Here is a 57671-nt window from a genome sequence, read left to right as displayed (position 1 = left end):
ATCGGTATGTGCAGCAACTCGGCTGGTTCACCGCACCAGTGGCTGAATCCCGGAGTGGAGGCGCGCCGAGCGGCCTACTGATGACCGATCGCCGCTTCGACATCTATAAATTCCAGATGTTGGTGTTCACATGCGTGATCGCGGCGTACGTGGTGGCGAGCGGCGCGAGCAAGCTTGGCAGTCTGCATATCTCCGCCACCTTACTGACACTGATGGGTATGAGCCAAGGCGCGTATGTCGGTGGCCGGGCAGCGACCGATCTGCTTTCGCCACTGCAGGACCAGTTACGCGGTATGCAGGCGCTGCAGCGGCGCTATATTGCCAACACCGATCCGAAGATCGCTGCTGATCTGCGCCAGCAATTCCGGCGTGCGGCGGGACAGGCGGGAGCGATGTTCGAAAGCATGTTCGGCCGGATGCTACCGTCAGCCATGCTTGAGATTCCACCCGACGCACATAGTGCGTCAGGTGCGGAAAACGAGCCACCGACCGCATCTAAACTAGCCGACTGAAGGTGAATCAACAAGTACCGTCGAGCCCATTCCAATGGGCAATACAAAACAACTATATATTCGGCTCAAAGCATCCACTATTGATGACGGCAGTCTCGTTGCTCATCACATGTGGCGGTCCCTTGCTGTTAGCGAGAATTGCGAGAGATCTGGGAAAAGCGCTTGAAGAACGCTTGAATGGTGAATGGGGTGGGAAGCCGACCACCGTCTTGCTTCGGCATCGTGATAGCACGATTGATTCCCTGACGAAGAAGCAGTATCACCTCGCCATAGGACAAGGCATATCAAGAGCCGCGCCAAGCCCTGCCTTGGAGGACAAAAGCCCGGAGCAAGCTGATACCTTTTATCGTGCTGGCAGCGCGTGGCTCATATCCAAGACTCAGGATACAAAAAAGCACGCGCTGGTGTTCAAAGAGAACAAGCACTATGGATTCCAGAGGAATATGCGTGGCTTGAAATGGATCGGCATCGTCATCTCATGCGCAACAATGGCTATTAGTGCCGTCCATTTTTATCTGCAAACGGATATGTCTGGCAGTGTGCGCCAGATCCTGAGCAGTGTTTCAATCCAACAGGCCATGCCGATAACTATCAGCGCCATCATGTTAGTTTGCTGGATATTCCTGGTGACTGAGAGATCTGTACGCCGCGCTGGTTTCGCTTATGCCGATCGTTTGATTCGAACATGCGCTGTAATTACGACAAAACAAAAAAAGGCAGGAAAGACTACGGGAGCTAAGTAGGAGGTTTCTCTTGAGGATCCCAATTTGGCAAATCGGCCTTATTATTGCTGGCCAGCAAATAAGTCCGATTCAGCTAATATCAAAGATTAGCCGCTACCTAATCTACCACTATGTGCCCTTTACGAGCCTTCCCGGCGCGGGTGCATACACGGGTCTCATCTTGGTTTATAGAGCGGGGAGCTTCCCCAGAAGAAGAGTGACGGACAAAGCTTGGTGTGTCTGGATTAGCGATCGGTCGTGCCATACCTTTACAGCTGACTAAGATTCACCGACTTCGACGCAACTTAAATTCGGGTATGTCGATGCGTGAATGGCCTAAGACCTTAACCACTCCTCCCAACGCAGACAATGGCTTTGCGTCCTCCCGAAGCCGTACGGTGATAACGCCATCCTTTGGCTGAACAACTAGCGGCGGCCTAGCTACCATTTTCGTCTGACGCAACTTTCTGCGTTCAGCCGCGTCAGTTTTATGATTTGCAATCATTGCTTTCATAATTGAATTTTTGCCATTCATTTCAGCTCCCCGAAGGATGCGATTATATGTACAGTGTAGTTGAACATGCTTTCCTTGAGCAGTTGAATATTTCTCGTGGCTGCCGCCACCAACCTGGTAAGTCGCCGCAGCCTGCTCTCAATGACCGTCGCGTTCAATCTCGTTGATCACCGCCATTAGTTCTTGCGAATCACCGTCAGCGCTCTGCTGTGGCTGCGCCTTTCACACTTATTTTCGACTTTATTTGTGCGAGAGTTGGGCCTTGACTGACCAAGCACGATTCTTTTTCGACTTTAACACTCCTAGGCAGACTATTTTTTACGCGCTATGCCCCAGGGTCATTTTTCGACTATATTTGGTGCGATTATGAAAGTAGTCCGTACAAAAAAAGTCGCTAACGTGCAAAAAGTCACTAACAGTCAAATATAGTCGCTAACAAAAAATGTTATCTAAAAATCCAGTAAATACCCTTGAAAAAAAATTCTCAAATTCCCGTTTTTGAAGGCCAACGTTTTGACTGGCCACGCGAAACGTTGTTCGGCTTGCTGTCGAGGCATCTCCGATTCCGCAGCCATATTGAGCCGGCGGGGTTCGTTTGCTGACAGGATTGACCCTGTCAGATTGACCCGCCCTCCATACCCTCGCGAACGCCGCGCCTCTGTCGTAAGACCCCTCAAAGCCCAATTCTCTTAGGTCCTCATGGATTGTTTGAGCGTGCGTCGTTGTTTCCGGGACCGAGCCGCTTCTGTCTTGAGCATGGCCGAAAGCTGGAGCGAATATTTGTCTATTGCGCTGCGTGGGCGCCGCTCGGCGTAGGCCGGCTCAGTGATTTCAGCGCGCAGATAGCCCCGAACAGTGTTTCTTGAGATGCCTAAACGTCTGGCGATCTCTCTCAGTGGGACCTGGTCGCGAATATGCCAGCGTCGAATAATGCCTAGTAGTGCCACGTCGATCACTCCGATTCCCCACTCAACTTGTTGAGTAGGATTGTGTCTTAAACGTGGGTCAGATTCAGTTGCAAATTACGTGGTGAAGTGGGTCAGATTTCGCGGCAAATCAACAAGCTTCCCCCACAACGCCGTCACACCCGGGACTGGCGTGATATTTCGCGCATTTTCCATATTTGCAATCTGATATGCTTAGTGGCAGTGGCAGTGGCAGTGGCAGTGGCAGTGGCAGTGGCAGTGGCAGTGGCAGAGCGTTACGGAGCCTTTCTTGTGCTTCGTGCAATACGATGTAGGCTTTATTGTTGCTTGCGCTCCCCGAGACGAGATCCTATTTATAGCGTGCCGAGGATGGCTATGGGTTGGAATGATCGATTGGAAGAATGGGACCGGACGAATTTGCCGCCGGAGGCTCTGGACAATGAGTCTGCAATTCTCGAAATTGACAATACTTGGTTGTCGAGTGCAACACCAGCCCAGCAGCGCGAAGCGCTCAAAGCGTGGTTTCTTGCACGTTACTGTGATCCCGCGAACGAGACTCCGTACATTTCTGCAGAGGGGGGCTACATTTTCATTCATGGCGGCCCCTATGACCCCCAAGAAGAACTTGGCCATAGGTTCTATGGAGTGGCCGACGACGAGGCAATCGAAGAAGTCGTATCTGAAATGTACATGCAGGTAGGTGACCGATGGGCCCCCATTCATTGGGACAGGGATTTTGAAGACTACGACGAGGATTTTGGCGTCGTCGTCGACGAGCCAGACACCCCGCGGCTTGCGTTGGAGCGGCGCCTGAACCAGATCACCGAGCTCCTATCATTGGATGGACCGTCTACTGCAATGGCGCTGGCGCGCATGTTCGCGTTTAGCGGGACGATCACCGCGTTGGAATCATTCCTGTGGGAGACCATGACGTATGTCGTGGAAAACGATGAAGATGCGTTGGAGAAAATCGTCACTAAGATTGACCATTTCAGCAAACAGAATTTAACGCTTGGTGAGATATTCATTAAGCAGAAAGGCTTGAAGGATTTTGTAAAAGCGTATTTGCAGGACACCGTTTGGCACAAATGGGAGAAGGTTGCCCCGATGATTGTGCATGGCCTCCAAATAAGTCCGCCTTCCTTCAAACCATTCATCGAGCCCGTAAAAAAGCGGCACGATATTGTTCATCGTAGCGGGCAAACTAAGGATGGCGCGCCTATTACTGTCGACGCGGAGGAAATCGCTAATCTGATGGCCGAAGTCAGAAATTTCGCGAATAGTCTGAATGCGAAAATGGCTGAGCGATTCTTTAAAGGCGAAAGCGGAAGTGAAGTTGCTGCGCCTGTGCAAATCACTAACGGCTCAAACTAAGCAGATGTGACTGGAGTTTGTCATGGGGCGGACGAAGGAATTGATGTACGAAATGGATGATGAGTTGGACAATTTGCCTGAAGAGGCATTCGAACTGTGGGGCAGCCGCGCGGAGATCGAAAAGTATTGGTTCAGCAGAGCAGGATCAGAAGAGCAGAAGATAGCCATGTACGGCTGGTTCAAGCGAAATTTTTACTACCCAGGGACACTGCTGCTAGCGGGCGCTCGCAATAACCATATTTATGCAGAAGGTGGCCCGTATTCGCCCAAGTCGGAGATCGCCTCAGAGTTTGGTGCATATACTGGTGAAGACATCCTCCAACAAGTAATTCGCGAGCTTGAGGAGGAAGGCGTTACAGGCTGGGCTTTGATTCCTGAATACGTAGACGATGGTGACTACGACGAGTTGCTTGATGTCGATGTCAGCGAACGGGCTGCACCGAAGAGGGACTTGGAGATGCGGCTAAATAACATTGTCGAGATGCTGCAGCTTACCGGTAGTGAAGCCGCTAAGACCTTGAACATTCAACTAGCATTTGCTGCCACAATTACGGCGCTTGAATCATTCCTTTGGGAGTCGGTGTCCTACGCGGTTGAACATGATGAAATGGCCGTTCGTCGGATTATCAAGAAAGTGCCACATTTTAATGAGCAGAAGTTGGGGCTTGGTGAGATTTTTGAGCGGCACGACGGCATAAGAACTTTGGTCAAGAGCTACCTGCAGGACACTGTCTGGCATAAAGCAGAGACCGCCGGCATGTTGCTGAAAATCAGCTTTGATATCCGGCCACCTTCATTCGCGCGTTTTGCGGAGGCAGTGATCAAGCGCCATGATATCGTTCATCGAAGTAGTCGTACGAAGGATGGGGAGCAGGTCATAGTGACAAGTGAGGAAATTCAGATCCTTATGAATCACGTAAGGGATTTCGCCAGTGAGCTGATGGTTAAGCTTGACGAGCGCCAATTGGAGGTGGCGATGGAGAATGCCACAGCTCGGCTAAAAGCCGTAGGAGAGGATCTTTCAGGACCTCAGTTTTAGCTCGTTGTTCGAATGGGAGCATCAACCGGGGAAAGCGGTGCGTCAATCTGGGAAGTAGAACATCTAAATTGTGTAAGCGCATAGAGCGGAGATTTCTCTGATCCGAGCGGACGGTTATCAATCGACAAATCCATCGTGATCCCTATGCCTGATAAGGGTCACGACGCGGTACTTTGGTTGTCAAATATGCACTCCCCCTCCTACCAAAATTTGGAAGTTACAGAGGGATGTGTAGCATTGATCGTGCTAAAGAGGAGTGGGAGGTCGACTCAACTTCGATTCCGCCTTTCGCCGATAAGCATGAGAGGCGTTGTAGAAGTAGTGAAAATAAAAGCACTAAGAATTTCACAGTGTGAAAATTTTGTGCAAAAATATTGCTTGTACAATCGAATGCTTGCGCAAGTGTTTCTTGTGTCGAGATTTTTCTTGAGCTAAAATTACGTCAACAACGCCCACCGCCACGCGCTTCAAAAAAGCAGTGTAAAAATGGTGGGCTATTTTTTTGCCTATACGAAATGCAGTACGCGAAACCAGTTCTCACTGTCGCTGCCGGCGTTCAACGCCTTCAACATAAAGGTCTTGCGATCGCCGACGTCCCGTCTGCCGAACGTTTCATTCGTGCGATTGGATATTTCCGCTTCCGCGGTTATGCTCTTCCGTTCATGGTGCCTGCACTAGCTGGCTTCGCTCATGGGACGCGTGTATTCAAGCCCAATACAGCTTTCGTTGAGATCCAGAGCGTGTACGAGTTTGACCGAGCACTGCGCAATTTGGTTATGGATCAAATTGACCGTATCGAGGTGGCGGTGAGGACGGCTATCCTGCAGGAGCTCAACACCGCTCACGGGCCACATTGGTACTTGGATTTCTCAAAGCAAATCTTCAAGGATCGAAAAGATCAAGCAAAATGGTTTAGTGAGGCAACACGTGAAGTTGAGAGATCCAGTCATCAGTTCATCGATCACTACACCAGAACTTACACGTCGCCCTTGTTGCCGCCTTCTTGGGCTGTCGCCGAATGCCTGTCGCTAGGAAAATGGTCGACGCTGTACAAGGAACTCAACATGGGCAAGGGGGCAATTGCAGCTTCGTTTGGAACGACACCGCCAATTTTCGAATCCTGGTTGAGAAGCCTTAATGTGTTACGTAACGCCTGCGCGCATCACTCCAGGATCTGGAATCGGGCATTACCGTTCGATCCGAAGGCTCATCCGCAGTACCTCAACCACTTCACCAATGCCGGCACGTTTTACATGCGAGCAGTTGTGATTCGAATCCTGACTAACGTGATTGACTCCAACCACTATTTCGTTGAGGGACTGCGATATCTTTTCCATGCGCATCCGGAGGTGAACTTGCCGAGCGTGGGATTTGCACCAGGTTGGGACAACGATCCGCTCTGGCAATGAGGACGTCAAGTCTTAGGGACCGCACCGTTTAGATCAGCAACCTTGCTAGTCCGACGTCAAGTGCCATGGGCTGTGCGGATGAGATGAGAATGAGTGTCCGGCTTGATGAGAATGCTCAGTATTACCTAGCTCAGTTCTCATAGGCCCTGCATGCGTCTAAAACGTGGCCACCAACCGGGGAAAACAAAGATGAGCCAAACGGCCAAGGTGACCCAAAGGCTGCTTGCGAAATGTCGACTCTCATGAAAAGCAGTAGCAGCCAGGGAAGCGGAGATAATGCCTGCTGACAGCGATGCCGCATGCCTAATTGGCGCAGCGTGGCGATACTTGGCTGGTTGAACCTCATTTGGCAATTTCAGAGACCATGCGGCTAAATCGGGGTAAGGCGACGCGGTATCGTTGGAACCACGTTTAAAAAAATTCCAGAAAGAGCAGCCCGGAAGTGCCTTCATTACGAACGCCGCGCGCTGAAGTAATTTATACCGGAGGTGGTACGTACACAATTCCGCACTTGGATTCTTGATGACGCGCATTGCGGTTCGAAATCCTTGTCTCACTAGAATTTTACTTCGGTGTTCCGCAAAGTTGAGCGTACCAGTGAGCATACCTCCGAGGTCCGTCTGGGGGCAGATCTGCACAACACGAATCTTCTGCAACCATTGCTCAAACGCCAAATGCCTATTGTCCGCCGGCACGCCGTGCACGAACATCTGTTCTTCGTAAACCGTGCTAGTGTGCTTCATAAGGTTAATCCGGCCTGGACGAAGGCGAATGATCCAAACTTCGTCGATATCATGCATCGCAAGTGGTGTTATGGGAGTATTGTCCGCAACCCCTCCATCGACGAACTCATGCTCGCCGATTTTGACGGAAGGCCGAATCCCAAAAGGGAGAGCAGCGCTGGCATATACGAACGCCTCCGCCAGTGCTTTGGACGCTTTTGTTCGTTTGCTGGCAGGATTGACCCTGTCAGATTGACCCGCCCTCCATACCCTCGCGAACGCCGCGCCCCTGTCGTAAGACCCCTCAAAGCCCAATTCTCTTAGGTCCTCATGGATTTGTTTGAGCGTGCGTCGTTGTTTCCGGGACCGAGCGGCTTCTGTCTTGAGCATGGCCGAAAGCCGGAGCGAATATTTGTCTATTGCGCTGTGTGGGCGCCGCTCGGCGTAGGCCGGCTCAGTGATTTCAGCGCGCAGATAGCGCCGAACAGTGTTTCTTGAGATGCCTAAACGTCTGGCGATCTCTCTCACTGGGGTCCGGTCGCGAATGTGCCAGCGTCGAATAATGCCTAGTAGTGCCACGTCGATCACTCCGATTCCCCACTCAACTTGTTGAGTAGGATTGTGTCTTAAACGTGGGTCAGATTCAGTTGCAAATTACGTGGTGAAGTGGGGCAGATTTCGCTGCAAATCAACATTGTAGGAGAGGAGCACAAGCGCCCATGCTGTTAGCGACTATATTTGCCACATTTAACTTTTTTAGCAAATCGAGACACATTCTTGAGGGACTTTACCCGAGTGTGGCGGTGGCGATTCACTCGCTATAGCCCACAACGTGTTCGCGGCTATATTTCTACGGACTAGAAAGGGAGCCGGGCCGGCCGTAATCGGCTTATTTGAGCCGGTCGCGGTTTGAACGAATCTGCTTGGTGATGGTTGAAATGGTAGATGACCGTATCGGGGCATTTTTAAGCAAGTCTGGAAGCTCGGCGACCACGGCGATCATCCGGTCAATGATGTGTCCAGCACCATCCTGGTCGAGGTCCGCGTTCTTGGCTAGGGCCAGCAGATGGCTGCGCTGGATGTTGCTGGCCTCACCTTCGACATCCATAAAATGCTGGTTGCCCGGCCCGACATTGAACGTCAGGTCGTAGCAGGGTGCCAGCTTCCATTGCCGAGCCTGGTCGAGGCGGTACGAGAAGTTTTTGGCATGGTCATCCCGATTGTTGAACAGCACGTTGAACACTGCGCGCTCGAACGCTTTCCACACCTCCCGGATGTCCTTGGTCATGAATCGCGTGGCGCGCAGAAACGTTTGGTAGTCGACTTGTGGCTCGCGAAAATCGGCATGCAGCAAGCCGGCCAGCGTGTGGATAGGCACCCGCATGCCTCGCTCAATGTCGAAGCGCTGAATGCCAAAGCCGGCGAGCTTCGGCCCAAGGTCGAAGTAGTGCGTTGCGGGCATGTCGAGGCCGCAGCGCCTGGCCAGGCAGGCGTACACCTGTTCGATGGCGCAAACCTCTTTATGCTCGCCCTGCGCTGGAAACTTGACCAAAATAGCGTCGGAGGTCGCAGTGGCGTCACTGCTGATGGAACCTGTGCCCCTGTCGAGGTGGACCAGCGCCTTCGGCCGCGCGCCATGGGGCGAACCGCCCAGAATGGCAAGCTGTTGCAGCGACGCGGGGTCTGCGTCACGAAGGACCACTTGGGTATCTTCGGCTAATTGCTGCAGGTCGAGCCACGCCGGCGCCATATTGGGTTGGATCTGCGGCACGAACGACAACGCGCCCATCGACCGATGACCGATGAAGCCAAGTCGTGTCAGCGGCGAGATCGGTTCCCGGTCCCAGCCTGACTGACGGAACAGGCGGTCCATCAGAACTCTACCCCAGCCGTCAGGCAGTGAGTCGGCGATGAGTCCGGGCAGATGGTCAAGGTGGCGCGGGAAGTTGTCGAAGGCGTGCTGTTGTAGCTTGAGTTTGTATGGGGACAATTCCAACTGCTGCGTGAGTGCCTCGGGGGAGTATTCAAACAGGATGTTGCGTCCATTGTCCGCAAGGACCCCTAGCAACCAGTCCTCGCCCCATCCCTGATAGCGCACTTCGATTTTCTTCATGGCTGGCCTTTTGCTGTGCGTGGCGCGCGTTTGCGTCGACCCGCAGCCTCCGCCTCCATTGCGGCGATGGACTTCGGCTCGGGCAGATGAAACAGCGTCGCCAGCTCCGCCTCCAGACCCAGCGCACGTACCATCGCAATCAAACTGCTCAGCGAGGTGGTCCCCATCGTTTCAAATGTTTGGATGGCATTGCGACTCAGGCCGGCGCGTGCTGCCAGCTCTTTTTGGGACCAGCATCGCTGCAGACGAATTGCTGCCAACCTTTTGCCCAGCGTCTGCGCTATTTCGGTGTTTGATGCGAATGTAAAGTCCATAAAAATGGGCGCTGTATCAGGTTATTCTATTTAATGCCTTAAATTGTGTTCTTTAAAGTTTAATCTGTCAAAGCGTGGACACTAGCTGTTGTCGGCTATTTCCCAACAGTTTAGTCCCGTGCACATTGATAGTAATTAACAAATTCTTTCCAATTGTCACAAACTAGGCGTAGAATTGATTCCACCGGGAAATTTCCCTTGAAACCTCATACCCGTTTCACTTCCTTTCTTCGCAGCCGCTACGCTGCCGACCTGCGGACCTTGCTCCGCGACTTAGTAGACGGAGTGTTTCATCATGAAGGTGACGATCAAATTCAGGCTTATCGCGACCATGGTCGTGCTTGGGGTATTGATAGTGGTAACGGGTCTGAGCGGTTTGTACGGTATGCAGAAGGTCAACCTGAGCCTGCAAGACGCCAACGAAAATACCATGCCGTCGGCGATGGCCATCGCCGAATCACAACTGACGCTGGCGCGCGCCCGGCTGGCGCTGGACCGGGTCACCATGCACGGTGAATTGCCGGATTCGGACAAGACCATGGCCCGCGCCGAAAGCTTCATGGCCACGTCCGACAAGGCGTGGGCGCGCTATCTGGCGCTGCCGCAGGGCGACGACGAAAAGCTGTTGTCGGACCAGATGGACAAGGACCGCAAGGCATTCCGCGAGCAGGGTCTGGAGCCGCTGCTGCGTGCGCTGCGTGACAAGGACGCCGTGCTGGCCGACAAAATCACCATGAGCAAGATGCAGCCGCTGTTCTCCAAGCTGTCGGAGAGCGCCGAGAAGCTGGGCGAGTTCCAGGCCAAATCGAATACCAGCCAATACGAGCAGAGCCAGACCCGCTACGCCAGCCAGCGCTGGCTGACCATCGGCACCATCGCCGGTGGCGTGCTGTTGATATTGGCGGCCGCAGTGTCCTTGCTGCGTTCCATCCTGGTGCCAATCCGCGCCTCGGTCACGCACTTCGAGCGCATGGCTGACGGCGATCTGGCCAACCATATCGAAGTGCGCGGCAATGACGAGATGTCGGAGCTGATGCGCGCGCTGGAGCAGATGCAAACCAAGCTGGCGGCCACCGTCATCAGTGTGCGCGACGGCGCGGCCAGCATCGCCACCGCCACTTCCGAAATCGCCACCGGCAATCTGGACCTGTCCGGCCGTACCGAGCAGCAGGCCGCCAGTTTGGAGGAAACCGCATCCTCGCTGGAGCAGCTGACCGCGACCGTGCGGCAGAATTCCGATAACGCCCGTCAGTCCAATGAGCTGGCGCAGGAAGCGTCGCGAGTGGCGGCGCGCGGCGGCGAGGTGGTGGGCAATGTGATTCACACCATGGAATCGATCCGTGCCGCCTCCAGCCGGATTGCGGACATCATCGGCGTGATCGACGGTATCGCGTTCCAGACCAATATTCTGGCGCTGAATGCCGCCGTGGAAGCGGCGCGTGCCGGTGAACAGGGTCGTGGCTTCGCGGTAGTGGCGTCCGAGGTGCGGAGCCTGGCGCATCGCAGCGCCGAGGCGGCCAAGGATATCAAGGCGCTGATCAGCGCTTCGGTGACCCAGGTCGATGGCGGCGTCAGCCAGGTACGCGAGGCCGGCGCCACCATGGAAGAAATCGTGAGCAGCATCGAGCGCGTGACCAGCATCATGGTGGCGATCAGCGCGGCCGGTCAGGAACAGGAAGTCGGCATCAGCCAGATCAATCAGGCGGTATCGACGCTGGATGCCACCACGCAGCAGAATGCCGCGCTGGTTGAGCAGGCGGCTGCGGCGTCGGCCTCGCTGGAAGAGCAGGCCAGCAATCTGTCGCAGGCGGTGGCGGCGTTCCGGGTGGATCGCGGCGGCGCCCGACGCCAACCGGTGCGCGCGCTGCTGGCGGCCGCCTGACGTCTCACGCTGCAAGTTCCCGCAAAGCCGCCATCTGGCGGCTTTTCTTTTGGTGGACCGGGATGCGGACACCCACAATTGATAATGATTCGCATTATCTATAGAATGATCGGGATTCCTTTATATTGGCCCGTCCCATGCGGGTATGCGCCCGATTAAACTGAGTGTGAAAGTCGATCTGTGAAAAAGCTTTGGTTCCAGCTGCATTGGTTTGTCGGCATCACCGCCGGCACTGTCCTGATGGTGATCGGTCTGACCGGTGCCATCCTGGCCTTCCGCGAGCAGATACTCGATGCGCTGAACCCGGGCGTGCGCAACGTCGCCGTACAAAGCGCGCCGGTGCTGACGCCGCAGCAGTTCATGCTGGCCGCGCAGCAGGTCAAACCGCACGAACGCGTGACCAGCATCATCCTGTACGACACGCCGGGTTCCAGCGCACGCATTGGCCTGGCGCCGGCGCCGGGTGAACGCAAGGGCGAAACGATTTATCTCAATCCCTACACTGGCGCGCTGCTGCCAGAACTGGCCTATGAAGGCTTCTTCGAATGGACCGAGCAGCTGCACCGCTTCCTGCTGCTGCCGCGCGATCCGGGCAAGATGGTCGCCGGCGTGCTGGCGTTTTGCCTGATGGGGCTTGCGTTGACCGGTATCTATCTGCGCTGGCCGCGCCGCGTGTGGGACTGGCGCACCTGGCTGACCTTCGATGTACGCATGAAAGGCCGTTCCTTCCTGTGGGGCTTGCACTCGGTGGTGGGTACCTGGGTGATGGTGGTGTTCATGGTGTTCACGCTGTCCGGCGTGTACTGGGCCTTCGATCCGATCCGCGACATGGCGGATGGCTGGATGGGCACCCTGCGTCCGCCGCGTGACGCGGGCGCGACCAAGCCGAAGGGCGCCAAGCCGCCGAAGGCCGAACCGGCCGATCTGACGCAGAGCTGGGCCACCTTCCAGCAGACGGCGCCCAACTGGCAGATGGCGTTCCTGCGTCTGCCGGAGCGCGCCAGCGCGCCGTTGCAGATTCTGTGGGTGGCCAAGGATGCGCCACACGTACGAGCGCGCAGCAGCATGTCGATCAACCTGCAAAGCGGCGCGTTGCTGAAGAATGAGCTGTATGCCGACAAGCCGCTCGGCGCACGCTTCCAGTCGACCATCTATCCGCTGCACCTCGGTACCTACTTTGGCGTGGTGGGTCAGCTGATCGTGTTCATCGCCGCGCTGGCGCTGCCGGGCTTTGGTATCACCGGCTGGATGCTGTATCTGAATCGCCGCAAGCAGAAACGCATCGCCCGCGCTGAGCGCGCGCAGTTCGCCGCCTCGGTGCCGGCTGGTGCGGCGCATGATGATCCGGTGCTGATGGCCTACGCCAGCCAGACCGGCCAGGCCGAACGTCTGGCGCTGCAAAGCGCGGCGGCCTTGCAGAAGGCTGGCGTGGCGGTGCATGTGCAGTCGCTGGAAAAATTGACGCCGCCGCAGCTGGGGCAATATCGTCGCGCGCTGTTCGTCGCCAGCAGCTTTGGCGAGGGCGAGCCGCCGGATAGCGCGCGTCGTTTCAGCCGTCTGCTGCACGCGGCCAAAGCGGAGCTGCAGCATATGCAGTACGCCGTGCTGGCGCTGGGGGACCGCAACTATGTGCAGTTCTGCGGCTTTGGCCGCACGCTGGATCAGCGTCTGGCCTTCATGGGCGCGCAGCCGCTGCATCCGATCATTGAAGTGGATAACGGCGATGCCGGCGCGCTGACGCGCTGGGGTCATGCGCTGCGTGGGCTGATGGAGGGCGAGACTGCCGACATCACGTTGAGCGCGGCCGCTGATGATAGCGATTACGCCAGCTGGCGTCTGGACGGGCGCACGCTGCTCAATCCGGGCAGCGTCGGCTTCCCGCTGTACGAGGTGACCTTGGGCGGCGAGATCGGTGCCGGCTGGCGTCCGGGCGCGCTGGTGGACATCTGGCCGGGCCACTACGGCCCGGACGTGGCGCCGCGCCGCTACTCGTTGGCGTCGGTGCCGGCGGATGGCAGCCTGCAGTTGATCGTGCGTCAGGTGCGTAATGAAGAAGGGTTGGGCCTGGCCTCCGGCTGGCTGACCGACCAGGCGGCGCTGGGCGACGAGGTGCGGGTGCGGCTGATCGCCAACCCCTCCTTCGATGCCTGCGCGGCGGAGGCGCCGGCCCTCTACATCGGCAACGGCTCCGGCATCGCCGGCTTGCGCTCGCACCTGCGCGCGCGTGTGCTGGATGGCGCGCGGCGCAACTGGCTGGTGTTCGGTGAACGCCAGCGCGAGCATGACGCCATCTGCGCGCAAGAGATCGAAGGTTGGCGCGCGCAGGGCTTCCTGCCCGAGCTGGACCTGGTCTACTCGCGCGATGTCACCGGCGGCGGCTACGTGCAGGACTGCCTGCGCGACCGCGCCGACACCGTACGCGCCTGGGTCAACGACGGCGCCATCATCTACGTCTGCGGCAGCCTGCAAGGCATGGCAGGCGGCGTCGACGACGCCCTGGCCGACATCCTCGGCCGCGCCCAGCTGGAACAACTGGCGGAGGAGGGCCGCTACCGGCGCGATGTATACTGAACCGCTCTAACTTCCCCTGAAAGGCGGCCGGCGTGAGAATACTGCGGCATGGATCGTTCTTTGGCAGTAGCCTGGCGCCCCGTAGCGTCGGCCCCTTTCAGATCGCCTGCATGCGGCCTACCGTGCCAATGGAGGAGATGCAGGTTCACACCCACAGCGATGTGCATTTCGTACTGGTTCTCAGCGGTGCCTATCAGTCGCTGGCCTATGGTGCGGAACGGGTGTCACACGGTCCGGCGCTGGTGTTCAATCCGGCCGGCACCGAACATCGCGATTGTTTCCTTAATCTGAATGGCAGCTTCATGACGGTCTCCATTGCGGCGGACCGCGCGCGCGGTTTGAGCGATGGCCTGCCGTCCAGCCATCCACTGCGCCTGCACGACTTGCGGCTGGCGATGTCGCTCTTTCGTTCCCTTGATGATGATGACGCCGTCCATGGCGAAGCGCTGGCGCTGGAGCTGCTGGATACCACCACCGCCAGCCGGTGCGGCGAGACCTCATCGCGCCATCCACCGCCCTGGCTCAAGCTGGCGCGCGAGCTGATACAGGACCGTCATCATCAGGCGCTGGGACTGGAGGAAATCGCCGGCGAGCTGGATGTGCACCCGGTGCATCTGACACGCGCATTCCGCAAATTTACCCGGCAGACGCCCGGCGAGTATCACCGCCAGTGCCGCATGGAGCGCGCCATGGGCCTGCTGATCGGCGGCAAACTGACCACGCTGGAGGCCTGCCTGGTGGCCGGCTATACCGACCAGCCGCACTTCTACCGTTGTTTCAACGCCATGTATGGCATGGCACCCGGCGCATTCCGTCGCATCACAGGTTTGTTTCGTACAAGACTGTAGTCATCGACTTGGCCTATCATGAACGCTGGTCTTTTTCCATGGAGCGCTACATGACACGCACTTTGCTGACGTTGTTCCTTGCCTCATGCTGTATCGTCGCCGCCGCATCGCCACTGGAAGAGATGGATGCGGCCATCAAAAAAGGGGACTTCAAACAAATCACCAGCGTCCTGATCTCACAGGATGGCAAGCTGGTTCACGAGGCGTATTTCGATAATGATGGTGCCGAGGGGTTGCGCAATACGCGCTCGGTCGGCAAGAGCATCACCGATATGCTGGTGGGGATCGCCATCGATCAGGGCAAGCTGAAACTCGATGCGCCGGTGTTCTCCTACTTCCCCGAAAAGCATCCGGTGCGTTATCCCGATCCGCGCAAAGAGAAAATCACGGTCGAGGATTTCCTCACCATGAGCTCTTTGCTGGAGTGCGATGACCAGAACCAGTTCTCGCGCGGGAACGAGGAAGCCATGTATCTGCTGGAGGACTGGACCCAGTTCGCCTTGGATCTGCCGGTGCGCGGCTTTGCCGACTGGGTCACCAAGCCGCAGGACTCGCCCTACGGTCGCAGCTTTTCCTACTGCACCGCCGGTCCCACCATGCTCGGCCCGGTGCTGGAAAAAGCCACCGGCGAAAAAACCGACCAATTCGCGGCACGCACCCTGTTCTCTCCACTGGGCATCACGAAAGTGAAGTGGCAGTACACGCCCGCCGGCCCGGCCATGACCGGCGGCGGTATCGGCTTGCGCAGCCGCGACCTGCTCAAGCTGGGCGAGCTTTATCTGAACGGCGGCCTATGGAACGGCAAGCGCGTGGTCTCGGCCGGGTGGGTAAAACAATCGCTGTCACCGCACGCCAAGGTGGATGACGATACCGAGTACGGCTATCTGTGGTGGCTGAAGAGCTTCAAGCAGGACGGCGCCACGTACCGCACCGCGATGATGTCCGGCAGCGGCGGCAACAAGGTGGTGCTGATCCCGGAACAGCGCGCGGTGGTGGTCATCACCACCACCAACTTCCAGGTGCGCCAGCCGCACGCGATCAGCGAGAAGCTGCTGACCGATTACGTCTTCAAAGCGCTGTCTCGTAGCCCTCAAGCACGTTGACCACGTTGACGCCGAGTTCCTTGACCGCGTAGCCGCCTTCGAAGATGAAGGCGGTCGGTTTGCCCAGCCACGCCAGGCGTTCGCCGATCTTCAGGTAGTCCGCGCTTTGCAGTTTGAAGCGCGATAGCGGATCGCCGGCGAAGGTGTCGACGCCTAACGACACCACCAGCGCATCCGGCGCGAAGCTGCCGATACGGATGCAGGCGGTTTCCAGCGCCGCCATCCACGCCTGGGTGCTGCTGCCAGCCGGCAGCGGTAAATTCAGGTTGTAGCCATGGCCGGCGCCTTCGCCGCGCTCGTCGGCATGGCCCAGATAAAACGGATATTCAAAGCGCGGGTCGGCGTGGATCGAAATGAACAGCACGTCGTCGCGGTGATAGAAGATACTCTGCGTGCCGTTGCCATGGTGGTAGTCGATGTCGATGATGGCGACTTTGCGCGCACCGTCATCCAGCATGTGCTGCGCCGCCAGCGCGGCATTGTTCAGGAAGCAGTAACCACCAAAAAAATCCGCGCCGGCGTGATGGCCCGGCGGACGGCTCAGCACAAACGCGCCGCGTTCGCCCAGCCGCAGCGCATGCGCGGCGTTGACGGCGCAATCGGCGCCGGTCTTGGCGGCGGTCCAGGTGCCGGCGGTCAGCGGCGTGCCGCTGTCCATCGAGTACAAGCCCATACGCGCGCTGAAGTTTTCCGGTTCAATGTCGTCGCGCAGCGTGCGCACCGGCCACACCGACGGGAAGGCGTCCTTCTTGGCGTTGGCCGGGTCCAGCGCCACCCATTCGTTCCAGGCACTGCGCAGAAAGTGCAGATAGCGCGGCGTGTGGATGCGCTCCAGCGACATCAAGGGCACGCCATGCGGCGTGACGATGCGGCCCAGGCCACGCCGGCCCAGCTCCGCCAACACCGAATCCGCACGCTCCGGCTTTTCAAAGCAGGGCACCAGCTCGCCACGGAACATCTCGTGCTTGCCGCGATGCTGTGCGTGCAGTTCGTTGTAGAAGGTGAGCATGTCAGTCGCAAGCCCGCGACTGACACAGGTTGCTGGCGCGGTAGGCGGCCACGTAATCGTCAAAGTTGATTTGCGGCGCCGCTTCCATCTCGGCCTGCTCGGCCAGCGACACGGCGGCCAGCTGGTCGAAGTGGGCCGCTTCCTCGGCGCTCGGCGCGTGGCTGCGGAAGTAGGCCGCATGCTGTTCGCTTTGCGCCAGCGCGAAGGCGTTAAAGGAATTGCCGTGCGCTTTCAGCGCTTCCAGCACCCGCGCCGATGGCGTCAGCGAGGCATCTTGCAGCTTGGCCGCTTGCGCCGTCAGCGCGTCGCGGTGGACGCTGTCGCCGCGCAGCGCGTCGAGCAGCTCGGCCACTGGACGAATACGCTCCAGCAGCTCGGCGCCCCACACCGTCAGTGGTACCTCGTTGTCGCCGTTACGCAGCGTCAGGCCGGGACGGCGACCTTCCTTCACGGTGCGGGCGAAGTTGTCAGCGTATACCGCGCCCTGTTCCGGCGTGGTGGTCGGGCTTTCTTCCAGTGCGCAGAACAGCAGGAAGGCGTCGAGGAAGCGGCCGGTCTGGACGTTGATGCCGACCGGTTCGAATGGATCGACGTCCATGCAGCGCACTTCAATGTATTGCACGCCGCGCGCGCACAGCGCCTGGATCGGCCGTTCGCCGGTCTGGATCACGCGTTTCGGGCGGATGGTCGAGTAGTACTCGTTTTCGATCTGCAGCACGTTGGTGTTCAGCTGTATCCATTCGCCATCGCGCTTGGTGCCCAGCTTGGCGTACGGCTCGTACGGCTGGTTGACCGCCTTGGTCATGGTGGCGACGTAGCTGTCCAGGCAGTTCTCGTGCGGACGCAGGCCGGATTGCGCATCGTTCTGGTAACCGAGATCGCTCATGCGCAGGCTGGTCGCGTATGGCAGATACAGGGTGTCGTCCGACAGCGTTTCCAGCTTGTGTGCGCGGCCGCGCAGGAAGCCGGACGACAGCACCGGCGAGGCGCCGAACAGATACATCAGCAGCCAGCTATAGCGGCGGAAATTGCGGATGGCGGCAAAGTACGACTCCGACTGGAAGGAGCGCGGGCTCAGACGCTTGCCGCTGACTTCGTTCTCGGCCAGCACGCGCCACAGGCGTTCGTCCAGCGAGTAGTTGTAATGGATGCCGGCGATGCACTGCATCGCCTTGCCATAGCGCAGCGCCAGGCCGCGCCGGTACACATGCTTGAGCGTGCCCAGGTTGGAGCTGCCATACCAGGCGATTTCAATTTGCTCTTCCGGCGGCAGCTGGCATGGCATCGACTGGCTCCACAGCAGCTCGTCGCCCAGCTTGCTATAGGCGTAGCGGTGGATGCCGTCCAGCTTGGCGATGGTGTCGGCGATGTCTTTTTCGGCCGGGGTAATGAATTCCAGCAGGGTTTCAGCGTAATCGGTGGTGATTTGCGGATGCGTCAATGCCGACCCCATGGCCGCCGGATGCGGGCTATGGGCCAGGTGGCCGGCGCGGTCCACGCGCAAGGTCTCCCGCTCGATGCCGCGCAAGCCGCCTGCCAGCACGGCGCGGTGTTTTTCATCGGCCAGCAAGGCCAGGCGTCGTGTCAAAAGAGTTGGCAATTTGAAATCCTTTCTGGTGCAGCAAATAAATTATTGGTGCAGAGAGTAACCGAAATTGGCGGAACTCGCCGAAAGGCGGCAAGACCAGCATTTTAACAAAAGCGCAGCTTGCGCTCTGTGCGCCAGAAGACCTCATGTTTGCGGTCCCGGACAAAGCCTTTGGCAAAACGGAAAATTTGGTAATCCATTTGAAGCTACTCATAATCGATACAGACCCGGAATGATGCGGAGAAGCAAGATGAGTATGCAAACGAATACGTACCACTCTGTGCTGTTCATCGATGCGGGCGTGATCGGTGCCGCCACATTGGCAGCCGGCGTGGCGGATGATGTACTGGTAGTTAAACTGGTTTCATGGCGCGATGGCGTGGAACAGATTGCCACCGTGCTGCGTCAGTACGAGGGACTGGATAGCATCCAGATTGTGTCGCATGGCGCCGACGGTCAGATCCAGCTCGGCAAGACCGTGCTGAGCGCCGACAACCTGGCCGCCTATGAAGATGCGTTGACCGAATGGGGCGCCGCGCTGCGCGAGGGCGGCGATCTGCTGCTGTACGGCTGCGACGTGGCCGCCAGCGACGATGGCCTGGCCTTCATCGGCAGCCTGGCCCAGGCCACCGGCGCCGATGTCGCGGCGTCGACCGACACCACCGGCAGCACGCTGCTGGGCGCCAACTGGGATTTGGAAGCCAATACCGGCAGCATCGAGGCCGCCAGCGTGTTGTCCAGCGTGGCCGAGCAGGCGTATGCGTCCACGCTGGCGCTGGTCAATGGCGGCAGCAATGGCACTATCACCTTCAACACCAGTGCCGATGTCACGCTGCTCAACACCACCGGCCTGGCGGCCGGCGCGGTGGTCCACGTCAACAACATTCTCGGCCTGGGGCTGGACGTTTACGCGCAAAGCTCGAACGGCGGCGGCATCAGCATGGTCAACGCCAACGGCACCAGCCTGCTGGGCGTGCCGCTGAACGACGACCGCCTGACCGTCAATGGCACACTGCTGTCGCCGGTCAACTATGTCGATCTGCGCGCCAACAGCGGCGTGTTTGACATGGTCAGCGTCAACCTCGGCAGTGGCAGCCTGGTCGGCAACCTGCTGGGCACCGTGATCTTTACCGTGTACGCGCTGGATGCCAATTACCAGCCGACCGGCGTCGGCGTCTCGCTGACCAGCCTGGTGATAAACGAGTACGGCCTGCTGAACTTTGCCGCCATGGCCGACTTCAAGGGCATCTACGGCATTCGCATCGTCAATCCGCTCGGCTTCGAGGTCGGCATCGACGACATCACCATCGCCAACGCGCGCGTGGCCAACAGCATCACCTCGGCCGCCTACAACGCCAACACCGGGGTGTTGAACCTGACCGCGGTCGGCATCCGCGCCGGCGACGCCATCGATCCGAGCAAGCTGACCCTCACCGGCGCCAATGGCGCGACCTACACGCTGACCTCGCCGGTGGTCAGCGCCACCAGCACCACCGCCGCCAGCATCACGCTGAACGCGGCCGACAAGCTGGCCATCAACGGCCTGCTGAATAACAACGGCGGGTCCAGCGTTGACGGCACCACCTTTAATGTCGCGGCCGCCGCCAACTGGGACAGCAACCTCAGTAACGGCGCCGACCTGACCGGCAACCCGGTCACGGTCAGCAATGTGCAGTTGCCGACCATCACCTCGGCCAGCTACGACGCCACCACCCATGTGCTGACCGTCACCGGCGCCAACCTGGTGGGCATTGCCGGCGCCACCAACGACGTCACCGTCAGCAAGCTGACCTTCAAGGGCGAGGGCGGCGTCACGCGCACGCTCAGCACCACCGGCAATGTGGACGTGATCAGCTCCACCTCGTTCGCGATCACGCTGTCCGGCGCCGACGTGGCGGCGGTGGAGGCCTTGCTGAACAAGAACGGTACCATCTCGGCCGGCGGCACCAGTTATGTGCTGTCGGCGGGCGATGACTGGAACAGCGTGATCGGCAATGCCAACACGGCGGTGGCCGGCGTCGGCGTGGCGGTGACCAATACCGTCAACAGCGCGCCCACCATCAGCGGCGCGGCGGCCGGCGCGGTCAACGACAACGCCACCATCAAGCCGTTTGCCAACGTCACGGTGGCCGACATCAATGGCGACAACGTCAGCATGACGATCAGCTTCAACGCCGCCAACGGCACGCTGAGCGGCAGCGGCCTGTCCGGCAGCAACGGCAGTTACACGCTGAGCGCCATGAGCCCGGCCGCGCTGACGACGGCGCTGAAGGCGCTGACCTTCACCCCCACCGCCAATCAGGCCTCGGTCGGGGTCGGCATCGCGACCACCTTCACCATCAAGGCCACCGATGCCTTTGGCCTGGTCAGCGCCACCAACACCTCCACCGTCATCACCGCCACCTCGGTCAACGATGCGCCGGTGCTGAGCGGCACGGCGGCGGCGCAGAACGTCGCCGCCGGCGGCACCCTGCATCCATTCTCCAGCGTCACGCTGAGCGATCCGGATGTGGGCGCCACTGTCATCGTCACCATCACGCCGGACAGCGCGGCCAAGGGCGCGTTCACGCCGGCCTCGCTGAGCGCGTCGGGCTTCGTCACCACCGATGGCGGCGTCAGCTACACGCTGTCGGCGGTGGCGCCCGGCGCGGCGCAGACCGCCTTGCAGCAGCTGATCTACCAGAGCACGGCCGGGCTGAACGCCACCACCACCTTCACGGTCAGCATCAACGATGGCAGCGTCATCGTCAGCAATGCCGCCACCAGCGTGGTGTCGGCCGCGCCTAGCGGCACTGTGGCGCTGAGCGTGGCCTTCTCGGCCGATACCGGCATCAGCAGCACCGATCTGATCACCAAGACCGCCGCGCAAACCATTTCGGGCACGCTCAGCGCCGGCCTGGCCAGCGGCGAGACGGTCGAAGTCTCGCTCGACAACGGCAGCACCTGGACCAGCGCCAGCGCCAGCGTCGGCAGCACCAGCTGGTCGCTGGCCAGCCAGACGCTGAGCGGCGCCGGCACATTGCAGGTGCGCGTCACCAATGCCGGCGGCAGCAGCACGCCGCTGTCGGCCAGCTATGCGCTGGACACCACGGCGCCCACCACCACCGGTTCCACGGTGCTGTTCTCGGCCGACACCGGCGCCAGCAGTACCGATCTGATCACCAAGACGGCGGCGCAGCAAACCATCGGCGGCACGCTGAGCGCGGTGCTGGCGGCGGACGAGCATGTCGAAGTCTCGCTCAACAACGGCACCACCTGGCTCACCGCCAGCGGCAGCACCGGCAGCGCGGCGTGGAGCTTGTCCAACCAGACCCTCAGCGGCAGCAACACGCTGCAGGTGCGCGTGGTCGATGCCGCCGGCAATGCCGGCGCCGCCAGCAGCAGCGCCTATGTGCTGGACACCACCGCGCCCACGGTCACGCTGAGCAGCAACGTCAGCGCACTGAAGAGCGGCGAAAGCGCGATCGTCACGATTACCTTCAGCGAAGCCCCGGATGACGCCAGCTTGATCCTGTCCGACCTGACCGCGGTTGGCGGCACGCTGGCCAATCTGACCGCCACCGCCAATCCCAAGGTGTACACGGTGGAGTTTACGCCCAACGTCGGCGCCAGCGGCCTGCTGGGCAGCGTATCGCTGACCGCAGGCAGTTACACCGACCTGGCCGGCAACACCGGCGCCGGCGCCAGCTCGGCCGCGATCACCATCAACACGATGGGACCGAGCGTGCTGATCACCAGCGACGCGGCCGCGCTCAAAACCGGCGAGACTGCCAACATCACCTTCACTTTCAGCACCACGCCGAGTGGCTTCACCGCCAGCGACATCGTCACCAGCGGCGGCACCATCAGCGGGCTGACCAACCAGGGCAACGGCATCTACACGGCGCTGTTCACGCCGGGCAGCAACGTCAGCGCCACCGCCTCGATCACCGTCACCGGCGGCAGCTACAAGGACAGCTTTGGCAACAATGGTGGCGCCGGCGCCTCGCCGCTGATCGTGGTCGACACCAAGGCGCCGACGCTGGCCATCACCAGCAGCGCGTCGGCGGTGCACAGCGGCGATACCGCCACCATCACCTTCACCTTCAGCGAAGCGCCGGTGGGTTTCACCTCGGGCGACGTGCTGGTCACCAATGGTGCGCTGAGCGGCTTCACCGCCACCGCCAATCCGCTGGTGTACACCGCCGTGCTGACGCCGTATGCGGGCGTGGCCAGCGGCACGGTCGGCATCACCGTCGCCAACGGCAGCTACACCGACCTGGCCGGCAACAGCGGCGGCGCCGGCTCCACGCCATCGATCAGCATCGACACGCTGGCGCCCACCACCGTCGGCGCCAGCGTCAGCTTCTCGGCCGATACCGGCATCAGCAGCTCGGACCTGATCACCAAGACTGCGGCGCAAACCGTCAGCGGCACGCTGAGCGCGGCGCTGGTATCGGGCGAAACGGTGCAGGTTTCACTGGACAACGGCAACACCTGGGTCAACGCCAGCGCCAGCACCGGCAGTACCAACTGGACTCTGAGCGGCCGCACGCTGAGTGGCAGCGATACCTTGCAGGTGCGCGTCAACGACGCCGCCGGCAATCACGGCGCGGCCTGGAGCGCCGCCTATGTGCTGGATACCACGGCGCCAACCGCGACCGTGAGCAGCGACCTGGCCGCGCTCAAGGCCGGCCAGAGCGCCACCCTGACCTTCAGCTTCAGCGAGGCGCCGTCCAACTTCACCGTGTCGTCGCTGACGGTCAGCGGCGGCACGGTCAGCGGGCTGACCGCCACCGTCGATCCGCTGGTCTACACCGCGACGTTCACGCCGACCAGCAATCAGTCCGGCGTGACCGCCACGGTGCAGGTCAAGGCTGGCGGCTACATCGACGCCGCCGGCAACAACGGCCAGGCCAGCGCCACCACGCCGATCGTCATCAACACCACGGTGCCGTCGCTGATCATCACCAGCAACGACACCGCGCTCAAGGCCGGCGAGACCGCCACCCTGACCTTCACCTTCACCTCGCCGCCGACCGGCTTCACCGCCAGCGACATCAACTACAGCAACGGCACGCTGAGCGGCTTTACCGTCACCGCCAATCCGCTGGTGTACACCGCGCTGTTCACACCGGACACCAACCTGGGCTCCGGTGCGGCCGCGATCAGCGTCGGCACCGGCAGCTATACCGACGCCTTCGGCAACGCCGGCACCGGCGCCAGCGCGCCCGCGATCAGCATCGACACGCTGGCGCCGACGGTGGCGATCACCAGCAATGTGAGCGCCGTCAAGGCCGGCGAGACCGCCATCGTCACCTTCACCTTCAGCGAGGCGCCGACCGGCTTCACCGCCAGCGACGTGGTCACCACCGGCGGCACGCTGAGCGGACTCGTGGCCACCAGCGGCAATCCACTGGTGTACACCGCCACCTTTACGCCCACCGCCGGCATTCAGAACGTCAATGCCAGCATCACCATCGCCAGCGGCGCGTTCGCCGACGCCGCCGGCAACAGCAATACCGGCGTGCTGACGCCACCGATCAGCATCGATACCCAGGCGCCGACGGCAGTCGCCAGCACGGTGGTGTTCTCGTCCGACAGCGGCACCAGCGCCAGCGACCTGGTGACCAATGACAATAGCCAGACCATCACCGGCACCCTGGCCAGCGCGCTGGGCGCCGGTGAGACGGTGGAAGTCTCGCTGGACAACGGTGTCACCTGGACCAGCGCCAGCGGCGCCGGCAGCGCCTGGACCCTGACCGGACAGACCCTGAGCGGCAGCGATACGCTGAAAGTGCGCGTCACCGACGCCGCCGGCAATCACGGCCCCAGCGCCTCGTTCAGCTATGTGCTGGACACCACGCCACCGAGCGTCAGCATCGCCAGCAACGCCAGCGCGCTCAAGGCCGGCGACACCGCCACCATCACGTTTACCTTCAGCGAAGCGCCCAACGGCTTCGATCTGAACGACATCACTGCCGGCAGCGGCGTGCTGAGCAATCTGGTACAAACCGCCAACCCGTTGGTCTACACCGCGACCTACACGCCGAACCCCGGTGTCAACGGCGTCAACGACGCCGTCGCGGTGACGTCCGGCAGCTACACCGACAAGGCCGGCAACGCCGGCAACGGCGGCAGCTCGGGCACCATCGCGGTCGACACCCAGGCGCCCACCAACAGCGGCGCCAGCGTGGTGTTCTCCAACGACAGCGGCGCCGCCGACCTGGTGACCAACGTCGCCGGCCAGACCATCAGCGGCACCCTCAACGCCAACCTGCAGGCCGGCGAGACGGTGGAAGTCTCGCTCAACAACGGCAGTAGCTGGATCACCGCCAGCAGCAGCACCGGCAGCGGCAACTGGTCGCTGGCCGGGCAAACGCTGACCACCGGCAGCGGCCACAGCGTGCAGGTGCGGGTCAGCGACGCCGCCGGCAACCATGGCACGCCGTACAGCGCCGCCTATACGCTGGACCAGAGCGCGCCATCGCTGGTGATCAGCTCCAGCAAGCTGGCGCTGAACAGCGCCGACACGCCGCTGATCACCTTCACCTTCAGCGAGGCGCCGATCGCCTTCACGGCCAGCAGCATCAACGTCACCGGCGGCACGCTGAGCGGGTTTACCGTCACCGCCAATCCGCTGGTGTACACCGCGCTGTTCACGCCGGTGGCCGGGCAGAGCGCCGGTGTCGGCGCGATTTCGGTCACGGCCGGCGCTTACACCGACCTGGCCGCCAACAACGGCCTGGGCGCGGCCGCGCCCGGCATCAGTTACTCGACGGTGGCACCGGGCGTGGCCATCTTCAGCGATGTCAGCGCGCTCAAGGCCGGCGACACCGCCAACATCACCTTCAAGTTCAGCAGCTCGCCGGTCGGCTTCGCGCTGGGCAATGTGGCGGTCAGCGGCGGCCTGCTGAGCAGTTTCGCCGCCACCGCCGATCCCTTGATCTACACGGCGGTGTTCACCGCCTACAATGGCGTGGCCAGCGGCAGCGGCACCATCAGCATCGCCAACGGCAGCTTCAGCGATGGCCAGGGCAATCCCGGCGTCGGCGGCAGCATGACGGCGATCAGCATCGACACGCTGGCGCCGACGCTGAGCATCAGCAGCAGCGCCAGTGCGCTCAATAGCAGCGGCACGGCCACCATCACCTTTACCTTCAGCGAGGAGCCGGCGCTGTTCACGCTGGGCGATGTCAGCGCCACCTATGGCACCGTCAGCAACCTGGTGCAAACCGCCAACCCGCTGGTGTACACCGCGCTGTTCACGCCGGCCGCCAACCTGGCCGGCAACACGGCGGTGATCAGTGTCGCGGCCGGCGCGTATGCCGACCTGGCCGGCAACGGCGGCGGCGTCGGCAACTCGCCCGGCATCAGCATCGATACGCTGGCGCCGGTGCTGGCCAATGGCAGCGTGACGTTCTCGGCCGACACCGGCAGCAGCGGCACCGACCTGATTACCAAGACCCCTGGGCAAATCATCAGCGGCACGCTGTCCGGCGGTGTGCTGGCGGCCGGCGACGTGGTCGAGGTTTCGCTGAATAACGGCACCACCTGGCAGACCGCCACCAGCATCGTGGGCGGCATCGGCTGGAGCTTGTCCGGCCAGACGCTGACCGGTACCGGCACGGTGCAGGTGCGCGTCAGCGACAGCAACGGCAACCATGGCGCCGTGATCACCACCAACTATGTGCTGGACAACACGGCGCCGACGGTCAGCGTCAGCAGCGACAGCGCCACCCTCAAGGCTGGCCAGAGCGCCATCATCACCTTCACCTTCAGCGAAGCGGTGAGCGGCTTCACCGTCGGCGACCTGATCGCCAGCGGCGGCACGCTGAGCGGCTTCACCGCCACCGCCAATCCGCAGGTGTACACGGTGGTGCTGACGCCGACCCCGGGCCTGAATGGCAACGCCAGCGTCACGCTGGGGAACAGCCTCTACACCGACATCGCCGGCAATGCCGGCGGCGGCGGCAGCTCGCCGACGATCAGCGTCGATACGCTGGCGCCGACGCTGTCGATCAGCAGCAGCGCCAGCGCGCTCAAGATCGGCGAGACCGCCACCATCACCTTTACCTTCAGCGACGCGCCGTCGGCGTTCGCGCTGGGCGACATCGGCGCCAGCAATGGCACCCTCAGCGCCCTGAGCGCCACCGCCAATCCGCTGGTGTACACCGCCACCTTCACGCCGACCACCGGCACCGCCGCCGCCAATGCCGTCATCAGCGTGGCCGGCAGCGTGTACGCGGACGCCGCCGGCAACAACGGCGCCTCGGTCAGCAGCGCGCCGATCGCGGTCGATACGCTGGCGCCGACCACGGCGGCGGTGGCGGTCAGCTTCTCGGCCGACAATGGCGGCAGTTTCACCGACCTGGTAACCAACGCCACCGCGCAAATCATCACCGGCACGCTGAATACGTCGCTGGTGGCGGGCGAGCAGGTGCAGGTATCGTTGAACAATGGCGTCAGCTGGCTGAACGCGGTGAGCACCGGCCCCGGCAGCTGGGCGCTGACGCCGCAGTCGCTGACCGGCAGCGGCACGCTGCAGGTGCGCGTGGTCGACACCGCCGGCAACAGCGGACCGGCGTTCTCGGCCGGCTACGTGCTGGATCTGGTGGCGCCGACCATGACCATCACCAGCAGCGCCAGCGCGCTCAAGGCGGGCGAAACGGCGCTGCTGACCTTCACCTTCAGCGAGGCGCCGAGCAACTTCACGGTGGGCGATCTGGTGGCCATCAACGGCAATTTGAGCGCGTTTGGCGTCACCGCCAATCCGCTGGTCTACACCGCCGTGCTGACGCCGACCGCCGGCCTGGCCGGCGGCGCCGGCAGCGGGGTGACGCTGGCGGCCGGCATGTACACCGACCTGGCCGGCAACGCCGGCGCCGCCGTCAGCTCGCCGCTGATCAGCATCGATACCGCGCCGCCGGTGCTGAACATCAGCAGCAGCTCGACCAGCCTGAAAATCGGCGAATCGGCCGTCATCACCTTCAGTTTCAGCGAGCTGCCGATCGGCTTCACGCTGGGCGACATCAGCGTCAGCGGCGGCACCCTGAGCGGCTTCGGCCTGACCGCCAATCCGCTGGTGTACACCGCGCTGTTCACGCCGACGCCGGGGCAGGCGTCCGGCACGGCGTCGATCAGCGTCGCGGCCGGCAGCTTCCTGGATGGCGCCGGCAACGCCGGCGCGCTCACCACGCTGTCCGGCATCGCCTACAGCACGCTGGCGCCGACCACCACCGGCGGCACGGTGATCTTCTCCAACGACAACGGCAGCAACCTGCTTGACCTGGTGACCAACAATAACCAGCAGGACATCAGCGGCGTGCTCAGCACCGTGCTGCAAAGCGGCGAATCGGTCGAGGTTTCGCTCGACAATGGCGCCACCTGGAGCACCGCCACCTCGGCGGTTGGCAGCGCGCTGTGGAACCTGCCGGGCACGGTGACGCTGACCGGCAGCGGGGTGCTGCAGGTGCGCGTGACCGATGCCTCCGGCAACCACGGCGCCGCCACCTCGTCGGCCTATGTGCTGGATACCACGGCGCCGGGCATGACCGTCAGTGCCAACGTCGCCACCCTGAAGTACGGCGACACCGGCACGCTGACCTTTACCTTTACCGAGGCGCCGCAGTTCTTCACCGCCGGCGACATCGTCGCCAGCGGCCTGACCATCAGTAATTTCAGCGCCACCGCCAACCCGCTGGTCTACACCGCCAGCTTCACGCCGGTGCTGAACTGGGGCGGCGCGTTCGGGGTGTCGGTGCTGGCCGGCACCTACAGCGACCTGGCCGGCAACCTGGGAACGGCGGCCAGCGGCCCGACGCTGACGGTTGACTCGACGCCGCCATCGCTGCTGATCAGCAGCAGCCTGGCCAGCCTGAAAGCCGGCGATACCGCGCTGATCACCTTCACCTTCAGCGAGGCGCCGCAGGGCTTCGCGGCCGGCGACGTCACCGTCACCGGCGGCACGCTGAGCGGCTTCACCGCCACCGCCAATCCGCTGGTGTACACCGCCGTGTTCACGCCCACCTCGGGCACCGCGGCCGGCACCGCCAGCGTCACGGTGGCGCCGAATGTCTACAGCGACCTCGCCGGCAACGGCGGCCTGGGCGGCTCGGTGTCCGGCATCAGCCTGGACACGCTGGCGCCATTGGCGACCGCCAGCGGCACCCCGACCTTCCTGCACGATACCGGCAGCAGCGGCACCGATTTGATTACCTCGGTGGCCTCGCAAACCGTCAGCGGCAATCTGAGCTTGCCGCTGGCCACTGGCGAGCGGGTGCAAGTGTCGCTGGACGATGGCGCCAACTGGGACTACGCCATCGTCAGCGGCACCAGCTGGAGCTATGACACGGTGCTGACCGGCAGCGGCGTGCTGCGCGTGCGCGTGATCGATGCCGCTGGCAATCACAGCGCCGAGAGCGCGAGCGCGTATGCGCTGGATCAGTCGACGCCGACGGTGACCATCACCAGCAATGTCGGCACCGCCAATGGCGTCACGCCGGCCGTCATCACCTTCACCTTCTCGGAACCGCCGGTGGGCTTCAGCAACGCCGACATCACGGTCGGCGGCGGCACGCTGAGCGCGGTGACGGCGACCAGCGATCCCAAGGTTTACACGGCGCTGTTCACGCCCTCGACCGGGGTGGCGAGCGGCAGCGCCACCATCGCGGTGGGCGGCGCCTACGCCGACGCGGCCGGCAATGCCGGCGGCGCCGGCAGCATCCCTGGTTTGCAGATCGACACGGTGGCGCCGAGCGCCAGCGCCGGCGGCCTGACTTTCTTTACCGATAGCGGCACCGACGGCGATCTGATCACCAACGAGCCGCAACAAACCCTGCAAGGCGACCTGAGCACGGCGCTGGTGGCCGGCGACGCGGTGCAGATTTCGTATGACGGCGGTGTCACCTGGGAAACCGTGACCACCGCGATCGGCGATACCCGCTGGAGCGTCACCAAGACGCTGTCCGGCAGCGGCACGCTGCAGGTGCGCGTGATCGATGCCGCCGGCAACTTCAGCACCGCCTATTCCGCCAATTACACCATCGACACCGACGCCCCGACCGTCACGCTGAGCGGCAGCACGCCGCGCGTGACCCAGGGCGGCAGCGTGGTGGTGACGCTGACGCTGAGCGAGCCGGGTCTGCTGACCCAGGCCGACCTGTTCGTCACCGGCGGCACCATCAGCGGCTTCAACGGCAGCGGCACCACTTACCACGTCACCATCACGCCGCCGGCCAACAGCACCACGCCGATCGTGATCAATGTCGGCGGCAGCGTGTTCAATGACGTCGCCGGCAACGGCAATGCCGGCGGGCTGCTGATCGTGCCGGTCAACACCAACGCGCCGCCGACCACCCCGTCGGGCACCACCTCCACCGTGGACGGGGTGGAAATCACCACGCTGACCGGCACCGACAGCCGCACCGGCCTGGCCACCCGCACCGTGACCGTGCCCAACATCACGTCCAGCCGGCCGGAAGACAGCACCACCACCCACGCCAACCTGGCCGACATTCCACTTGGCCTCGGCGCCAACGGCACGGCACCGGCCACCAGCCTGGTGGTCAGCGTACCGATCGGGGTCGGCTTTGCCGCCTCCGGCCCGTCCTCGCTGCTGAGCGGGGCGCTGGCCGAGCTCGACCTGATCGGCCGCATCGACGACCACACCACCGCTGGCCAGGCCACCCGGGCCGCGATGGAGGCGCAGGCGCAAGCCTTCCTGGACAGCCTCGACCCGTCGGTGCAGTTGCAGCACGCCACGCTGACCATGAGCGCCACCAGTGGCGCCGCCGACGCCGTGGTGATCGTCAATGGCGCCGACGCGGTGGCCACGGCCAGCGCCGGCAACGCGCAGGCCGCCGCCGCGCTGCTGGACAACACCGCGATCGCGCTGGTGGTCGACGCGCGCTCGCTGCCGAGCAATATCGGCCTACAGCTGGACGATGTGCACTTTGCCGCCATCATCGGCGCCGCCAATGTGCAGGGCGGCGCCGGTCAGAACTTCTTCATCGGCGATGGCGAGGCGCAGCGCATCTGGCTGAGCACCGGCGCCGACAACGATACGCTGTACGGCAATGGCGGCAACGATATCCTCGGCACCGCCGCCGGCAATGATTATCTGGATGGCGGCGATGGCGACGATAGCCTGGCCGGTGGCGCCGGCGACGATCACCTGGTGGGCGGTGCCGGCAATGACGTGCTGCAGGGCGGCCGCAGCGACAGCGGCCAGTGGCAGTTCTACCTGAAGGATGGCAAGGTGGTGGCCACGCATCAGATCGCGCTGGCCGGCAGCACGGTCACCGAGACGGTGACGGCGGCCGAGCTGGACGCTAGCCAGGCGCTGCTGACCTTTGTCGAAGGCAAGGCCACCTGGCTGGAAAACCTGTCGCTGATGTATCACACCGTGTTCGACCGCGTGCCTGACCTGCCGGGCCTGAACACCTGGTCGCAGCACGAGTCGAGCTTGCAGGTGCAGGCTGAAAACATGCTGACCTCGGTCGAGGCCAGCAACAGCGTCATGAAGCTGAGCGCGCACGACTATGTGGCCACGCTGCTGCAAAACAGCCTGGGCGTGACGCCCACCGAGGCCGCGCTGGCGCCGTATCTGGCGACGCTGACGGCGGCCTCGGATTCGCTGTCGGCGCGCGCCAGCGTGTTTGTCGAGATCGCCACCAGCGACGCCCACCGCGCGCTCTACATCACCGATTCCGGCGCGCCGCTGGGCGGGGAGCTGGTGACGCAGGAACAGGGCTGGCTGCTGGGCTCGGGCGACGACCGCCTGGAGGGCGGCGCCGGCTCCGACCTGCTGGTCGGCGGCGATGGCACCGACACCGTGGTCTACAGCGGCGCGGCGGCGGCCTACAGCCTGGCGCTGGGCAGCGCCGGCGAGGTCAAGATCGGCGATGCCGATGGCGCGCTGGACACCATCCGCCAGATCGAGCTGGGCGAGTTCAGCGACGGCACCCTGGACCTGAGCTTCACCCAGACCGCCGCCAGCACGCTGCAGGACATCGGCATGCTGTACCACCTGACGCTGGGCCGTGCCGGCGATTTCGCCGGCTTCCTCAGCTGGGTCGACAGCGGCCGCACCGACAGCTCGCTGGCGGCCGGCTTCATCGAGTCGGTCGAGTTCATCCAACGCTATGGTACCCAGGACGACCAGACCTTCATCAACGCGCTGTACCAGAATGCCACCCAGCACGACGCCGACGCCACCACGCTGGCGCAATGGGATACCTATCTGGACAGCCATAGCCGGGCCGACCTGGTCAATGCGCTGGCGCACGACGCCACCCTGGTTGGCACCCAGTTTGCCAGCGGCAACATGAGTTTGATCGGTGGCTTGTAGCATGCTATTCTGACGGCGGTGAAAACGCTTTTGTTGCAAGGCGGACTGGACACTTGCCGGCAAAACCGTTGCATAATCGGCGGGCGATGTTCTTCAAACGGGGGTGCGCCATACTCGCCTTGCCGACAATCGAACAAGCCAGGCCGGGAATCCTGATCGTCGACGACGAACGGGAGGAATTGCGCTTTCTGACCGATTTGCTGCGACGCCAGCTGTACCACGTGCGCGTCGCCAGCGACGGCATGGAAGGCTATCAGGCGGCACTGGCGGCGCCGCCGGACCTGATCCTGCTCGACGTCTGCATGCCGGGCGTGGACGGTTTTGCCGCCTGCCGGCTGTTGAAGGCCGATCCGGCCACCCGCAACATCCCGGTGATCTTCCTCAGCGCGCTGGACGAACCGGACGAGCGCGTGGCCGGGCTGGCCATGGGCGGGGTCGATTTTGTCGCCAAGCCCTATCATCCGGCCGAAGTGTTCGCGCGGGTGCGGATCCACCTGGAGCTGGCCGGGCTGCGCCGCGCCGCCGCCACCCGCAGTGCGCTGACGCCGCCGGCCACGACGTCCCAGCACGACCCCGAGGAAGTGCTGGCGCAAGCGGCGATGCGCCTGATCGATGACAACCTGGCCACGGCGCTGACGCTGGCCGGCATCGCGCGCGCGCTCGGCACCTATGAAAAACGGTTGTCGGCGGCGTTTCGCCACCATGTCGGCAGCACCGTGTTCGGCTATCTGGGCGAGGCCCGCATCCGGCGCGGCCGGCAACTGCTGGCCGACACCGACCTGAGCGTACAACAGATCGCCGAGCAGACCGGCTTCCGCAGCGCGGCCAATTTTGCCACCGCCTTCCGCGAGCAGACCGACAGCACGCCCACCGCCTACCGTCAGGCGCTGCGCCGCCAGGGCGTGTCGACGTGACCAGCAAGGTGGAAGCCCAGCGCATCCGCGCCCGTCTGCTGGCGGCGCTGAACCACGACCTGCGCGCGCCGCTGGCGCGCATCGCCACCAGCGCCAGTACCGGCTTTATCGATTTGCACACGCTGGAGCACGAGGCGCGGCGTCAGCTGGAATGGCTGTCCGACCTGCAGGAATGCGCGCGCTACGAGCTGCAACCGCCCGAGCTGGCGGCGGCGCCGGCTTATCTGCATGCGTTGATGCGGCATGTGAAGCATGACAGCGCCGAGCTGCCTGCGCTGGCATTGCTGGACGCGCGCCGCCTGACCCAGGTGATGGCGCGCCTGCGCGATCACTCTGGCGGCCATCTGGCGCTGCAGGCGGGGTGCAGCGGCACGGCGCTGCGGCTGCAGTTCCAGGCCGGCCAGCCGGACGGCCCCTGGAGTGCGGTGACCGCCTCGCTGACCGACGAACGCATCTTGCCCGGCGTGATGGTGGCGGCGCATCTGGTGCGCGCCATGGGCGGCCAGTTGCAGCAGAGCGGCGACGCGCTGCGCTTCGAGGTCAGCATGCCGCTGGCGTGTGAAGAGGAGGCGATGCCGCCGGCGCCGCACTTCGACTGGCCGGAACCGTTTGGCGCCGGTCACGCCATCCTGCTGCTGGAGCCGCATCAGCCGATGCAGGACTATCTGAGCGAGATTCTGGAAAGCGCCGAGTTCGACGTGCAGTACGAGCCGGCGGACCGCGATCCGGCGCTGATCCTGTGTGCCGACGAAAGCGTGTGGGATATCTGGCCGCGCGAGGAAGCGCCGCCGGTGTTGCTGCATGCGCTGCTGCCGCCGACGCGGCCGGAGGATTTCATCGAGGTGCTGTACAAGCCGGCGCCGCCGGCCATGCTGCTGTCGGCGCTACGCCGGCGCCTGCAGATCAGGCCGCGAGACGGCCTCCTGTGACGCGCTCGATGCCGGCCAGGTCGCGCCAGCTTTGCACCTCGGCGTAGCCGGCTGCTGTCAGCAGCGCGCGCACTTGTTCCGCTTGATCGTAGCCGTGTTCCATCAGCAACCAGCCCTGCGGCCTGAGGTGGGCCGGCGCGCCGGCGATGATGGTGCGCAGCGCCGACAGGCCGTCGGCGTGGTCGGTCAGCGCGCTTTGCGGTTCGTAGCGCAAATCGCCTTCGGACAGGTGGTGGTCGCCGCTGGCGATGTAGGGTGGGTTGGAGGCGATGATGTCGAACGGTGCGGCATCGTGTATGGCGGCGTACCAGTCGCTGTGCAGGAAGGTGACGCGGGCGTTGTTGGCGGCGGCGTTGCGGCGTGCCACCGCCAACGCCTCGGGGCTGACGTCGAGCGCGGTGACGTCGGCGTCGGGCCGGCTGTGGGCCACGGCAACCGCGATGGCGCCGCTGCCGGTGCCCATATCGAGCGCGCGGCCTTGCGGCGGCAGGCGTTCCAGCGTCAGTTCGACCAGCAGTTCGGTGTCGGGACGCGGTATCAGCACCGCGCTGCCGACTTCAAACGGCAGGCCGAAAAATTCGCGTTGGCCGACGATGTAGGCGATCGGCTCGCCATCCAGGCGGCGTTGCACCAGCGCGGCGAAGCGCTGCGCTTCGTCTTCGCTCAGCGCGCGCTCGGACTGGGTGATCAGGGCGATGCGGTTCAGCTGCAGCGCGTGGCATAGCAGCACGCGGTTATCCAGCGCGTCCAGCAGCGACTGGCGTTGCAGCGCGGCCAGCGTGACGCCGGCCTGAATCGCATCCAGCGTGGTGATCATCGTACGCGGCGCACCAGCAGCCAGCCCAGCGCCAGCGTGAACAGGCCGAACCACAGGAACGACCATTGTGGAATCGACAGGCCGAACCATGGCGCCAGCGCGTCCTCGCACAGGCCGTCGGCGCGGAACAGGAAGGGCAGCGCGGTGGCGGTGGGGATTTTGTTGAGGAAGGTCTCCATCGGATCGATGCCGCACGACAGGCCCGGATGCGCCAGCACCCACAGGTGCTTGCCGGCGGTGCCCAGGCCGCCCAGCGCGGCCAGCAGGCCAACCCCGGCCAGCGCCTTGGGCTTGCTGGTGTAGGCGCCGATCAGGGCGAACACGCCGATGGCGATGAACAGGTAGCGCTGGATCACGCACAGCGGGCAGGGCAGCATGTCCAGCCCGTGCTGCAGGTACAGGGCGACGCCGATCAGACCGAAGGCGGCGATGGCGATGGACAGCAGCAGGGAGCGGGTATGTATCATGTCAGAGTCCTTGGAAGAATCGGGGAATTCTCGCACAAAGTTGCCAATTCAGCCTTAGGCCGCGATTAATCACTTTTAATTATCGCCCAGCGCCGCCAGCAGTTCGGCCTGGTGCTCGGCGATCAGCGCATTGGTCATTTCGGCCAGGTCGCCGTCCATGATGAAGTCCAGCTTGTACAGCGTGAGGTTGATGCGGTGGTCGGTCATGCGCCCCTGCGGGTAGTTGTAGGTGCGGATGCGTTCGCTGCGGTCGCCGGAACCGATCAGGCTCTTGCGGGTGGCCGCTTCCTTGGCCTGCGCCTCGCGCAGTTGCACGTCCTTGATGCGGGTGGCCAGCACCTTCATCGCCTGCGCCTTGTTCTTGTGTTGCGAGCGGTCGTCCTGGCACTCGACCACGATGCCGGTCGGCAGGTGGGTGATGCGCACGGCGGAGTCGGTCTTGTTGATGTGCTGGCCGCCGGCGCCGGAAGCGCGGTAGGTGTCGATGCGCAGCTCGGACGGGTTGATGTTGACGTCTTCGACCTCGTCGGCTTCCGGCATCACCGCCACCGTGCAGGCCGAGGTGTGGATGCGGCCCTGGGTTTCGGTGGCCGGCACGCGCTGCACGCGGTGGCCGCCGGATTCGAACTTCAGCTTGGAATACACGCCGTTGCCGACCAGGCGCACGATCACCTCGCGGTAGCCGCCCAGATCGGACGCCGATTCCGACACCATCTCCACCTGCCAGCGATTGCGCTCGGCAAAGCGGGTGTACATGCGCAGCAGGTCGCCGGCGAACAGCGCCGACTCGTCGCCGCCGGTGCCGGCGCGGATTTCGAGGAAGATGTTGCGCTCGTCGTTGGCGTCCTTCGGCAGCAGCATTTTCTGCAGTTCCAGATCCAGCTCGGCGGTGCGGGCCTTGGCGCTGTCGATTTCTTCCTGCGCAAAGTCCTTCATGTCGGGATCGGCCAGCATCTCCTGCGCCGCTTCGATGTCGGCCAGCGCTTCCTGGTAGGACTTGTAGACCGCCACCAGCGGGCCGATTTCGGCGTGTTCGCGGTTCATCTTGCGGTAGGCGTCCATATTGTTGGTGGCGCCTTCGGACATCAGCAATTCATCGAGTTCGACCAGGCGATTCGCCAGTTGATCGAGCTTGGCCAGCATGGATGGTTTCATAGGTGTTCTCAGAGGGTGAAGCAGGCGCCGCGCGCGGGCGGCGAGGGGAGTGCGGAGGGGCGGCGAGCGAGCCGCAAGCGGGCGCCGCTAACGGCGGCCGCGGAACATCGGTGGCAGGATCTCTGCCAGGTGGGCGCGTTCTTCGCCCTGGGCGCGGTGCAGCGCTTGCTGCGGACCGTGCATGAATTTGGCGGTCAGGCCGCGCGACAGTGCTTCCAGCACGGCGTCGACGTCCTCGCCCTTGGCCAGCATCTTGCGGGCGCGTTCCAGTTCCATCTGGCGCAGCGCTTCGCCGTTTTCCTGCAGATGCTGGATCACCGGCACCACGGCGCGGTCGTCGATCCAGTGCATGAAGGATTGCACCCGGGTTTCAATGATGGCTTCGGCCTGGGCCACGGCGGCCTGGCGGTTTTCGATGCCGGTCTGAACCACCTTGCCGAGGTCGTCGACGGTGTACAGGAAGGCGTCGTTGAGGCGCGCCACTTCCGGCTCGATATCGCGCGGCACGGCCAGGTCGACCATGAACATCGGTTTGTGGCGGCGTGCCTTGATGGCGCGTTCCACCATGCCGAGGCCGATCAGCGGCAGCGACGAGGCGGTGCAGGAAATCACGATGTCGTACTGGTGCAGCTTGTCCTGCAGATCGGCCAGGCGGATGGCGCGGCCGCCGAAGCGGTGCGCCAGCATTTCGCCGCGTTCCAGCGTGCGGTTGGCGATGGTGATGGTTTTCGGGTTCTGCGCCGCGAAGTGGGTGGCGCACAGTTCAATCATCTCGCCGGCGCCGATGAACAGCACGTTCTGTTCGGCGATCTTGTCGAAGATGCGCTGCGACAGTCGCACGGCGGCGGCCGCCATCGATACGCTGTGGGCGCCGATTTCGGTGGTGCTGCGCACTTCCTTGGCCACCGAGAACGAGCGCTGGAACAGCTGGTGCAGATAAGTGCCGAGGCCGCCGGCTTCGTCGGCGGTGCGGATCGCATCCTTGATCTGGCCCAGGATCTGGGTTTCGCCCAGCACCATCGAATCCAGCCCGGAGGCGACGCGGAAAGTGTGGCGCACCGCGTCGTGCTGCGGCAGCATGTACAGATGCGGACGCAGCTCGGCGTAGTTCAGTTTATGGAAATCGGCCAGGAAATGGGCGCCGGCATCGAGCGGGTCGGGTGCGGTGCTGGCCGCGTACAGCTCGGTGCGGTTGCAGGTGGACAGAATGGCCGCTTCGTCGGAACCGCGATGGTCGATGCGTTCAAACCACGAACGCGCCGCCATCACCGCCTGCGCCAGTTGGTCAGGGGCGAACGCCAGCTGCTCGCGTAGCGAGACCGGTGCGGTGTTGTGGTTGAGGCCGACGGCAAGCAGCTGCATTTCGGGTCCAGAGGCATTAATTACGCGGTCATTATAACCCTACTGCCTTCATGTTGCCCGTGGGACTGCCCAAAGGCAGGAACGCTTTCCATACGGAAGGTCAGGCGCCGAGTTTTTCCAGGCGGTAACCATAGCTGTAGACGGGGACCAGACGGAAGCCGTTTTCTGGCTTTAATTGCAACTTGTTGCGGACCCGCGAGACGTGGGTGTCCATGGTGCGCGACGGCACGGCGGTTTCGCGTATCCACACCGCTTCGTGGATGTAGGCGCGCGACAGCGGACGGCCGATATTGCGGAAAAATAGCAGTGCCAGATAGAACTCTTTGTGGGTTACATCCAACACTATGCCGTCCATCAGCAGCCGGCCGGGGCGGGTTTCAAACACATATTGACCGAATTGCAGCTGTTCGGCGCCGTTTTGCGCCGGATAGGCGCGGCGCAGCAGGGCTTGCACCCGCGCTACCATCTCGCTGCGTCGCAGCGGCTTGATCATATAGTCGTCGGCACCGGCGGCGAGGCCGGCGACGATGTCGTCTTCACCGGAACTGGTGGTCAGGAACAGCACCGGGGCGTTGTCCGGCAGCTTTTCCTTGGCCCGGCGCAGCACCTCGGCACCGCCCATGTCGACCACTTGCCAATCGAGGATCAGCATGTCGTAGCTGTCCTTGCGCAACTGGGCCAACACGTCCTTGGCGGTCTGGAAGCTGTGGCAGATGTGTCCGGCCGAGGTCAGCACCTGGCAGATCAGGTCGGCCTGGCTGCGGTCGTTGTCGAGTACGGCGATTCTCATGCTGCTGCCTGTCGAAAATGTTAAGGAGAAGTCACTCCAAATATAACAGAGATTTACAAATTTCTTAGCAAAAACGCCAAAAATTTTTTCTGTGAGACATCAATTGTAACATCTTGGCAATGCTTGCATTCCCTGTGCGCGACCGCATATTGAATACACGGTACACTGGAAAAACGCTGAATTCAATGCACTAGTTGAAAAATGGAAAGAATCGTCAAGGCAGGCCGGGAGGGGTGATGAGCGGCAAAAAAGACACAAATTGGACGCTGGTGCCGGCCTCGGCGCGCGACATCGATGCCGTGCGCGAACGTTGCCGTCAGCTGGTGCGGCGCCGCGCCATGGTGTCGGCCGGTGTGGCCGCAGTGCCGATTCCCGGGCTGGACGTGGTGTCCGACCTGCGCATGTTTGCGCTGTTAATTGACGACATCAATCAGGAGTTCGGCCTGTCCGAGCGGCAGATCGAGCGGCTGCAGCCGAGATTCCGCGTCATCGCTTACGAGGCGGCGATGGGCGTCGGCGGCATGCTGGTGGGGAAACTGGTGACGCGCGAAGTCGTCACCCAGTTATTGCGCCGCACCGGCTTCAAGGCGGTGGCGCGGCAGGCCGGCAAGCTGGTGCCCTTCGCCGGGCAGCTGGCCTCGGCCGGCATCGGCTTTTATGCGTTCCGGCAGATTGGCTACCAGCACGTGGAAGCCTGTGTCAGGGTGGCGCAGGAATTGGTGGCGGCCGGCGTGCACCGGCCCGCCTGATCACGCGTCCGGCAGGACCACGTTCACATCGAGCACTTCCAGGTTGCCCTGGCGGTCCAGCGAGATCTTGATGTCGTCGGCATTGACCTTGGTGTACTTGGAAATCACCTCGATCAGTTCCTTGTGCAGCGCCGGCAGGAAGTCCGGACCGGCGCGGCCGTTGCGCTCACGCGCGATGATGATCTGCAGACGCTCCTTGGCCGCGGTGGCGGTCTTGGGCTTCGGCGGAAACAGGAAAGAAAGCAGGGCCATGATTACTTGCTCCCAAAGATACGCTGCAACAGGCCCGGCTTCTCATAGTTGGTGAAGCGCAGCGGCACCTCTTGGCCGAGGAAGCGCGTCACCACGTCTTCGTAGGCTTGTGCCACATCCGTGCCTTTGAAGTGAATCGCCGGGTTACCCTGGTTCGAAGCATGCAGCACTTGTTCCGACTCCGGAATGATACCGATCAGAGGAATGCGCAGGATTTCCTGTACATCTTCGTACGACAGCATCTCGTCCGCTTCCACCCGTTTCGGCGAGTAGCGGGTGATCAGCAGGTGTTCCTTGACCGGTTCGCCGCCGGTTTGGGCGCGGCGTGACTTGGCCTGGATGATGCCCAGAATGCGGTCGGAATCGCGCACCGACGACACTTCCGGGTTGGTGACGATGACGGCTTCATCGGCAAAGGTCAGCGCCATCAGCGCGCCATGTTCGATGCCGGCCGGCGAGTCGCAGATGATGAACTCGAAGCCCATGTTGATCAGCTCGTGCAGCACCACTTCCACGCCGTCTTCGGACAGCGCGTCCTTGTCGCGCGTCTGCGAGGCCGGCAGGATGAACAGGTTGTCGCAGTGCTTGTCCTTGATCAGCGCCTGGGTCAGCGTGGCTTCCTTGTTGATCACGTTGATCAGGTCGTAGACCACGCGGCGTTCGCAGCCCATGATCAGATCGAGGTTACGCAGGCCGACGTCGAAGTCGATCACTGCGGTCTTATGGCCGCGCATCGCCAGGCCGGTGGAAAAGCTGGCACTGGTGGTGGTCTTACCCACACCACCTTTGCCGGACGTCACAACAATAATTCTCGCCACAGATTAATCCTTTAAGAGAGGTGGTTTCAAGCGCGGTTAGCAGAATTGACAGATAGTATATCGATTCGGTCGCCGACCAAGCGAATTTGCGTGGGCGAGCGTGCATATTCCGTTGGGAATCCGTCTTCAAACGTTCGGTAGACGCCGGCGATGGAGACCAGCTCCGGCGACATATTCATTGCAAAAATGCGCGCCTGGGCATTGCCGGAGGCGCCGGCCAGCGCGCGGCCATTCAGGGTGTTGTACACGTGAATGCTGCCGTCGGCGATGATTTCAGCGCCGTTGTTGACCACGGCGGTGACCACCAGGTCGCAGCCGCGCGCGTAAATGCGCTGGCCGGCGCGCACCGGGGTGTCGATGATCATCACGTCGGTGCCGTTGCTGGCGGCGGCCGGCGGTTGCGCCTGGGCGGCGCTCACGGCTACTGGCGTCGGTGCCGGCGCGGCCGGCTTCGGTTCGGCCGGCGCTTCGTCCTTGGGCTTGGCGCTGGCGGTTTCCAGGCTCAGGCCGTGGGCGGCGATGGCGGCGGCCATTTCCGGCGGCGCGTTGCGCACGGCGACAGGGTTCAGGCGGTATTTTTTCAGCAGGGCGATCAGGCCGCCCCAGTCGATCGGATCGCAGCCGGCCGGCAGCGCGGCGACGTCGATCACGGTCAGGTCGTCTTCAAAGAAGTCGGCGGTGCCGCCGGTCATTTCGGCCAGCGCCGCGTCGAGCGCGATGCGGTCCGCCGTGGACAGAATGGCGGAGACGGCGACTACGGTGGAAATTTTGATTTCGATGGGCTTTTGAAACAGGCTCTTGGACATGGCGACAGTATCAGGGGTTATCCCCGCGCGCATGCGCAGGCACCAACATTCTACTGTGGAAAATGACAGATGGGGAGGCCCGCCTAACGTGCGGGCCTGTAAAAATGCGGGGTTTAGTAGACGCTGCGTAATTGTTGAGCAGCGGCCACCATGTTACGCAGCGCCGCTTCGGTTTCAGCCCAGCCGCGCGTCTTCAGGCCGCAATCCGGATTGACCCACAGCCGCGACGGCGGGATCACCGCGCTGGCTTTGTGTAGCAGGCGCACCATGTCTTGCTGGTCCGGCACGCGCGGCGAGTGGATGTCGTAGACGCCGGGGCCGATTTCGTTCGGATAGGCGAACTGGCCGAAACCGTGCAGCAGCTCCATGTCGGAACGGCTGGTCTCGATGGTGATGACGTCGGCATCCATGGCGGCGATCTGCGGCAGGATGTCGTTGAACTCGGCATAGCACATGTGGGTGTGGATCTGGGTGCGGTCCGCCACCGCGCTGGCGCTGATGCGGAAAGCGCGCGTGGCCCAGTCCAGATAGCCGTCCCAGCGGCTGCGGCGCAGCGGCAAGCCTTCGCGCACCGCCGGTTCGTCAATCTGGATGATGCCGATGCCGGCCTGCTCCAGGTCGGTCACCTCGTCGCGGATCGCCAGCGCGAGCTGCAGCGCGGTGTCGGCGCGTGGCTGGTCGTCGCGCACGAACGACCATTGCAGGATGGTGATGGGGCCGGTCAGCATGCCTTTCATCGGCTTGGCGGTCAGGCTTTGCGCGTGCACGGTCCAGTCGACGGTCATGGCTTTGGGACGGTTGACGTCGCCGTAGATGATGGGCGGCTTGACGCAGCGCGAGCCGTAGGATTGCACCCAGCCCTGCTGCGTGAAGGTGAAGCCGTCCAGCTGTTCGCCAAAGTATTCGACCATGTCGTTGCGCTCGGCTTCGCCGTGGACCAGCACGTCCAGGCCCAGTGCTTCCTGGCGCTGCACGGCGTCGGCGATTTCGGCGCGCATCTGGGCTTGATAGCCGGCGGCGTCAAGCTCGCCGCGCTTGTGGGCGGCGCGGGCGCTGCGGATGGCCGGCGTTTGCGGGAAGGAACCGATGGTGGTGGTGGGGAACGACGGCAGCTTGAAGCGTGCGCGTTGTGCGGCCTGGCGCTCGGCGAAACCGGAGCGGCGCTGGTCGGCGTCGGCCGGCAGTTGGTCGAGGCGGGCGCGTACTGCGGGCTGATGCACGCGCGGGCTGGCGCGGCGGCTGGCGATGGCGGCGCGCGCGGTGGTCAGCGCGGCGTTGGTGTCATCGCCTTGCAGCGTGCGTTTCAGCAGTTGCAGCTCGTCCAGCTTTTCGGTGGCGAAGGCCAGCCAGTCGCGGATGTCGGCGTCCAGGTGCTGCTCGGCGGCCAGCGAGAACGGCACGTGCAGCAGCGAGCACGAGGACGACAGCCACAGTTTGCCGCCGCGCTTGTCGACGATGGGCGCCAGTTTCGCCAGCGCGGCGTCGAGGTCGGTGCGCCAGATATTGCGGCCGTCGACGATGCCGACCGACAGTACTTTGTGTACCGGCAGCCAGTCGGCAATGCTGGTCAGTTCGTGCGGCGCGCGCACGGCGTCGACGTGCAGGCCGGCCACCGGCAGGCGGCACGCAAGGCTGAGGTTTTCTTCCAGCGGCGAGAAATAGGTGGCCAGCAGCAATGGCACGCCGGCCTGGTTCAGCTGCCAGTAGGTGTTTTCAAAGGCGTTGCGCCAGGCGGCCGGCAGGTCGAGGCCGAGGATGGGCTCGTCAATCTGGACCCATTGCACGCCTTGCGCTTTCAGGCGCTGCAGCAGCTGGCTGTAGGCCGGCAGCAGTTGCTCCAGCAGGGAGAGGCGGTCGAAGTTGCTGTCGTCGCGGGATTTGCCCAGCCACAGCAAGGTCAGCGGGCCGATCAGCGTGGCTTTGACGGCGTGGCCCAGCGTTTGCGCTTCCGCCACTTCGGCCAGCAGGCGTTCGGCCGCCAGCGTGAAGCTGGTGTCGGCGCTGAATTCGGGCACCAGGTAGTGGTAGTTGGTGTCGAACCATTTGGTCATTTCCAGCGCGGCGGCGGCGGGCAGGGCGGCGCTGGTGCTGGCGTGCGGCTGGCCGCAGCCGCAGTCGGCGTCGTGGGCGGCGGTTGGCGTGACATCAGCGCTGCGGCCGCGCGCCATGGTGAAGTAGCGCTGCAGTGGCGATTGCTCGGCGTTGAAGCCGTAGCGCGCCGGTTCGCAGCCGAACAGCTGGATGTGGCTGGCCACCTGGTCGTAGAACGCAAAGTCGCCCACCGTCACCAGATCCAGCCCGGCCTCGCGCTGCAAGGCCCAATGCCGCGCGCGCAGTTCGCGGCCGATTTCTTCCAGTCCGGCCTCGGATAGTTCGCCGCGCCAGTGGCGCTCCAGTGCAAATTTGAGCTCGCGCGCCGCGCCAATGCGCGGGAAGCCGGGAATGTGGGTCTGAATCGCTTTATTAGTGTTGGTCATGATGCCTGTCATCCGCATTTAATATTGGTGATATAAAGTGTGCGGCAAACCGGTCTATAATCAAAACGAAAGATTTTACGGGTTCACATGAAAAAAATTAATAGACCATGCTAGAGATACGCCACCTCCGCACCTTGAGCGCGTTGCGCTCGGCTGGCAGTCTCGTGCGTGCTGCCCAACTGCTCAACCTGACGCAGTCCGCCCTGTCACATCAAATCAAATTGCTGGAAGATCGCTACGGCGGCCCGCTGTTTGAGCGCAAATCGGTGCCGATCGGCTTTACCGCCACCGGTGCCCGCCTGCTCAAGCTGGCCGACATGCTGTTGCCGGAAATTGAAAGCGCGGAGCGCGAAGTTGCACGCCTGATGCAGGGAGATACCGGCAGTTTACGGGTCGCGCTGGAGTGCCACACCTGCTTCGACTGGCTGATGCCGGTGATGGATGAATTCCGCAAGCGCTGGCCAGAAGTGGAGATCGATCTGGTGTCCGGCTTCCATAGCGAGGCGGCGGAATTGCTGCGCAGCGGCGAAGCCGATCTGGTGATCGGCCGCAACTATGGCGGCGAGTTCGCCACCTTCCCGCTGTTCCGCTTTGAGATCCTGGTGGTGATGGCGCAAAAACACCGGCTGGCCAGCCTGCGCCGCCTGCACGCCGCCGATTTCAACGGCGAAACCCTGATCACCTACCCGGTGCCGGACGAGCGTATCGACCTGATCCGCGAAGTGCTGGCGCCGGCCCATATCGACTTCCAGCGCCGCAATGCCGAGCTGACCGTCGCGGTGCTGCAACTGGTGGCCAGCCGCCGTGGCGTCGCCGCGCTGCCGAACTGGGCGATCAAGAATTATGTCGATTACGACTACGTGATTGCGCGCCCGGTGGGCGAGCAGGGCTTGTGGAGCGATCTGTTCGTATCGGTGCCGGAGGCGCAGAAACACAAGGCTTACGTGCTGGACTTCGTCAATGTGATACGTGAGCAATGCGCGGCTTCGCTGGACGGTATCAAATTATTATCGTGACAAATTGTTATGGTTTCTTCAAAATACATATGAAGGATTTGATGTGCATCAAACTCGACGCTGAAAACCGCGCATAGGATTAGTCTCCGGCGCTTGCGCAGCAGACATGGATGGTGCTAACAAAACTTTACGATTCCTCGTGGCGACGCACCATCGAAACCTGCCACACGGTCTGTGTGGACGGCGTATGATAAAAGTTCGCGTTGTCGCTCAACTTAGCCAGCGAGGCTGGCGCATTGGAGAATCAAATGGATGATGTAGTTATCGTGGCCGCAGGCCGTACTGGTGTGGGTAAATTCGGTGGCAGCCTGGCCAAGGTGCCGGCGTCGGAACTGGGCGCGCATGTCATCAAGGGCCTGCTGGCCAAAACCGGCATCGATCCGAATCTGGTGAGCGAAGCCATCCTGGGCCAGGTGCTGACCGCCGGCGTCGGCCAGAATCCGGCGCGCCAGGCCGTCATCAAGGCCGGCCTGCCGAACACCATTCCAGCCTTCACCATCAACCACGTTTGCGGCTCCGGCCTGAAAGCCACCCACCTGGCGGCGCAGGCGCTGAAAGCGGGCGACGCGCAGATCATCATCGCCGGCGGTCAGGAAAACATGAGCGCCTCGCCGCACGTCATCCCCGGCTCGCGCGACGGCTTCCGCATGGGCGATTTCAAGGCGGTGGACAGCATGATCGTCGACGGCCTGTGGGACGTCTACAACCAGTACCACATGGGCACCACGGCCGAGAACGTGGCCAAGAAATACGACATCTCGCGCGCCGAGCAAGACGAATTCGCGCTGCAATCGCAGCTGAAAGCGGAAGCGGCGCAAAAAGCCGGCAAGTTCAAGGATGAAATCCTGCCGCTGGAAATCGTCCAGAAGAAGGGCAGCATCGTCTTCGACAGCGACGAATACGTCAAACCGGGCTCGACCCTGGAAGCGTTGGCCGGCCTGCGTCCAGCCTTCGCCAAGGATGGCACCGTGACCGCCGGCAATGCCTCCGGCCTGAACGACGGCGCCGCCGCCGTCATCATGACCACCGCCACCCGCGCCAAGGAACTGGGTCTGCCGGTGCTGGCCAAGATCAAGGCCTACGCCTCGTCCGGCCTGGACCCGGCCTTCATGGGCATGGGCCCGGTGTCGGCCACCAAGCTGGCGCTGAAAAAGGCTGGCTGGACCCCGGACGACCTGGACCTGCTGGAAGTCAACGAGGCCTTCGCCGCGCAGGCGGTGGCGGTCAACAAGGAAATGGGCTGGGATACCAGCAAGATCAACGTCAATGGCGGCGCGATCGCGATTGGCCACCCGATCGGCGCGTCCGGCGCGCGGGTGCTGGTGACCTTGATCCACGAAATGATCCGTCGTGACGCCAAGAAAGGCCTGGCCTCGCTGTGCATCGGCGGCGGCATGGGCGTGGCGCTGGCGATCGAACGCGCGTAAGGAACACGAGTAAGACAGATCTGGCGGCCCGGCATCGCTTCGGGCCGCACTCCGATTTTGGTTTTCATTAAGAAGGGGACGAAAATGGCAAGAGTGGCATTGGTAACCGGTGGCATGGGTGGTCTGGGTGAAGCGATTTGTTTCAAGCTGTCAGCGCTAGGCTATTGCGTCGTCACCACGTATTCCCCTGGCAATCCGAAGGTCGAACAATGGCTGGCCACTACCCGTGACCAAGGCTACAACTTCCGCGCCTACCCGTGCGATGTGGCCGACTATGACTCCGCACAAACCTGCATCGCAGCGATCGAAAAGGATATTGGTCCGGTGGATGTGCTGGTGAACAACGCCGGTATCACACGCGACATGACCTTCAAGAAAATGGACAAGGTGAATTGGGACGCGGTCATCAAGACCAATCTGGATTCGGTGTTCAACCTGACCAAGCCGGTGTGCGACGGCATGGTTGAGCGCGGCTGGGGCCGCATCATCAATATTTCGTCGGTCAACGGCCAAAAGGGCGCGTTCGGCCAGACCAACTATTCGGCCGCCAAGGCCGGCATGCACGGCTTCACCAAGGCGCTGGCGCTGGAAGTGGCCAAGAAGGGCGTAACCGTCAATACCATCTCGCCAGGCTATATCGGCACCAAGATGGTGATGGAAATCCCGCAGGACGTGCTCGACACCAAGATCGTGCCGCAAATTCCGATGGGCCGCCTGGGCAAACCGGAAGAAGTGGCGGGCCTGGTGGCCTACCTGTCGTCGGACGAGGCGGCCTTCGTGACCGGCTCCAACATCGCCATCAACGGCGGCCAGCACATGTCTTAAGCGCGGCACCACCGCTACGGAAGAGCCAGGATCGTTCGCGATCCTGGCTTTTTTTTCGTACAATCTGCTATCAATGTTCCCAAGGATAGCCATGTTCGACCCATCTTCCACCCTGTTCCCGCCGATCGCGCCGTCCCGTCACGGCATGCTGGCGGTCGACGATGTGCACACCATTTACTGGGAGGAAGTGGGCAATCCGAACGGCATCCCGGTGATTTTCCTGCACGGCGGCCCGGGTGCCGGCCTGTCGCCGCAGCACCGCCGCTTCTTCGATCCGGAACAGTACCGGGTGATCCTGTTCGACCAGCGCGGCGCCGGCAAGTCGACTCCGCTGGGCGAGTGCCGCAACAACACTACCCAGCTGCTGATCGACGATATCGAAAAGCTGCGCGTGATGTGCGGTATCGAACAATGGCTGGTGTTTGGCGGTTCCTGGGGCTCGACGCTGGCGCTGGCTTACGGCCAGGCCCATCCGGAGCATTGCCTCGGCTTCGTGCTGCGCGGCGTGTTCCTGTGCACCAAGGCGGAGATCGACTGGTTCCTGGATGGTGCGCGCTGGTTCCACCCCGAGGTGCATGCCGAGTTCGTCGAGCCGATTCCGCAGGCGGAGCGCGGCGATCTGCTGCAGGCTTATGTCAAACGCATCATGAGCGACGACCCGGCCGTGCACTGGCCGGCGGTGCGCGCCTGGAGCCGCTTCGAGGGACGCCGCGTGTTCCTGCTGCCGCAGGCCGAGGATCCGCCGTCGGACGCGCTGGACCTGGGCGTCGGCCGGCTGGAATCGCATTACATGGCCAATCTGGGCTTCTTCAGCGACGAGCAGCTGATCAACAATATCGACCGCATCGCCCACCTGCCGGTGGTGATCGTGCAGGGTCGCTATGACGTGATCTGCCCGCCGGTGTCGGCATGGCGCTTGCATCAGGCTTGGCCTGGAGCCGTGCTGAAGATGATACCGGACGCCGGCCATGGCGCCATGGAAAAAGGCATCTCGCGCGCGCTGGTGGCCGCCACCGAACAGTTCAAGCGCCATCGCGGTTTTGCCTGAAAAAAGCCCGCCGGGGACGCGGGCTGTTAAACTATGAACTAATCGATAAGAATAAATCGCATGGCAATCATGAACATCCAGACCGGAGATATCGGTCACATCATTCAACTGGCGATCGCGCCGGTCTTCCTGCTGTCGGGCGTATGTACCAACCTGATCGTGCTGACCAACCGGCTGGCACGCATCATCGACCGTTCGCGGGTGCTGGAAGACCGGCTGGATGTGGCGTATAGCGATGCCTATCTGAATGAGCTGGACGTGCTGTACCGCCGCTCGCACCTGATCAATATCTCGATCTTCCTGTCGACCGCCTGTGGCTTGATGGTGTGCGTGATTGTGACGATGCTGTTCCTGGGCGATGTCACCAATTTCGGTTTTGACAAATACATAGCCGGCACCTTTGTGGTGGCGGTGCTCTGTCTGGTCGGCAGCTTTGTTGCCCTGCTGCGCGAAATCTTTATTGCGTCGGCGTGGATGCGTTCCCAGCGTCACGTCCGCCGCAAGCGTTAAACTTTTTTTGTGAGAACATCATGCACGACTACCAACGCCCGCCCACCCTGTACCGCTACGGCGTGCGCGAAGACCTGGAACTGGCGCTGACCCAGGGCCAATTCATCCTGCGTCCGGCCAACCATTGCCTGACGCTGAGCTTTTCCCAGGCCTGGGACCGCAAGCTGTTTGAGACCTTCTCGGCCGACGCTTGCCTGATCATCCATAACACCGAGGAATTCGGCGAGCGCATCCACCGCGCCGTGCAGCGCACCTTGCCAAGCTGGGCCGGCATTGATGGCGCGATCGAATACGGCACGCGCGCGGCGCTGGGCGCGGCCTTCACCAAGACCGCCGCCGAGGCGCATGAGCAGGAATGGCAGTTCGCCTGGCGCGCCATGCAGGCGCAGCTGAGTTTGAATCCGGTGCTGATCAAGATCGGCAGCCTGGAAAACTTTGCCGAGCTGCGGTCGCAGGATACGTATTTGGCTTAATTCGCCGGCTTAATTGCTGCCCGACTGCGGTTGTGGAATAGCTTCCACTTTGGGCGCGTCCTTGCGGTCGAGGCGCGCCAGCACGGCGCTCATCATGCGCTCGATATCGCTTTTCACCAGCTTGTTGCCGAGGATGCCGGGCACGTAGAAGTTTGGCATCAGCCGGCCGCGATAGACAATTTTGGTGCCGCCGCTTTCCGGCACCGGCACCAGCTCCCAGCGCGATTCATAATGCTTCATGTCGCCCGAGATCAGCGAGATGTCGATCGCCGACATCGGCTGCTCGACCGCCTTCACAATCAGGTGGATGGTACGTGACATGAACAGAAAACGCGCCACGCCGAATTGTTCGATGATGACTTCATTGCCATTGCGGGACAGGACTTTGCACGACTCCATGTCCGGCACGAATTCCGACATGCGTTCGTAGCCGGTCAGGATGCGCCACACCTTGGGCAGCGGCGCCGCCACGTAGCCGATGGCGTTGACCTCATACATATGCTGGCCGTCCTGCTCCACGCGATTGACCGATACCTCCAGCTTGGGCAGATCAAGCTTGGGTGCCTGCGCCGTGGCCATCGCGGCACTCACACCTAACAACAAAAACAGAAGGAATCGCATCATTTGGCCAGCGTACGGTAAAGGGTGGCAGAATACAAGAGCAGCACGCGCGGACTTTAGAAGCTCAGATCTAGAGAATTGGGATTTAATGCGGGCATTATGAAAACATCATCCTACCCCCACTTGCTGGCCCCCCTCGATCTCGGATTTACGACGCTGCGCAACCGCGTCATCATGGGATCGATGCATACCGGGCTTGAAGATCGCTTCTACCACTACGGCAAACTCGCCGCATTTTATCGCGAACGCGCGCGTGGCGGCGTGGGTTTGATTGTTACCGGCGGCATCTCTCCCAACCGGTCCGGCTGGCTGCTCCCCTTTGGAGGTACGCTCAACTTCAAGGGCGATGTGGTCAACCATCGCCGCGTCACCAGGGCGGTGCACGAGGAGGGCGGCAAGATACTGATGCAAATTTTGCATGCCGGCCGCTATGGCTATCAGCCTCTGGTGGTGTCGGCCTCGGATAAAAAATCGCCGATCTCGCCGTTCAAGCCGCGCGCGCTGAGCGAGGCCGGCATCGAGCAGACCATCCGCGATTACGCCCGCTGCGCCAAGCTGGCGCGCGAGGCCGGCTACGACGGCGTCGAGGTGATGGGCAGCGAAGGCTATCTGCTGAATCAGTTCCTGTGCGCGCGCACCAATCTGCGCACCGACCAATGGGGCGGCAGCATCGAGAACCGCATGCGGCTGTCGGTGGAGATAGTGAAGCGCATCCGCGCGGAAGTCGGTAATGACTTCATCATCATGTACCGCCACTCCTTGCTGGACCTGGTCGAAGGCGGCAATACCTGGGACGAGGTGGTGGCGGTGGCCAAGGCCTTGCAGCAGGCCGGCGTGTCGATACTGAACACCGGCTACGGCTGGCACGAGGCGCGGGTGCCGACCATCGTCACCTCGGTGCCGCGCGGGGCTTTCGCCTCGCTGGCGGGCCGTCTGCGGCTGGAGGTGACGATACCGGTGGTGGCGTCCAATCGCATCAACATGCCGGCCGAGGCGGAGGGCATCCTGCAGCGCGGCGAGGCCGACATGATTTCGATGGCGCGGCCGTTCCTGGCCGATTCGCACTTCGTGCTCAAGGCGGCGGAAGGGCGCAGCGACGAGATCAATACCTGCATCGGCTGCAATCAAGCCTGCCTCGATCATACTTTTTCGAACAAGCGCGCCAGCTGTCTGGTGAATCCGCGCGCCTGCCACGAGACGGAGCTGGTGTACGCGTCGGCCGCCAAGCCGCGCCGGGTGGCGGTGGTGGGCGCCGGGCCGGCCGGTTTGTCGGCGGCCACGGTGGCGGCCGAATGCGGCCACGATGTGACGCTGTTCGAAGCGTCCGACAGCGTCGGCGGCCAGTTCAAGATCGCGATGCAGATTCCGGGCAAGGAGGAATTTGCCGAGACCATCCGCTACTTCGGCCGCAAGCTGGAACTCACCGGCGTCAACGTGCAGCTGAATACGCGGGTGACGCGCGAGCAGCTGCTGGCCGGCGGCTTTGACGATGTGATCGTCGCCACCGGCATCAAGGTGCGCAAGCCGCCGATCGAAGGCATCGAGCATCCGAAGGTGCTGTCCTATCTGGACGTGCTGCGCGACCATAAGCCGGTCGGCAAGCGCGTGGCCATCATCGGCGCCGGCGGCATCGGTTTCGATATGGGCGAGTTTTTGCTGCACGATCCGCGTCATCCGCTGCCGCTGGCGCTGGATGTCTGGGCCAAGGAGTGGGGTGTCGGCATGAAGGTCGAGACGCCGGGCGGACTGGTGGCGGCGGCGCAGCCGGAGCCTGTGCGGCAGCTGTATCTGTTACAGCGCAAGACCTCGCGTCCCGGCGCGGGCCTGGGCAAGACCTCGGGCTGGGTGCACCGCGCGGTGCTGGCGCGGAACGGCGTGGTGATGATGGCCGGCGTGCAGTACGACCGCATCGACGATCAGGGCTTGCACATCACGGTCGGCGGCGAGCAGCGCTTGCTGGCGGTCGATAACGTGGTGATTTGCGCCGGCCAGGATAGCCTGGCGGAGCTGATGCCGTCCGAGGAAGAGGCCAAGGCGCTGCCGGTGCGCTTCCATAAAATCGGCGGCGCCGCGCTGGCGGCGGAACTGGACGCCAAGCGCGCCATCAAGGAAGGCGCCGAGCTGGCGACGCGGCTGTAGATCAGCAGCCGCTTTGCTGGGCGCGTTCGTCCAGCAGCTTCTGGATGCGGCCCGATTTGGTCAGGCGCTCGATGGCGCCGTTCAGCGCCGGCAGCAGGCTGGCCAGCGCCGGCGTCTTCGGCACCGCGATCAGCACCGGCTCGCTGCCGACCGGCTTGTCCGATACCAGCAAGCGTTCGCCGCCGCTGAAGGCGCAATTCAGGCTGGTGGTGAACTGGGGGGCGGTGCGGAAGCTCACCAGCAGCACCGCGTCGACGTGGTGGGCGCTGAGCATTTTCAGGCGGCTGCTGGCCGATGGGGCATTTTGCTCAACCCGGAACAGCTTGTCCCTGCGCTCTTCGAAGGCCGGGCCAAATTTGCTGCCGCTGCTGATCGAAATCACCTTGCCGCGCAAGTCGTCCCACTGCTGGAAGTTGAGCGGCGCGCGCTCGGTCGAGACCAGCCATTGATTGACCACGTACAGCGGTTTGCTGAAATCCAGCGTTTGCAGGCGCTCCGGCGTGATGGCGGCGCCGAACAGCAGACCTTCGCCGTTTTCCGCCATCATTTGCGCGCGCCGCCATGGATAGGGGCGCAGCACCAGCTTCAGCCCCGACTCGGCGGCCACTGCCTGCACCACCGCCGTCATCAGCGGTGGCGTGGGCAGCCGCTGGCCGCTGGCGTCCACCTGTTCGGCGATCAGCATCGGGATCTCGCTGCCATCGGCCGCATGCGCGTCCGCCGTGGGCAGCAGCGCGATCAGAGCGGAAAGGAGTAGTGCGCGGCGGGTAGGACGTCGTTCCATCAATGGTGCGTGTGGGTCTGCTGGTTGGCCAGGCTCGATAATACATAGGCCGTCATGCCTTTGGCCAGTTCCTGCTCGCCCATGAAGATCTCGCCAGCGCGCTCGCTGCGCAGCAGCTCCGCTTCCGCATCGTTGTGGGTGCGCACCACGGTCTTGATGTTGGGGTTGAGCGCGCGCGCGGTTTCGATCATGGCGCGCACGTGGAAGGTGTCCGGCGTCGCGATCACCAGCATCGCGGCATGGGCGATGTGGGCCTGGATCAGCACCGTCGGCTCGCCGGCATTGCCGGCCACTGCCGGCACGCCGTCCTTGCGCAGTTGATCGACCACTTCGCGGTTCTGCTCCGCCACCACGTAGGAGATGCCTTGTGCCTTCAGCGCGGCGGCGATGCGGCGGCCCACGCGGCCGTAACCGACCAGTACCACCTGGCCGCGCAGATGTTCGTGCGGGGTGGTCATCGGCAGCTCGGCCAGCGGGTCGGCCGGGCGCTCGAACCTGGCCGCCAGGCCCGGGTTGTTACCGAGCCAGCGTTCCAGCGGTTTGGTGACGCGGAACACGATCGGATTGAGCGCGATCGAGATGATGGCGCCGGCCAGGATCAGGCTTTGGCCCTCCACCGGCATCAGCTTCAGCGACAGGCCCAGCGCCGCCAGGATGAAGGAGAATTCGCCGATCTGCGCCAGGCTGGCCGACACCATCAGCGCGGTCTTGGCCGGGTAGCGCAGCAGCAGCACCAGCAGGAAGGCCGCCACCGATTTGCCGATCACGATGATGGCCACCACCGCCAGCAGCTTGAGTGGCTGTTCCAGCAGGATCGATGGCTCGAACAGCATGCCGACCGACACGAAGAACAGCACCGCGAACGCATCGCGCAGCGGCAGCGATTCCTCGGCGGCGCGGTGCGCCAGCGCCGATTCGCGCAGCACCATGCCGGCGAAGAAGGAACCCAGCGCGAACGACACGCCGAAGTAGTGGGTGGAGGCGTAGGCGATGCCGACGGCGGCCGCGATCACGCACAGCGTGAACAGCTCGCGCGAGCCGGTGCGCGCCACCTGCCACAGAATCCACGGGAACAGCTTGCGGCCGACCACCAGCATCAGCACGATGAAAGCGCCGACCTGGCCCAGCGTCAGCGCCAGCGTGGCCCACAGGCTGCTATCGCCGCCATGGCCGCCGTGGGCCGCATCGGGGGCGACGCCGCCCAGCGATCCGGCCAGCGCCGGCAGCAGCACCAGCACCAGCACGGTCACCAGGTCTTCCACCACCAGCCAGCCGACCGCGATGCGGCCGTTGAAGGTATCGAGGATGCCGCGTTCCTCCAGCGCGCGCAGCAGCACCACCGTGCTGGCCACCGACAGCGCCAGACCGAACACCAGGCCACCGCCGATGGTCCAGCCCCAGAAGTGGGCCAGGCCCATGCCCAGCGCGGTGGCGACCGCGATCTGCAGCACGGCGCCGGGCAGCGCCACCTTGCGCACGTCCCACAAATCATCCAGCGAGAAGTGCAGGCCGACCCCGAACATCATCAGCATCACGCCGATTTCGGCCAACTGGCCGGCCAGCGCGGCATCGGCCACATAGCCCGGCGTGGCCGGGCCGATGATGATGCCCGCAGCCAGATATCCCACCAATGCCGGTAGCCTGAGACGTGTTGCAAGATAACCGAACAGGAGACCGGCTCCGAGTGCGGCGGCGATGGTGGTAATCAGGCTGATATTGTGGGGCATGCGTGCGGGGTTCCTTGTCAAAAAAGATACGAGAAACCCTTAGCGTAACACAGCCCCTTGTTAAAATGCCTTAAAGCGTCAGCGCCGCCGGCTGCATGCGCATGCTGACGCCGAAGCGGTTGAAGGCATTCATCAGCGCGATGGCGACGGTGAGGTCGGCCAGCGTCTGTTCGCCCAGCACCGACAGCGCTTGCTGGTAATCGGCGTCCGGCACCTTGCTTTGTTCGACCCGGGTCACCACCTCGGCCCAGGCCAGCGCGGCGCGTTCCTGCTCGCTGAACAGCGCGGCCGCTTCGTCCCACACCGGCACCAGCGCCACTTTATCGATCTTCACGCCCTGTTTCAGCAGATCGCGGGTATGCATGTCGATGCAATAAGCGCAGCCGTTGATTTGCGAGACGCGCAGGTAGACCAGTTCCAGCAGCTCGGCCGGCAGCGCCGACGCCGCATAGTCCTTGACCATGCCGAAGCCCTTGTAGGCTTGCGGCGCAAATTTGAATACTTCCAGACGCTTGCTCATGATGATGTCCTTCGTTAGTTTGCGATGGATTCATTGTGTGCTGTTATGGACTAGTCGTGAAGAGCCAAGAATAGTGATTCAGAGTAGGCCATGAATCCGTTGGCCCAACTCGCGGGCGCGCGCCTCGCTGTCAATGTTGGTGAAGGCCAGCAGCAGCGCCGATGCCGCCGTGGGCAACACGCCGCGCTGCGACAGCGCGTGCACCGCCATGCCATGCTCGCGCAGGCGGGCCGCCAGTGCGCGGTCGGTGTGGCGGCCCTTCATGCGCAGCACCAGGTGCATGCCGCCCGGTTGCGGCTCGACCCGCATCTGCGGCGCCAGCGCTGCGCTCAATCCATCGGCGGCGAATTGGCGGCGTTCGGCGTACAGGCGGCGCATGCGCTGGATGTGGCGGGCGAAGTGGCCTTCGTTGATAAAGTCGGTGACGATGCGCTGGGTCAGCAGCGGGCCGCTGGCGGCGAAGGTGCGGCTGATTTCCTCAAAGCGCGCCACCTGCGCCGGCGGCACCACCAGGTAGGCCAGCCGTAGTGAAGGGAACAGCACCTTGCTGAAGGTGCCGGAGTACAGCACGCAGCCGGCGTGGTCCAGGTTTTGCAGCGCGGGCAGCGGGCGGCTGACGTAGCGGAATTCGCCGTCGTAATCATCTTCGACGATCCAGGCACCGGAACGCGCGGCCCAGTCCAGCAAGGCCAGACGGCGCGGCAGCGACAGCGAGACGCACAGCGGCATCTGGTGCGCCGGTGTCACCACGGCGGCCTTGGCGCGCGGCGCGCTGGCGATACCGTGTGCGACCATCAAGCCTTCGCTATCGACCGGCACCGGCGCCGGTCGCATGCCGGCGGCGGCCAGCAGCGCGCTGGTGGGCGGATAGCCGGGATCTTCGACCCATACCTCATCGCCCGGCCGCAGCAGGGCGCGCGTGATCAGCTCCATGCTGTTGCGGTAGCCGCTGGTGATGAACACCTGCGATGGCGCGCAGTGGATGCCGCGCGCCAGTTGCAGATAGGTGGCGATGGCGATGCGCAGTTCGGGCAGGCCGGCCCACGGTGGATAGATCAGATCTTCCGGCGTGGTGGCGCGGGCGGCACGCGCGGCCAGCCTGGCCCACAGCTTGCGCGGGAAGGCATCCAGCGCCGGGATGCCCATCTGGAACGGCAGGGTGGAGGAGGCGGCTGCGGAAAGCGCGTTGTGCGCTGGCGCCGCGCCTGGTGTGGTGGAGGTGGCTGTGGCGACCGCCGCGCGGCTGGGGTTGGGCGCATGGCGGGCCAGCGCCGGCGTCACCACCGTGCCGGCCTGGCCGCGTGCCTCCACATAGCCTTCCGCCGCCAGCAGCGCGTAGGCCGATTCCACCGTGCCGCGCGCCAGGCCCAGTTCCAGCGCCAACGCCCGCGCGGCCGGAATGCGGTCGCCCGGTTGCAGCAGCCCGTCGGCGATGGCGCCGCGAAAGCGGAGATAGATTTGCCGGTACAGCGGCTCGGCGGCGCCGGTGTCGAGCTGGAGGAAATCCATGGCCCGACCGCGTTGTATCAGATGCGCTTGACCACCACGCAGCCGATCGAATAGCCGGCGCCGAAGGAGCAGATCACGCCCAGCTCGCCCTTGGCCATATCGTCCGAATACTTGTGGAAAGCGATCACCGAGCCGGCCGACGAAGTGTTGGCGTATTCGTCCAGGATCACCGGCGCTTCGCCCGGCTCGGCGTCGCGGCCCAGCACCAGACGGCTGATCAGCAGATTCATATTCAGATTGGCCTGATGCAGCCAATAGCGCTTCACCTGCGGCACTTCCAGGCCGGCGTGGGCGATGGTGTCCTTGATCATCTCGGCCGCCATCGGGCAGACGTCTTTGAACACCTTGCGGCCCTGCTGGCGGAACAGCTTGTCGGCCTGGCCGACGCCGTCTTCGTCGAAGCGGTTGAGGAAGCCGAAGTTGTTGCGGATATTGTTGGAGAAGCTGGTTTTCAGCTTGCTGTCCAGGATTTCCCACTGATGCGCGCTGGTGGCGGTATCCTTGGCCTCGACCACGATCGCGGTGCAGGCATCGCCAAAGATAAAGTGGCTGTCGCGGTCGCGCCAGTTCAGGTGGCCCGACGTGATTTCCGGATTCAGCACCAGCACCGCGCGCGCCTGGCCGCTCTGTACCGCCGCCACCGCCTGCTGAATGCCGAAGGTGGCCGATGAGCAGGCCACGTTCATATCGAAGCCATAGCCATCGATGCCGAGCGCGCCCTGCACCTCGACCGCCATCGCCGGATAGGCGCGCTGCATATTCGAGCAGGCCACCAGCACCATATCGATATCGGCCGGCGACTTGCCGGCGCGGTCCAGCGCCTGGCGCGCGGCCGCCACAGCGATTTCAGCCTGCAGCGACAGCTCCTCATCCGAACGGTCAGCGATATGCGACACCATGCGCTGCGGGTCCAGGATGCCCGCCTTCTCCATCACATAGCGCGCCTTGATGCCCGAGGCTTTCTCGATAAACGCCACGCTGGACGCCTCCAGCGCCGTCACCTGACCCTCAGCGATGGCGGCCGCATTATCGGCGTTGAACTGTTCGACATAAGCGTTAAAGCAGGCCACCAGTTCCTCGTTGCTGATCGACTGAGCTGGGGTGTAGAGACCGGTACCGCTGATGACGGCTTGTTTCATGATTAAACTTTCAAATTAAGCAATGGCGTCTGCCAATAATGAGCCAAATTCTACACAATGCCTGCACCTTACGCGCAAATATCACTCCGGGGTCAGGTCCATCATTTCTACACGGGCTGAGCCTTAGCATGCGCTACGGCTCAGCCCGTGTAGAAATGATGGACCTGACCCCGGAGTTGCAAATAAAACGGCGCCGTGGAGGCGCCGCTGGCGTTGCTTGGGGGATGGGCTTATTTGTTGGCCAGGTCTTTTTTCAGGCCGGGGTCCACCGCGACCACGGCGGTGCCGGTTTTGGCTAGTTGTACCGGCAAGCCTTTCAGGTGGTTGAGCGCTTGCTGTAGCTGGAAGTCGTCGCCGGCGCCGTATTCCAGCGGCTGGCGCTTTTTCTCCAGCGCGAGGATGCGCATCTGTTCTTCCAGTT

General features: G+C 62.9%; 41 protein-coding genes (2 of these 41 running past the window's edge). 20 read left to right on the top strand and 21 right to left on the bottom strand.

Annotated elements, in window-relative coordinates; genetic code table 11:
- The 5 genes from GJ699_RS14375 to GJ699_RS14355 all read left to right on the top strand — a co-directional run.
- Window positions 1–512, top strand: partial view of a hypothetical protein gene (locus tag GJ699_RS14375; RefSeq protein ID WP_154377285.1) — the end only. It extends 922 nt beyond the left edge of the window; the window shows 512 of its 1434 coding nt (coding positions 923–1434); the start codon falls outside the window, past its left edge; the stop codon is at window positions 510–512.
- Window positions 513–514: 2 nt separating this feature from the next.
- A complete protein-coding gene (locus GJ699_RS14370) occupies window positions 515–1255 on the top strand; it encodes a hypothetical protein (protein WP_154377283.1) in 741 nt (246 codons plus the stop codon).
- A 1794-nt stretch (window positions 1256–3049) separates the two neighbouring features.
- Complete coding sequence (locus tag GJ699_RS14365) at window positions 3050–4048, top strand: hypothetical protein (RefSeq protein WP_154377281.1); 999 nt, start codon at window positions 3050–3052, stop codon at window positions 4046–4048.
- A gap of 22 nt (window positions 4049–4070) precedes the next feature.
- Entirely contained in the window at window positions 4071–5087 is a 1017-nt protein-coding gene (locus tag GJ699_RS14360; protein ID WP_154377279.1) for a hypothetical protein, read from the top strand.
- 515 nt (window positions 5088–5602) lie between these two features.
- Window positions 5603–6496 (top strand): Abi family protein, encoded by an 894-nt coding sequence (locus GJ699_RS14355; protein ID WP_154377277.1) that lies wholly within the window; start codon window positions 5603–5605, stop codon window positions 6494–6496.
- A gap of 137 nt (window positions 6497–6633) precedes the next feature.
- On the opposite strand, the gene GJ699_RS35310 is transcribed toward GJ699_RS14355, so the two are convergent.
- The 3 genes from GJ699_RS35310 to GJ699_RS14340 all read right to left on the bottom strand — a co-directional run bounded on the left by GJ699_RS35310 (window position 6634) and on the right by GJ699_RS14340 (window position 9645).
- The gene (locus GJ699_RS35310; RefSeq protein ID WP_371867561.1) at window positions 6634–7806 is read right to left on the bottom strand and encodes a patatin-like phospholipase family protein; all 1173 of its coding nucleotides are present in this window, start codon (window positions 7804–7806) and stop codon (window positions 6634–6636) included.
- A gap of 301 nt (window positions 7807–8107) precedes the next feature.
- Window positions 8108–9331 carry a type II toxin-antitoxin system HipA family toxin gene (locus tag GJ699_RS14345; protein WP_154377275.1) on the bottom strand — a complete coding sequence of 408 codons (1224 nt, stop codon included), beginning with the start codon at window positions 9329–9331 and terminating at the stop codon, window positions 8108–8110.
- On the bottom strand, window positions 9328–9645 hold the full coding sequence (locus GJ699_RS14340; RefSeq protein ID WP_154377273.1) for a helix-turn-helix domain-containing protein: 318 nt from the start codon (window positions 9643–9645) through the stop codon (window positions 9328–9330). The genes GJ699_RS14345 and GJ699_RS14340 overlap by 4 nt, the downstream gene beginning before the upstream one ends.
- Before the next feature lie 295 nt (window positions 9646–9940).
- Between GJ699_RS14340 and GJ699_RS14335 the strand changes: the two genes are divergently transcribed.
- From GJ699_RS14335 to GJ699_RS14320, 4 genes are all read left to right on the top strand, one after another.
- Window positions 9941–11527 carry a methyl-accepting chemotaxis protein gene (locus tag GJ699_RS14335; RefSeq protein WP_154377270.1) on the top strand — a complete coding sequence of 529 codons (1587 nt, stop codon included), beginning with the start codon at window positions 9941–9943 and terminating at the stop codon, window positions 11525–11527.
- Window positions 11528–11707: 180 nt separating this feature from the next.
- The gene (locus GJ699_RS14330) at window positions 11708–14098 is read left to right on the top strand and encodes a PepSY domain-containing protein (RefSeq protein WP_371867560.1); all 2391 of its coding nucleotides are present in this window, start codon (window positions 11708–11710) and stop codon (window positions 14096–14098) included.
- Window positions 14099–14235: 137 nt separating this feature from the next.
- Window positions 14236–14946 (top strand): helix-turn-helix transcriptional regulator, encoded by a 711-nt coding sequence (locus GJ699_RS14325; protein WP_195763542.1) that lies wholly within the window; start codon window positions 14236–14238, stop codon window positions 14944–14946.
- Between the two features lie 50 nt (window positions 14947–14996).
- On the top strand, window positions 14997–16049 hold the full coding sequence (locus GJ699_RS14320; RefSeq protein WP_229262099.1) for a serine hydrolase domain-containing protein: 1053 nt from the start codon (window positions 14997–14999) through the stop codon (window positions 16047–16049).
- Here the strand turns inward: GJ699_RS14320 and GJ699_RS14315 are convergent.
- Both GJ699_RS14315 and gshA read right to left on the bottom strand, forming a co-directional pair.
- Complete coding sequence (locus tag GJ699_RS14315; RefSeq protein WP_154377266.1) at window positions 16015–17058, bottom strand: histone deacetylase family protein; 1044 nt, start codon at window positions 17056–17058, stop codon at window positions 16015–16017. The two genes, GJ699_RS14320 and GJ699_RS14315, sit on opposite strands and share 35 nt — an antisense overlap.
- Before the next feature lies 1 nt (window position 17059).
- Complete coding sequence (gene gshA / locus GJ699_RS14310) at window positions 17060–18658, bottom strand: glutamate--cysteine ligase (protein WP_154377264.1); 1599 nt, start codon at window positions 18656–18658, stop codon at window positions 17060–17062.
- Window positions 18659–18896: 238 nt separating this feature from the next.
- On the opposite strand from gshA, the gene GJ699_RS14305 reads away from it, so the two are divergent.
- The 3 genes from GJ699_RS14305 (at window position 18897) to GJ699_RS14295 (ending at window position 33819) form a co-directional block, all read left to right on the top strand.
- A complete protein-coding gene (locus GJ699_RS14305) occupies window positions 18897–31976 on the top strand; it encodes an Ig-like domain-containing protein (protein ID WP_195763541.1) in 13080 nt (4359 codons plus the stop codon).
- A gap of 119 nt (window positions 31977–32095) precedes the next feature.
- Window positions 32096–32890 carry a response regulator gene (locus GJ699_RS14300; RefSeq protein ID WP_229262098.1) on the top strand — a complete coding sequence of 265 codons (795 nt, stop codon included), beginning with the start codon at window positions 32096–32098 and terminating at the stop codon, window positions 32888–32890.
- Window positions 32887–33819, top strand: a complete 933-nt coding sequence (locus tag GJ699_RS14295; protein ID WP_154377258.1) for an ATP-binding protein — start codon at window positions 32887–32889, stop codon at window positions 33817–33819. The genes GJ699_RS14300 and GJ699_RS14295 overlap by 4 nt, the downstream gene beginning before the upstream one ends.
- Here GJ699_RS14295 and prmC read toward each other — a convergent pair.
- The 5 genes from prmC to GJ699_RS14270 all read right to left on the bottom strand — a co-directional run bounded on the left by prmC (window position 33794) and on the right by GJ699_RS14270 (window position 38410).
- Window positions 33794–34636, bottom strand: coding sequence for a peptide chain release factor N(5)-glutamine methyltransferase (gene prmC / locus GJ699_RS14290; RefSeq protein ID WP_154377256.1), 843 nt, complete (start codon window positions 34634–34636; stop codon window positions 33794–33796). The two genes, GJ699_RS14295 and prmC, sit on opposite strands and share 26 nt — an antisense overlap.
- Window positions 34633–35103: a disulfide bond formation protein B gene (locus GJ699_RS14285; RefSeq protein ID WP_154377254.1), complete on the bottom strand. Its 471-nt coding sequence runs from the start codon at window positions 35101–35103 to the stop codon at window positions 34633–34635. The genes prmC and GJ699_RS14285 overlap by 4 nt, the downstream gene beginning before the upstream one ends.
- A 75-nt stretch (window positions 35104–35178) precedes the next feature.
- On the bottom strand, window positions 35179–36258 hold the full coding sequence (gene prfA / locus GJ699_RS14280) for a peptide chain release factor 1 (RefSeq protein WP_154377252.1): 1080 nt from the start codon (window positions 36256–36258) through the stop codon (window positions 35179–35181).
- 87 nt (window positions 36259–36345) lie between these two features.
- On the bottom strand, window positions 36346–37620 hold the full coding sequence (gene hemA, locus GJ699_RS14275; protein WP_154377250.1) for a glutamyl-tRNA reductase: 1275 nt from the start codon (window positions 37618–37620) through the stop codon (window positions 36346–36348).
- 100 nt (window positions 37621–37720) lie between these two features.
- Complete coding sequence (locus GJ699_RS14270) at window positions 37721–38410, bottom strand: response regulator transcription factor (protein ID WP_154377248.1); 690 nt, start codon at window positions 38408–38410, stop codon at window positions 37721–37723.
- Between the two features lie 236 nt (window positions 38411–38646).
- Between GJ699_RS14270 and GJ699_RS14265 the strand changes: the two genes are divergently transcribed.
- A complete protein-coding gene (locus GJ699_RS14265; protein ID WP_154377246.1) occupies window positions 38647–39159 on the top strand; it encodes a hypothetical protein in 513 nt (170 codons plus the stop codon).
- On the opposite strand, the gene minE is transcribed toward GJ699_RS14265, so the two are convergent.
- The 4 genes from minE to metE form a co-directional block, all read right to left on the bottom strand.
- Entirely contained in the window at window positions 39160–39411 is a 252-nt protein-coding gene (gene minE / locus GJ699_RS14260; RefSeq protein WP_154377244.1) for a cell division topological specificity factor MinE, read from the bottom strand.
- 2 nt (window positions 39412–39413) lie between these two features.
- A complete protein-coding gene (minD, locus tag GJ699_RS14255; RefSeq protein WP_371867559.1) occupies window positions 39414–40229 on the bottom strand; it encodes a septum site-determining protein MinD in 816 nt (271 codons plus the stop codon).
- Window positions 40230–40255: 26 nt separating this feature from the next.
- Window positions 40256–41035, bottom strand: coding sequence for a septum site-determining protein MinC (gene minC / locus GJ699_RS14250; RefSeq protein ID WP_154377242.1), 780 nt, complete (start codon window positions 41033–41035; stop codon window positions 40256–40258).
- A 113-nt stretch (window positions 41036–41148) separates the two neighbouring features.
- On the bottom strand, window positions 41149–43512 hold the full coding sequence (gene metE, locus GJ699_RS14245; protein WP_154377240.1) for a 5-methyltetrahydropteroyltriglutamate--homocysteine S-methyltransferase: 2364 nt from the start codon (window positions 43510–43512) through the stop codon (window positions 41149–41151).
- Window positions 43513–43619: 107 nt separating this feature from the next.
- Here metE and GJ699_RS14240 point away from each other — a divergent pair, with 107 nt between their 5' ends.
- The 6 genes from GJ699_RS14240 to GJ699_RS14215 all read left to right on the top strand — a co-directional run bounded on the left by GJ699_RS14240 (window position 43620) and on the right by GJ699_RS14215 (window position 48811).
- Window positions 43620–44528, top strand: a complete 909-nt coding sequence (locus GJ699_RS14240; protein WP_154377238.1) for a LysR family transcriptional regulator — start codon at window positions 43620–43622, stop codon at window positions 44526–44528.
- 248 nt (window positions 44529–44776) lie between these two features.
- Complete coding sequence (locus tag GJ699_RS14235; RefSeq protein WP_154377236.1) at window positions 44777–45955, top strand: acetyl-CoA C-acetyltransferase; 1179 nt, start codon at window positions 44777–44779, stop codon at window positions 45953–45955.
- An 84-nt stretch (window positions 45956–46039) separates the two neighbouring features.
- Complete coding sequence (gene phbB / locus GJ699_RS14230; RefSeq protein ID WP_154377234.1) at window positions 46040–46780, top strand: acetoacetyl-CoA reductase; 741 nt, start codon at window positions 46040–46042, stop codon at window positions 46778–46780.
- A gap of 91 nt (window positions 46781–46871) precedes the next feature.
- Complete coding sequence (gene pip, locus GJ699_RS14225; RefSeq protein WP_154377232.1) at window positions 46872–47828, top strand: prolyl aminopeptidase; 957 nt, start codon at window positions 46872–46874, stop codon at window positions 47826–47828.
- 69 nt (window positions 47829–47897) lie between these two features.
- Window positions 47898–48338, top strand: a complete 441-nt coding sequence (locus GJ699_RS14220; RefSeq protein WP_154377343.1) for a DUF2721 domain-containing protein — start codon at window positions 47898–47900, stop codon at window positions 48336–48338.
- 20 nt (window positions 48339–48358) lie between these two features.
- Window positions 48359–48811 carry a hypothetical protein gene (locus GJ699_RS14215; RefSeq protein WP_154377230.1) on the top strand — a complete coding sequence of 151 codons (453 nt, stop codon included), beginning with the start codon at window positions 48359–48361 and terminating at the stop codon, window positions 48809–48811.
- Window positions 48812–48820: 9 nt separating this feature from the next.
- Here the strand turns inward: GJ699_RS14215 and GJ699_RS14210 are convergent, their stop codons facing one another.
- A complete protein-coding gene (locus tag GJ699_RS14210) occupies window positions 48821–49435 on the bottom strand; it encodes an SRPBCC family protein (protein ID WP_308495518.1) in 615 nt (204 codons plus the stop codon).
- 96 nt (window positions 49436–49531) lie between these two features.
- Here GJ699_RS14210 and GJ699_RS14205 point away from each other — a divergent pair, with 96 nt between their 5' ends.
- Complete coding sequence (locus tag GJ699_RS14205; protein WP_154377228.1) at window positions 49532–51571, top strand: NADPH-dependent 2,4-dienoyl-CoA reductase; 2040 nt, start codon at window positions 49532–49534, stop codon at window positions 51569–51571.
- Window position 51572: 1 nt separating this feature from the next.
- Here GJ699_RS14205 and GJ699_RS14200 read toward each other — a convergent pair whose 3' ends face one another.
- The 6 genes from GJ699_RS14200 to GJ699_RS14175 form a co-directional block, all read right to left on the bottom strand.
- Window positions 51573–52355: a substrate-binding periplasmic protein gene (locus tag GJ699_RS14200; protein WP_154377226.1), complete on the bottom strand. Its 783-nt coding sequence runs from the start codon at window positions 52353–52355 to the stop codon at window positions 51573–51575.
- The gene (locus tag GJ699_RS14195) at window positions 52355–54082 is read right to left on the bottom strand and encodes a cation:proton antiporter domain-containing protein (protein WP_154377224.1); all 1728 of its coding nucleotides are present in this window, start codon (window positions 54080–54082) and stop codon (window positions 52355–52357) included. The genes GJ699_RS14200 and GJ699_RS14195 overlap by 1 nt, the downstream gene beginning before the upstream one ends.
- 70 nt (window positions 54083–54152) lie before the next feature.
- Entirely contained in the window at window positions 54153–54602 is a 450-nt protein-coding gene (locus GJ699_RS14190) for a carboxymuconolactone decarboxylase family protein (protein ID WP_154377222.1), read from the bottom strand.
- Window positions 54603–54680: 78 nt separating this feature from the next.
- Window positions 54681–56111 carry a MocR-like pyridoxine biosynthesis transcription factor PdxR gene (gene pdxR, locus GJ699_RS14185; RefSeq protein WP_154377220.1) on the bottom strand — a complete coding sequence of 477 codons (1431 nt, stop codon included), beginning with the start codon at window positions 56109–56111 and terminating at the stop codon, window positions 54681–54683.
- A 17-nt stretch (window positions 56112–56128) separates the two neighbouring features.
- On the bottom strand, window positions 56129–57250 hold the full coding sequence (locus GJ699_RS14180) for a beta-ketoacyl-ACP synthase III (RefSeq protein WP_154377218.1): 1122 nt from the start codon (window positions 57248–57250) through the stop codon (window positions 56129–56131).
- Window positions 57251–57480: 230 nt separating this feature from the next.
- On the bottom strand, window positions 57481–57671 hold the 3' end of the coding sequence (locus GJ699_RS14175) for a S41 family peptidase (protein WP_154377216.1). The gene runs 1255 nt beyond the window's last position; only the last 191 of its 1446 coding nucleotides appear in the window; its start codon lies off the right edge, out of view; the stop codon is at window positions 57481–57483.

Origin of the sequence: Duganella guangzhouensis (assembly GCF_009674535.1) — a bacterium.
GTDB classification, from domain to species: Bacteria; Pseudomonadota; Gammaproteobacteria; order Burkholderiales; family Burkholderiaceae_D; genus Rugamonas; species Rugamonas guangzhouensis.
Note: the sequence above shows the minus strand (reverse complement) of the source record. Positions and strands in the feature narration are given on the sequence as shown.

Bases quoted from the DNA above. Each gene is read 5' to 3' on its own strand.
- GJ699_RS14365 (WP_154377281.1), top strand. From the start codon at position 3,050: ATGGGTTGGAATGATCGATTGGAAGAATGGGACCGGACGAATTTGCCG.
- GJ699_RS14360 (WP_154377279.1), top strand. From the start codon at position 4,071: ATGGGGCGGACGAAGGAATTGATGTACGAAATGGATGATGAGTTGGAC.
- GJ699_RS14355 (WP_154377277.1), top strand. From the start codon at position 5,603: ATGCAGTACGCGAAACCAGTTCTCACTGTCGCTGCCGGCGTTCAACGC.
- GJ699_RS14345 (WP_154377275.1), bottom strand. From the start codon at position 9,331: ATGAAGAAAATCGAAGTGCGCTATCAGGGATGGGGCGAGGACTGGTTG.
- GJ699_RS14340 (WP_154377273.1), bottom strand. From the start codon at position 9,645: ATGGACTTTACATTCGCATCAAACACCGAAATAGCGCAGACGCTGGGC.
- GJ699_RS14335 (WP_154377270.1), top strand. From the start codon at position 9,941: ATGAAGGTGACGATCAAATTCAGGCTTATCGCGACCATGGTCGTGCTT.
- GJ699_RS14325 (WP_195763542.1), top strand. From the start codon at position 14,236: ATGCAGGTTCACACCCACAGCGATGTGCATTTCGTACTGGTTCTCAGC.
- GJ699_RS14320 (WP_229262099.1), top strand. From the start codon at position 14,997: ATGACACGCACTTTGCTGACGTTGTTCCTTGCCTCATGCTGTATCGTC.
- GJ699_RS14315 (WP_154377266.1), bottom strand. From the start codon at position 17,058: ATGCTCACCTTCTACAACGAACTGCACGCACAGCATCGCGGCAAGCAC.
- GJ699_RS14305 (WP_195763541.1), top strand. From the start codon at position 18,897: ATGAGTATGCAAACGAATACGTACCACTCTGTGCTGTTCATCGATGCG.
- prmC (WP_154377256.1), bottom strand. From the start codon at position 34,636: ATGATCACCACGCTGGATGCGATTCAGGCCGGCGTCACGCTGGCCGCG.
- GJ699_RS14285 (WP_154377254.1), bottom strand. From the start codon at position 35,103: ATGATACATACCCGCTCCCTGCTGCTGTCCATCGCCATCGCCGCCTTC.
- prfA (WP_154377252.1), bottom strand. From the start codon at position 36,258: ATGAAACCATCCATGCTGGCCAAGCTCGATCAACTGGCGAATCGCCTG.
- hemA (WP_154377250.1), bottom strand. From the start codon at position 37,620: ATGCAGCTGCTTGCCGTCGGCCTCAACCACAACACCGCACCGGTCTCG.
- GJ699_RS14270 (WP_154377248.1), bottom strand. From the start codon at position 38,410: ATGAGAATCGCCGTACTCGACAACGACCGCAGCCAGGCCGACCTGATC.
- GJ699_RS14265 (WP_154377246.1), top strand. From the start codon at position 38,647: ATGAGCGGCAAAAAAGACACAAATTGGACGCTGGTGCCGGCCTCGGCG.
- minE (WP_154377244.1), bottom strand. From the start codon at position 39,411: ATGGCCCTGCTTTCTTTCCTGTTTCCGCCGAAGCCCAAGACCGCCACC.
- minC (WP_154377242.1), bottom strand. From the start codon at position 41,035: ATGTCCAAGAGCCTGTTTCAAAAGCCCATCGAAATCAAAATTTCCACC.
- metE (WP_154377240.1), bottom strand. From the start codon at position 43,512: ATGACCAACACTAATAAAGCGATTCAGACCCACATTCCCGGCTTCCCG.
- GJ699_RS14240 (WP_154377238.1), top strand. From the start codon at position 43,620: ATGCTAGAGATACGCCACCTCCGCACCTTGAGCGCGTTGCGCTCGGCT.
- GJ699_RS14235 (WP_154377236.1), top strand. From the start codon at position 44,777: ATGGATGATGTAGTTATCGTGGCCGCAGGCCGTACTGGTGTGGGTAAA.
- phbB (WP_154377234.1), top strand. From the start codon at position 46,040: ATGGCAAGAGTGGCATTGGTAACCGGTGGCATGGGTGGTCTGGGTGAA.
- pip (WP_154377232.1), top strand. From the start codon at position 46,872: ATGTTCGACCCATCTTCCACCCTGTTCCCGCCGATCGCGCCGTCCCGT.
- GJ699_RS14220 (WP_154377343.1), top strand. From the start codon at position 47,898: ATGAACATCCAGACCGGAGATATCGGTCACATCATTCAACTGGCGATC.
- GJ699_RS14215 (WP_154377230.1), top strand. From the start codon at position 48,359: ATGCACGACTACCAACGCCCGCCCACCCTGTACCGCTACGGCGTGCGC.
- GJ699_RS14210 (WP_308495518.1), bottom strand. From the start codon at position 49,435: ATGATGCGATTCCTTCTGTTTTTGTTGTTAGGTGTGAGTGCCGCGATG.
- GJ699_RS14205 (WP_154377228.1), top strand. From the start codon at position 49,532: ATGAAAACATCATCCTACCCCCACTTGCTGGCCCCCCTCGATCTCGGA.
- GJ699_RS14200 (WP_154377226.1), bottom strand. From the start codon at position 52,355: ATGGAACGACGTCCTACCCGCCGCGCACTACTCCTTTCCGCTCTGATC.
- GJ699_RS14195 (WP_154377224.1), bottom strand. From the start codon at position 54,082: ATGCCCCACAATATCAGCCTGATTACCACCATCGCCGCCGCACTCGGA.
- GJ699_RS14190 (WP_154377222.1), bottom strand. From the start codon at position 54,602: ATGAGCAAGCGTCTGGAAGTATTCAAATTTGCGCCGCAAGCCTACAAG.
- pdxR (WP_154377220.1), bottom strand. From the start codon at position 56,111: ATGGATTTCCTCCAGCTCGACACCGGCGCCGCCGAGCCGCTGTACCGG.
- GJ699_RS14180 (WP_154377218.1), bottom strand. From the start codon at position 57,250: ATGAAACAAGCCGTCATCAGCGGTACCGGTCTCTACACCCCAGCTCAG.